Below are 57,671 nucleotides of genomic sequence, written 5' to 3'. Positions count from 1 at the left end.
TTCTGGGGCTCATGCTGTGGCAACTACTGGTGTACCGCCGCAACATGCTGCTGGTGCGCCAGGTAGCCACGCTGTACCCGGGCAAGGGCAGTCTGTCGGTGCAGCGCGTGAGCGCGCCCAACCCCGACCTGGGCGGCGGCGAGTGGGACCAGCCCGGCGCCATGCACGGCCTGCTGGCTACCATCGAGTACGACGCCGTGCGCGCCACCAGCGCCAGCCCCGAGTTCACCCAGATTCTCAACGACACCAACGACTACCTGCAGGCCAACAAGGGCGCAGCAGCTGACTTCGACACCCTGCGCGATATCTCGGAGCGTGAGGCCACGCTGCTGGACGAAGAAATTCAAGCCCAGATTTCGACGCCGCTGTATTTGGGCCTGCTGGGTACTTTCGGCGGGGCCATTCTGGGGCTGCTGGCGCTGGTGAACCCGTTTGGCGCGGCCAGCGGGGCGGCGGCTGACTTCAACAACAGCGACGTCACCGAATTCCTGGGCGGGGTGCTCATTGCCATGATTGGCAGTATCGTGGGGCTGGGCCTCACGCTGCTCGGCAACCAGCAGCTCAAGGCCGCTCGCGCCACCCGCGACCGGCTCAAAAATGCCTACTACAACTTCCTGCAAAAAACCCTGCTGCCCAAGCTCAACTCCGACATGCAGCAGAGCATGAGCAGCCTGAAGGCCGTGCTCGACACCTTCAACCAGGATTTCTTCGCCAAGATTCAGGTTGATTTCTTCGCCAAGATTGCTGAGTTTACGCCGCTTATCGGCGCCATCACGGCCAACATTGAGGTACAGAAAAACTTCCTCGAAAAGCTGCAAACCATCGGCTATACCGAGCTGGCCAACGCCACAATTAAGGTATTCGACCGGGTGGACGAAAGCGCCGCCTCGTTCGAGAAATTCCTCGGCTACCAGCAGGCCCTGAACGTGGCCGTCAGCCAGGGCGCCGACGTGGCCCGCACCATCACCGGTCTGCTCGACCGCCTGGGCGGCCTCGAAAAAGCCCTGAACGAAGTGCCCGGCTACTTAGAGCAGCACGACCAGCGCATACGCGAGCAGGTGCAGTTTTTTGGGCAGCACAGTCAGTTGCTGCGCAACGTGAGCGACCAGATGAGCCAGGCCCTGAGCGAGGACGCCCAGCAGATGCGCCAGGTGCTCGACAGCCGCCGCCACACCCTAGAGGCCGAGGCCCAGGCCGCCCACGCGCAGTGGTCGGCCCACTTCCGCCAGCTCAACGAAAACAATATATACCAGAAAATCACGGAGTACCTCAACCCATTCCAGCAGCTGCCGGCCCAGCAGCTGAACATGAATAAAATTCAGGAGGAGCAGGCCCGGCGCAGCGCCCAGGCCCTCACGGCCCTGCAGGAGCGCATCGAGCGCGACGAGCAGGTGCAGCGCGAGCTGCTAACCCAAGTGGCCCGCACCAACACCGTGCTCGAAAAGATAACCGAGCCCAAGTGGTACCAGCGCATGTTCGGGGCCGGCAAGAAACCCAGCGCCCGATGAAGCAGAGCAAGGACTTCTTCTGGCCCAGCTACGTGGACTTGATGACGGCGCTGTTCCTGACCATGCTGGTGCTGTTCGTGCTGAGCTACAAATTATTTCGCGACAAGCAGGCGGGCCTGGAGCAAGCCAACGCCCGGCTGGAGGTGCAGCTTAAGGAAAAGAAAAAGCTCGACGAAATCAAAGAAGCTCTGCAGAAGCTGGAAGACCCGCGCTACTTCATCTACAACAAGGATTTCAAGCGCTACGAGCTGAGCTTCGACGTGGCCTTCGACTCCAACAGCCCGGTGCTGAAAGAGGAATACAAGGCCCGACTCATCAGCGCCGGCCGCTTTCTGGTGAAGCAGCTCAGCGCCCTCAACAAGGCCGACAGTATTCAGTATCTGGTGGTTATTGAAGGCCGCACCGCCCGCTACAACACCCGCCTGCCCAACGGCACCTACTCCTACAACACTCCGCTCAACTACGACGGCGCGGCCACCCGGCAGCTCAGCTACTTGCGAGCCCTGGCCGTGTACCAGCTCTGGCGCGATGCCGACATCGAGTTTCCGGCGCCGCGCTACGAGGTGGTGCCGGCCGGCAGCGGCTTCGGCGGCGTGAACCGCTACCGCGACGCCCAGGAGGAGCTCAACAAGCGCTTCATCATCCAGATTCAGCCCAAAATCGGCTCGATTAACGGCCAGTCAGTTCGGCGCTGAGCCAGCCGGCCCGCTTTTTTATCAACGCCCACCCCACCGCCCCCGTAAGCCCGGGCATGGCAGCAAGCAATTCCTCTAAAATCGTCGTTTACGGCGCTATCGTCGCTAACCTCGCCATTGCGGTCAGCAAGTTTGTGGCGGCGGGCTTCACCGGCAGCGCGGCCATGATGTCGGAAGGCATTCACTCGCTCGTGGATAGCGGCAACGGCATGCTCATTCTCTTCGGCATGAACCGTAGCGCCCGGCCCGCCGACGAGCGGCACCCCTTCGGCTACAGCAAAGAAATCTACTTCTGGACGGTGATTGTGGCCGTGCTCATCTTTGCGGTGGGCGGCGGCATGTCGCTCTACAAAGGCTACCAGTACCTGCAAAACCCCGCCCCGCTCACCGACCCCACCTGGAACTACTGGGTGCTCAGCCTGGCCATCGTGTTCGAAGGCGTGGCCAGCACGCTGGCCTACCGCGAGTTTCGCAAAACTCAGGGCGAGCAAAGCTTCTGGCAGGCCCTGCGCAGCAGCCGCGACCCGGCCGTGTTTGCCATCCTGCTCGAAGACCTGGCCGCGCTGGTGGGCCTCTTGATTGCGCTGGCCGGCATTTTCTTCGGGCATCTGCTGAATAATCTGTACTTCGACGGCGCCGCCTCGATGGCCATTGGCCTGCTGCTGGTGGGCATGGCCGTGTTCATGCTCAAGGAAGCTAAGGGCCTGCTGGTGGGCGAAGGCGCCAGCCCCGAGGTGCTGCGCCAGCTCGAAACCCTGGCCCGGCAGGACGCCGCCGTGGCCGAGCTGCGCGCCCCGCTCACGATGTACCTGGGCCCCACCGACGGCATTCTGGCCCTCGACGTGGCCTTCCACGACCACCTCACGGCCGTGGAGGTGGAGCACGCCGTCGAGCGCCTGCAAACCGCCATCAAGGCCCGGCACCCCGAGTTCCGGCGCATCTTCATCGAGGCCTCATCGCTGGCTGATTCGACGGGCGCGGCGCGGCACTAACGCCCCACCAAGCCAACGCCCGCGCCGGTTCTGCGTAAGGCGGAACCTATGAGTTCACCCGCTTCCTCTTCCAAGCTCGCCATTTACGGGGCCATTGGGGCCAATATTGCCATCGCCATCAGCAAGTTTGTGGCGGCGTTTTTCACCGGCAGCTCGGCCATGCTCTCGGAGGGCATTCACTCGCTCGTCGATAGCGGCAACGGCATGCTGATTCTCTACGGCGTGAAGCAGTCGGAAAAGCCCGCCGATGCCAAGCACCCCTTCGGGCGCAGCAAGGAGCTGTATTTCTGGGGCCTGATTGTGGCCGTGCTGGTGTTTGCCGTGGGCGGCGGCATGTCGTTCTACGAGGGCGTAACCCACCTGCAGCACCCCTCCCCCATCACCGACCCCACCTGGAACTACTGGGTGCTGGGCCTCTCGCTGGCCTTCGAGGGTGTTTCCTGCTTCCTGGCCTTCAAAGCTTTCAACCAGGACCGCGGTCAGGCGTCCTTCACCGCCGCCCTCTCGCGCAGCAAAGACCCCTCGGTGTTTGCCATCCTCATGGAGGATTTGGCGGCCCTGCTCGGCCTCGTCATCGCCCTGGCCGGCGTGTACTTCGGCCACCTGCTCAACAACCCTTACTTCGACGGCGCCGCCTCCATCGCCATCGGGCTGCTACTCACGAGCGTAGCCGTGTTCCTTATCGTGAAAACCAAAGGCCTGCTGGTGGGCGAAGGCGTGGACGAGGCAACCCTCACTGACCTCGACCGCATTGCCAAGGCCCAGCCCGGTGTGTGCGCCGTGCGCCCGCCCCTCACCATGTACATGGGCCCGCAGGACGTGATTCTGGCCCTCGATGTGGAGTTTGATAATGAGCTCAAATCGGAAGAAGTCGAAAAAGCCATCGACCAGCTGCAGGATGCTATCCGGGCCGAGCACCCCGAGTTCAAGCGCATTTTTGTAGAAGCCAAAGCCCTGTCGCAACGGGCGTAGGGGGTGGTAGTACGAATTCCCCGCAGGGGTTCGTACTACCACTTGGTCGTTTGCGCGGTTATAACAACGTCATAGTGGTAGTACGAACCGCTACGCGGAATTCGTACTACCACCTCCTAAATCCCATGCTCAACCAAACTACCCCCTTCTCCTCCTTCTGGTGGGGCGGCTTCGAATGCACCGACCAACTCAACGCCTTCGGCCACCGCGTCGATTTCCTGCCCCTCACCGGCCATCTGCAGCTGATTGACGAAGACTACGCGGCCCTCGACCAGTTTCAGATTCGCACCGTGCGCGAGGGCATCCGCTGGGCCCACATCGAAAAAACGCCCTACCACTACGACTGGAGCACGGTGAAAACCATGCTGGCCGCCGGCCGCCGCCACGGCATCCAGCAGGTGTGGGACCTGTGCCACTTCGGCTTCCCCGACGACCTCACGCCGCTGCACCCCATGTTTGCCCGGCGCTTTGCCGCGCTGTGCCGGGCCTTTGTGGACTTCTACCGCTCCGAGCGCCCCGACAACGTACTCATCGTCACGCCCATCAACGAGGTGAGCTTCATCAGCTGGCTCGGCGGCGACGCCAATGGCACCGCGCCCTACTGCCACGGCCAGGGCTGGCGCGTGAAGTACGGCCTGATGCGCGCCTACATCGAGGGCGCCCACGCCCTGCGCGAGGCCGACCCCACCATCCGCTTCCTCAGCACCGAGCCGCTGGTGAACATCGTGCCCCCCCTGCGTGCCACCGAGCGCGAGCGCCGCGAAGCCAAAGAAGCCAACCGCAACCAGTTTCAGGCCACCGACATTCTCAGCGGACGCCTCTGCCCCGAGCTCGGCGGCCACGAAAGTTTGCTCGACATTGTAGGCTTCAACTACTACTACGACAACCAGTGGCAAAACCACACCACCAATAAGCTGGGCTGGGCCGATAACATCCCCGACCCGCGCTGGCGCCCCCTGCGCGCCCTGCTGCACGACGCCCACAAGCGCTACCAGCGCCCCTTCGTGCTCACCGAAACCAGCCACCCCGGCGTGGACCGCCCCCTGTGGTGGGACATGATTGGCCAGGAATGTGCCGCTGTGCGCCAGGCGGGCCTGCCGCTGCAGGGCGTCTGCCTCTACCCCATCGTCGACCGCCCCGACTGGGACCACACCCACCAGTGGCACCAGGCCGGCCTCTGGGATGCCGACCTGAGCGTGTCGCCCCCGGCGCGGGTGCTGCACGAGCCCAGCGCCGAGGCCCTGCGCCGGGCGCAGGCGCTGGTGCAGGAGGCCAGCAAGCTGAAGACTAAAAACCCGGCCCGCAGCCGAAGCTTGTCGTTGCTGTAGGTGGTATTTTTACCGTCTATTCTGCTGCCTCATGTCCGCCACTGTTCACCTCGCCACGCCTCTCGGCCCGCTGGCCCTCACCGGCTCCGAGGAGGGCCTGAGCGCCGTGGGCTTTCTGGAAGATGCCGTGCCCGCCACGCCCCTCGCCCAGATTCCCGCCCACTTGCAGGAAGCGCACCGCCAGCTAAGGGCCTACTTTGGCCGCGAATTGCGCGACTTCGAGCTGCAGTACGCCCCCCTCATCGGCACCGAATTTCAGCGGCGGGTGTGGGCGGCGCTGCTGGGCGTGGGCTACGGCCGCACGGCCTCGTACCTCGATATTGCCAAAGCCCTCCATGACCCGAAAGCCGTGCGGGCCGTGGGCGCGGCCAATGGCCAGAATCCCCTGGCCATCGTCTGGCCCTGCCACCGCATCATCGGGGCCAATGGCAGCCTCACCGGCTACGCCGGCGGCCTGCATCGCAAGCAGTGGCTGCTGGCTTTCGAGCAGCCCACCCGTCAGGGCGGCCTGTTCAGCTAAGCCCGCGACCCGCTCAATTCTCCAAGGCACCCGCGAAACGCTCGTGGCAAGGTGCGCAGCTCAAAAGGGAGGTGCGCAGCCCCGCAGGATACCTGCGCAGCCGTCCAAGGTACCTGCGCAGCCCAAAAGGATGGTGCGCAGCCCCCCAAGGTACCCGCGCAGCCCCCAAGGGAGGTGCGCAGCCCCACATGGCACCCGCGAATCACTCCAGGGAGGGTGCGCAGGCTCAAAGGGGGGTGCGCACGGCCCAGGGAGGGTGCGCAGACCAAAAGGGGGGTGCGCACGGCCCAGGGGGGTGCGCAGGGCCGTTTTCATCCCGCCCCCACCAGTTTCAGCAGCTCCTTATAAATAACATTGTGCTGCCAATACAGCTGCAACACCATCGGCACGTGCTTCTTCCCCGGTAGCACCTGGTAGGTGGGCGGCATCCCCAGCGCCCCCAGCCGCTTCCGGAACCTTTCGGAGCTGCTGCTGATGCTCGGATAGGTTTCGCCCCCGATAAATAGCAGAAACGGCGGCTGCCCCGCCCGTAGCCTATAAATCGGCGACCACGCCTTCCACCCCGCCGGGTCGCCCCCAAACGCGTCGTGGTACTGCGTGTCGCCCGTGTCGCGGCTCTTGAGGTAGGTGTACATATCCAGCCCGGCCGGGTCGTCCAGAATAGCCCCCCGCACCGGGTTCGGGGCCAGCCCGTGCCGCGCCAGCAGCCCATCGTCAGTCGTGAGAATCGCCGCCAGGCCGCCCCCCGCCGAGTGCCCCATCACAAACACCCGGCCCGGGTCGCCCCCGTACTCCCCGATGTGCTGCACCGTCCACGCCAGGGCCCGGGCGCAGTCGTCGGCCATGCCGTCAATCTTCACCTTCGGGGCCAGCCGATAATTGATAACCACCGCCACCACGCCCTGCCGGGCCAGCCGCCGCCCCACAAAGGTGTAGATGTTCTTATTGCCGCTGTTCCAGTTGCCGCCGTGCATAAACAGCACCACCGGGCAGCCCTCGCCGGGCGCTTTCCGGCGCGGCGCATACACATCCAGCCGGTGCCGCTCCGTATCAAAGTCGGGCGCCGTCGCGGCCACATAGGCCAGGTTTTTGATTCGCTGGCTGGGCCGCGCCATTCCATATTCCACACTCGATAGCACCACCACGGCAGCCAGCACCAGCCCCAGGGGCAACAACACCAATAATCGACGCATAAGAAAACAGTAAGCCGGCAAAAACCCCGGCCCCCGCACCTACGCCGGGCCGCGCCGCGCAGTTTGCCGGCCCCGCCCGGCCACCCCCGCAATAGCCTTGCCCGCGGGCCGTTTATCTTTGCCATTACGCGTGCGGGCCGCGTTTTTTATCGGCCGCCTTATTTTCCTATTTCCGTGTTGATTTCCACTTCGCTAAAAACCCTCGCCCAACAAGCCCTGCTGCTGGTCCTGCTCAGCACCTCCGTAGCCGTAGCCCAGCGCAAAAAACGCGAGCAAGTAGCCGCCAACCCCGATGGCAGCCTCCCGGCAGCTACTACCGCCGCGGCCCCAGCTCCCGCCCGCCCCGTCCGCCTGCAGCCCCTTTTCGGCGGCCTCACCCCGGCCGCCGCCACCCAGCTATTCGGTGCCAAACAACTCGAAGCCGTGGCCGCCAGCTTCGCCTCACGCGACGAAGCCAGCACCTTCTTCGCCCAGAAAGGCTATGAGTACCTGAGCGAAAACCAGGCCGATACCGCCGCCTACCGCTTCAACCTGGCCTGGCTGCTCAACCCCAACAACCCCGACGTATACCGCGGCCTGGGCATCGTGGCCAGCAACGGACCTACGCCCGACGCCGCCATCGCGCTGCTCAACAAGGGCCTGGCCCTGGCCCCCACCAACGCCTACCTGCTGGCCGACCTCGGCACCAGCCACCTCAACCGCTACGCCCAGACGAAGAAGAAAAAAGACCTCAGCACCGGCGTCGAGCTGCTGCAAAAAGCCGTGGCCCTTGCTCCTCAGCACGGTGTGGCATGGCACCAGCTGGCCCAGGGCTACTACCACCAGGAGAAATACGCTGAGGCCTGGGATGCCCTGCACAAAGGCCGGGCGCTCGACATGAGCAGCATCAATTTCAACCTCATCACGGAATTGATTGCCAAGATGCCCGACCCCCAGGGCATGTTCAAGTAGCGCGGAACTTCATTCCACGGCGGCTGCTGTCAGCACTTTGGACGGCTTACTACTTCCATGGCGGAATGAAAGTCCGCGTCACGATTTCTTACCTATGCGTTTTCTTATTTCCCTCACGCTACTTGGGGCTTTGCTGCTCGGCGGCTCGTCGGCCCAAGCGCAGCACAGCCGCCAGCGCCGCCATTTCAACAGCCAGGGCCGCCCCTACTACCGCGGCCCCCTGCGCCTGACGCTGGCCGGCGGCACGGCCTTCTACAATGGTGACCTCGGCAGCTTCGGCCAGAATTTCCTGGGCCCGGCCGTGAGCGTGGGCGTGCTCTACCGCCTGCGCCCGCACTTGCTCATCGGCAGCGAGTTCTCGTATTTCCAGCTGGGAGCCAAGGACAAGCTGACCGAGCGCGGCCTGGCTTTCCGCAGCACCAATGGCCTGGGCACGGTGCTGCTACGCTTCGATTTGCTGCCCGATGAGTCAGCCTTCTCTTCGGCCGGCACCGACCCGGCCCCGTTCCAGATTTACCTGCAGGCGGGCGCCGGACTGCTGCTCTACAGCCCCGAAGCCTACGAGGGCACCAGCCGCGCCACCGACAATACCCGCTTCCTCCCTTCGGAGCGCGAAGCCTTCCCCACCCAGCCGGGCGCTACCACGGTGTACCCGGCCATGGCGGGCGTGGCACCAGTAGGCGGCGGCTTCACGGTGCGCCTGAATGATGCCCTGCACTTGGGTTTGGAGGGCAATTATTACTTCACCACCACCGACCATATTGATGACGTGAGCCTGCGCGGCAACCCCGACCAGAAGGATGGCTTCGGCACGGTGCTGCTGAAGCTGGATTGGGCACTGCCTTCGGGGAGGTAGGCCAAAGCGGTGTTAGGTGTTAGGTGTTAGGTGTTAGGTGTTAGGTGTTAGGTGTTAGGTGTTAGGTAAAATACGGAGTCCAAAAACCCAACACCTAACCCCCTTTTCAATTTTCCAATGCTTCCCCCATTTCTCACCGTTCCCCCGATTGAGCGCTGGCCCGCCCAATGGGCCCGGCCTGCCTTTCGCTGGCGCCTGGGAATCGTCGTGGGCCTATTGCTGGCCCTGCTCCCCGTCCTGCCGGGTTTCTACCACTGGGTGCAGAGCCGCCCCGGCCGCCTGCTACCCGACTGGCTGCTAAGCCAGCTGCCGGTGCGCGATGTGGCGGTGCCCACCTTCGCGGCCATCTACGGCAGCATCGTGGTGGCGCTGCTGTACCTGCTGCCGCGCCCGCTGCGGCTGCTGCACGCGCTGTGGGCCTACTTTTTCCTGCAGCTGCTGCGCATCATCACCCTCACGCTACTGCCGCTCGACCCGCCCCGCGAGCTCATCGTGCTGCACGACCCCGTGACGGAAGCCCTCTTCCGCGCCTCCACCGAGGCACCCATTGTGCGCGATTTATTCTTCTCCAACCACACCGCCACCATGGTGCTGCTGGTACTGGTGGTGGGCAGCCCCGGGCTCCGGCTGCTGCTGGCCATGGCCACGGCAGCCGTGGCGCTGCTGGTGCTGGTGCAGCGGGCGCACTACAGCTACGATGTGCTGGCGGCGCCGCTGTTTGCCGGGCTGGCGTATTGGGCGGCGGGAAGAATAATGGGCGACGCAAGAGCAAGAGCAAAATAGAACGTCATCCTGAGCGTAGCGAAAAGACCTCGTCCGCGCCGCATACAGCAGTAATTAAAAGTTACTGCCACAACGGCGCGGACGAGGTCCTTTCGCTGCGCTCAGGATGACGTTCTTTTAACTCAGTCCAGGTACTTCTCGTAAATCCCGGCCGCAATCTTTTCCGTCAGGCGCTTAGGCACCAGACTGGTGAGGCCGGCCGACACTTTATTGAGCAGCCCCGGCACAATTTCGGCCTGCCCGGCCAGCATGCCCGCTACGGCGGCGGCGGCCACGGCCTCGGGCGTCATGGCTACTTTTTCGGAGGTCTTTTGCAGCTCGGCGCCCATGCCGGCACGGTCGGCAAAGCTAGTGGTGGTGGCGCCGGGGCTCAGGCAGCTCACCGACACGTTGGTATCCTTGAGCTCGTAGCGCAGGCCGCGGCTGAAGCTGAGCAGAAAGGCCTTGCTGGCGGCGTAGAGCGTGAGCGTGGGCACGGCCTGGTAGGCAGCGGTGCTCGACACGTTCAGGATGTAAGCCTTCGGGGCCTGGTGCAGGCAGGGCAGCAGGGCGTGGGTGAGGGCCACCGGCAGGCTCATGTTCAGCTGCAGCATGTTCTGCTGCTCGGTCAGGCTGAGCTCCTCGAAGCGGCCCCAGAGGCCGTAGCCGGCATTATTGACCAGCACGCCCAGCACGGGGGCGTGCTCCTGCACCCAGGCGGCCACGGTGGCAGCGGCATTGGGCGCGGCCAGGTCGAGGGCCAGCACCTGGGCCTGCTGCTGGTGCTGCGCGCTGATTTCGGCGGCCACCTGCTGCAGGCCCTCGGCCGAGCGGGCTACCAGCAGCAGGTCGTAGCCGCAGCGGGCCAGGGCGTGGGCGAGGGCGCGGCCAATACCGCGCGAGGCGCCGGTGACGAGTGCATACATAGTATTAGAACGATAAGCTCCCCTCCTTGGAACCGAAGGTCGGCGAAGCCAAAGGAGGGGATGTTTTGCCGCAGGCAAAACGGGGGTGGTTGAAGTCGGCAGGGCTTTCGCGCCGATAGAGGTAAATATTTTTACAAACGGCGCTAACGGCGCGAACGGGCGAACCACCCCCGTTTCAGCTGCGCTGAAACATCCCCTCCTTTGGCTTCGCCGACCTTCGGTTCCAAGGAGGGGAGTTTGTCGTTCTACCTCATTTCACCAAATGCAAAAACCGCAGGTAGAACGGCGTGGGGCTGCTTTCGGTTTTGGGCTGGTACTTACCGGCGATGATGGGTACGTACATCACCCGGCGGCGGCTGGCTTCGCCGATGAGCGGCGACTGGGCCACGCGGTGCCACATGCGGCCGTCGTGCACGGTGAGGTCGCCGGGCTCGGTTTCGATGGCGATTTCGTTGGGGTCGTAGTACACGTCTTTGTAATACTTCTTACGAAACAGCATCTTGTGCAGGCTCTGGCGGTGGGTGCCGGGTATCACGCGCAGGCCGCCATTGGTGGCCTTGGTGCCGTCGAGGTGCAGGCCCACGTTGAGCATCGGGCCGATGCGCTTGCCGTAGAACACGTCGCGCAGCGAGTCGGTATGCCAGCCCATCTGGCTGAACTCAGAGCCCGCCACGTTCACGTAGTGGTTCACCACGAGGCCGTCCTTTTCGTTTTCGCCCACCCGGCCGCCTTCGGCTTCAAGCAGCGGAAAGAGGGCCCTAAACCGCTCATCCTGCAGCAGGTCGTGCAGCACGGGGTGGTGCTGCGAGGCAAAGGCGAAGCGCTGCACGATGGGCGAGCCATCGACGTCCTTGCCGTACTTGATGGGTACGCCGTTTACTTTCTCTACTTTATCGGCCAGCCACTTATCCTGCACATCCTGGGTGGCTTTGATGATTTGCCGCACCTGCTCGGGCGTGGCAAAGGGCCGGAAATGCAGGAACCCATATTTAGCAAAAAATGCCCGCTGCTCGGCCGTAAGCGAAGGGCCAAGCGTGAAGCGGGGATAATCGGCGGATAAATTCATAGGGTAAGCGTAGCGCCGGGTTGGTGACCCCGGCGCATAATACAAAAGTAACATCGGCCGGGCCGGGACCGGGCCCCGGCAGGGCTGCCAACGGCTCCACGGCCGTTTATAACCGGCCGCCTCGGCGGGAAGTTTTAAGGTTGTTTTACCTTTTAAAGGTCGGGCGGCCGGTGTGAACTGACGGTGAATCCGGCCCGGCCGTTGCCTGCCGCAGACGGCCAGCCGGCCGAAATACTTTACCCGCCCCCCGGGCCGCCGGCTGGCCGCAGCCGCTCCCCCCACCCGCTGGCCCAAGCCCAAATGACTAAGGCAAGTGCCCAGAGCAGTAAGGTAATCTGGAAAAATACTAAGGCAGGTACGTTGCGTACTACGATAGAGTGTAAATTGAATACGATAAAAACACTGCACCGTAGAGCAGTCCTTTTTTTGACTACGATAAATATCCACGGTATTACAGCAAATTGGAATGCGACTACAGCAAATACGCTTGGCACTGCGATAAGTAGGTGCCCAAGGGGGTAGCCCGGCAGAAATTATTCGTCAGCCGCCTATCTTCGGGCCTCTTTGCCTGGTTTACTTAGCTCCTGCTGGCTATGGCTTTATCATCTGAAGCACGCATTGCCCAATTTGCCGAGCGGCTGGCCCGGCGCGATGCCCCCGTGCCGCCCGACCCCGCCCGCTTCGAGCCGGCGCGGGTGCTCGACCGTTTGCAGCGGGCCCTGCAGCCCCTCACGCAGATGCGACTCTACAAGGGCCGCCTCACGCTGGCGCGCATGTGCTATGCCTTTCTGGATGGCAAGGAACTGAGCAGCGCGGCCCTGCAGCAGGCCGCCGGCATCGGCGACATTGCCGGCTCGCGGGCCCGCACGCGGCTGGAGCGCGCCGGCCTGCTGCGGCACTACTACCCCGGCAGCCAGCGCCGCTACCGCCTCACCCGCTACGGCGAGGATTGGCTGCTGGCCGTGGCCCAGGATACGGAAATCCCGCCGCCGCCCGTTGTAGCGTAAATCAATCCGCCCCGCCATGCTCCTGCTCCCTACTTTCAACGCCCGCCTGCAGCCCTGCCCGGTGAGCGCGGCGGCTTTCACGCCGCACGCGGGAGGCAAATTTTGTAGCCAGTGCCAGCGCGTGGTGCAGGATTTCAGCCAATCCATTAACCCCGTGGCCGACCTGGCGGCCGCCCGCGCCGCCGCGCCCGATGGGCGGGTGTGCGGGAGCTTTGCCGTAGCGCAGGTGCAGCGGCCGAAGCTCACGCGGCGGCTGCGCTGGTTTGTGGTGGCGCTGGTGCTGGTGATTGGGCAGGGGCTGACGGCGCGGGAGGCGCTGGCGCAGGTGCGCAAGCCGGCCAGCCGCTCGCATACAGTGGCGAAGCCTAAGAAACAGACAAAGCAAGCAACAGCACCCCGTAAGGCAGAGCCAGTACCTGAGCCACTGGACGAGCAGGTCACTTACATGGGCATCGCACTCCCAGAACCAACGGAGGAGGTTGTTCTGGCGCAACCCAGCGCACCAAGCATCTACACCTATGTGGAGCAGATGCCAGAGCCTTTGCAAGGCGGCGGCGTGGCTGGTATTGCAGCCCAACTGCAGAAAAATATCCGCGTCACGCCCGCTGACCTGGCGCAGGTCATGGGCAAACTCTTCGTAAAGTTTGTGGTGACCGAAACCGGGGCCGTGACCGATGCTGTCATCCTCAAAGGCTGCGGTTGCGGGGCCGATGCGGCCGTTTTGCAGGCCGCTCGTAGCCTCACCGGCCTGCGCCCGGGCCGCCAAGGTGGGCAGCCGGTGAAGGTAGAAATCGTGCTGCCGGTGCTTCTGGAGGCGCGCTAGGCGCAGCTATTCTCTGGCATTTCCCCAAAATCCCCCATCTTCACGCCGCGCCTGCCCGGGTGCGGCTTTTCTATTCACCTTACTTCCCGTTCCCACCATGGTTTTCACGCCGTCTCCGATGCTTCTTAAGCTGCTCTACACCCGTGGCAGCCTGCACAATCAGCCCCAGGGTGAGGGCGTGGCCTTCAGCCTCAAAAACCGGCTCGACACGGTGAAGGTCACCGGCTTTCGGCAGGTGCAGATTGGCGACGTGGTGATTCCGGCCGAGCAGATTGAGGTGGACATGGGCGGGGGCGAGCGCCGCCCGGCCACGGCCATCGACGCCGCCGGGCAGGCCGTGGAGCTACCCGTGGGCCGCGCCCTCACGGTGCTGCTGGCCATGCCGCCGCTGGCCGAAGGCATTCACCAGGTGCAGTTCTGGTTTACCACCGATGCCTTCGGCGAGCTGCACGTGGAGGTGGAAGATGCCATCGTGGGCGCCGGCAACCAGAAGCCGCGCATTCCGCGCTCCGAAGAGGACGACTACTCCGAAGCCGCCATTGCGGCCCGGCAGCGCTTCGCCGAGCAATTTTCGGAAAAGGAGTTTAAGCACCTCAAACACTATTCCTTCGACGCGCACCAGCTGCAGGGCAACTGCGAGCATTTCATGGGCGTAGCCCAGATTCCGGTGGGGCTGGCGGGGCCGCTCACCGTGCATGGCGAGCACGCGCAGGGCGACTTCCTCATCCCGATGGCCACCACCGAAGGCACGCTGGTGGCGAGCTACAACCGCGGCATGCAGGTGCTCAACCTCTGCGGCGGGGTCAAAACGACCGTCATCGGCGATGCCATGCAGCGGGCGCCGGTGTTCGTGTTCAGCGATGCGCGGGGCGCCCGCGACTTTGGCCGCTGGGTGGAGGCCAACATCGACCGCATCCGGCCGGAGGCCGAAAGCACCTCGCGCATTGCCAAGCTGCAGTACATCGACACCTACCTGAGCAACAAGTTTGCCTTCCTGCGCTTCAACTACAGCACCGGCGACGCGGCGGGCCAGAACATGGTGGGCCGCGCCACCTTCGCCGCCTGCTCCTGGATTCTGGAGAACTACAAGGAGACGAAAATCGAGCATTTCTACCTCGAATCGAACTTCGCCACCGACAAGAAAGCCAGCCAGATTAACGTGATGCGCACCCGGGGCAAGCGCGTGGTGGCCGAGGCCGTGGTGAAGCGCGACGTTCTGATGCAGCGCATGCGCGTGACGCCCGAGCAGCTGGCCTACCACGGGCAGGTGAGCAACGTAGGCGCCTTCCTGAGTGGGGCCAACAACAACGGCGCGCACTCGGCCAACGGCATCACGGCCATGTTCATTGCCACGGGGCAGGACGTGGCCAACGTGAGCGAGTCGAGCGCCGGGGTACTGTATTCGGAGGTGAATAAGGACGGCGACCTCTACATCAGCATCACCATTCCCTCGCTCATCGTGGCCACGCACGGCGGCGGCACCGGCCTGGCCACCCAGAACGAGTGCCTGCAAATGCTGGGCTGCGTGGGCCGCGGCACGGTCAATAAATTCGCCGAGATTGTGGCTGGCGTGGTTTTGGCAGGCGAGCTGAGCCTGGGGGCGGCCATTTCGAGCTCCGACTGGGTGAGCAGCCACGAGCAGTACGGCCGCAACCGGTAGAGAGTGGACCGTTTAGCTTCGCGCTACCTCATTACTCCTGTTTAACTAATCAACTCACCCCTAACCTCTGCTTAGTTTTATGAAGAAAATCTTTTTCCTGCTGTTGCTGGGCTCCGCTGGCTCGGCCCTGGGCCAGGGCCAGACCGGGCGCGGCATTATGGAAATCAGCATGGATATTTACCAGCGGGCCAACTCACCTGACGCTCTTAAGCGTCTCAATCCGCAGCTAGTGAAGGCTCCCGAAGCGCATATCGAGCGCATTCCGGTGCCAGGCACGCTCATCACGGCTGATGGCAAGCGCTACCGCGTGGCTGGCCTAAGCTATAACGTGGCGCTGCAACTACTGGAGGCCACCGATTCGACGGGCTCGCATGTGTGGCCCCCGGGCAGCCTGCAGGGTTTTGAGTTGGGCCGGGGCAATGATGCCCGGCACTTCCAGACCTACAAGATTCGCGACGGGGGCGTTAAGCCTGACTTCGTAGAATTACTGACCCTGACGAAGAGCAGCCCCATAGTGCTGGCCGTGCAGCACCATTACGTGCACGAAGAAGCCGTGCTCGACCCGGTGTTGAAAACCGTGAAAGTGCCTGAGCGTACTGTTATCGGCCAGCGGGTGATGGCCGGCTCTGGCAACCTGCCCAACGAGCCACTACGTGAAGTACAGCTTAAGCAGCGCGACGTATTGAAGCTCTTCGGTGGCTTTGCACCCCAAATGTCTGCCTTCGCCGCCAAAGAAAACCTGAGCTACACCGACCTGACGCAGGTGCTGCGCATGGTGGAGTATTACAACCAGAAGGTGGCGAAGTAAGTGACGGAGTAGTGGAATAGTGAGATGGGGGGGTGGTGGATTATCAGTCTCCCCATCTCACTATTCTACTACCTCATTAATCCATCATATCGGCCGCGCGGGGCGGGTCGGGCACGAAGCCGGGGTTCCAGCTCATGGGGTAGCGGGGGTCGAGGTATTGCAGGGCTACATCGGTCATGTAGAGCGGGCGGAAGGTATCGACCATCACGGCGAGCTCGTGGGTTTCCTTTTTGCCCAGGCTGGCCTCCACGGTGCCGGGGTGCGGGCCGTGGGGCAGGCCGGTGGGGTGCCAGGTGAAGGAGGCCAAATCGACACCCTTGCGCGACATGAAATTGCCGGCCACGTAGTACAGCACCTCGTCGGAATCGACGTTGGAGTGGTTGTAGGGCGCCGGGATGCTGAGGGGGTGGTAGTCGAAGAGGCGCGGGACGAAGGAGCAGATGACGTAGTTGTGGCCTTCGAAGGTCTGGTGCACGGGCGGGGGCTGGTGCAGGCGGCCGGTGATGGGCTCGAAGTCGTGGATGCTGAAGGCGTAGGGGTAGAAGTAGCCGTCCCAGCCCACCACGTCGAACGGCGACCAGGCGTAGGTGAGCTGGTGCAGCATGCCGTCTTTTTTGACCTGCAGCAGGTAGTCACCCTCCTCGGTTTCGGAGTCGATGAGCTCGGTGGGCGGGCGCATGTCGCGCTCGCAGTAGGGCGAGTGCTCGAGCAGCTGGCCGAAGTGGTTGCGGTAGCGCCGCACGGTTTCGACGGGGCTGAACGACTCGATGATGAGCAGGCGCACGGGGCCTTCCTCGAAGTGCAGCTGGTGGATGACGGTGCGCGGGATGACGACGTAGTCGCCGGGCTCGAAGGCTACTTTGCCCATCTGGCTCCAGAGCTCGCCGCGGCCTTCGTGCACGAAAATGACTTCGTCGGCGGTGGCGTTTTTGTAGTAGTAATTCATCCGCTTCTCGGTGGGGTTGCAGATGCTCATGGTCACGTCGGCGTTGCCGAGCATGGTTTGGCGGGCGGCGAGGTAGTCGCCGCCGGTGGTTTTCTGGGCCAGGGTGCGCAGGTGCTCGGGCTGCAGGGGGCGGTCCTTGAGCAGCTTGTAGCCGTAGGGCTTGGGCTCGCCGACGTGCTTAATCTGGGTGGGCGGGTGCTTGTGATAGAGCAGCGACGACACACCGTGGAAGCCCAGCGTGCCCACGAGCTGCTCGGAGTAGAGCGAGCCGTCGGGCTGGCGGAACTGGGTGTGGCGCTTGCGCGGAATCTGGCCGAGGCGGTGGTAAAAAGCCATGAGCAAGGAGGGATTGGGTGGGGGGAATCGGGGTGGTGAAGATACGGCGAATGGCGCGGTGTGGTACTGCCCGGTAGTAAGGCGGTACCGGGCGGCAGTAGCCTGGTACCAGCCGGCAGTAACCCTGTACCGCCCGGCAGTAAGGCGGTACCGGCTGGCAGTAGGCCGGTACTGGCCGGCAGTAACCCTGTACCGACCGGCAGTAACCCTGTACCGGCCGGCAGTAAGGCGGTACCGCTGCCGGGCTAAGGGTTATTTCTTCAACAGCGCCAGCATCACCGTGCTGTCGCTCACGGCGGTGAGGGCGCGCTGGAGCTCGCGGTCGTTTTCGCGGAGCACGGTGTAGTAGGGCACGAGGCCGTAGGCGCTGCGGGCGATGTAGGCCTTGAGGTGGTTGCGGAGCAGGGGGGCGCAGCGCCGGGCGGCGCCGGGCTCGGCCTTCACGCCGTCGCGGGTGGCCTGGGCAGCAAGGGTGGCCAGCTGCTGGTCGTCGATGCGGAAAGTGCTGTTGAACTGCTCGAAGCGCAGGCCTTCGAGCTCGGCCTTGTGCTGCTGGTAGAAGGTGAGGGCGAAGGCGCGGAGCAGGCCTTTGCCCTGCAATTGGGTGAAGTAGCTGGAATGGGCCAGCGAGTCGCGGGGCACGAAGATGTCGGGCATGATGCCGCCGCCGCCGTACACGGGGCGGCCGTGGTCGGTGCGGTAGCGCAGGGCTTTGGCGAAGCGGTTGCTGTCGGCCGAGGCCAGCTCGCCGCGCTTCTCGCGCTCGGCGAGGTCGCGGCTGTATTCGGCGTAGCTGGCGCCGTAGGGCTTCTGGATGGAGCGGCCGCTGGGGGTGTAGTAGCGGGCAATGGTGAGGCGCAGCTCGCCACCGTCGGAGAGCGGAATGGGCTGTTGCACGAGGCCCTTGCCGAAGGTGCGGCGGCCCACGAGCAGGGCGCGGTCGTGGTCCTGCAGGGCGCCGGCCAGCACTTCGGCGGCCGAAGCGCTGCCTTCGTCGACGAGCACGACGAGGGAGCCTTCTTCGAACTCGCCGGTGGTGCGGGCGTAGGTCTGGGTGTCGTACTGGTCGCCCTTGCCCTCGGTGTAGACGATTTTGCGGGAGCCGGCAATAAACTCATCGGCCAGCTTGGTGGCGCGGTCGAGGTAGCCGCCAGGGTTGCCGCGCAGGTCGAGGATGAGGCGCGAAAGGCCGTGCTGGCGCAGCTCCAGCAGGGCCTGGTGAAAGTCGTCGTAGGTGCTGGCGGCAAAGCGGTTGACTTTGATGTAGCCGGTTTCGGGGTCAATCAGATACGCGGCTTCGACCGAGTTGTTGGAAATGCGGCTGCGGGCCAGCGTGAGGCTGATGGGCCGGGCGGCGCCGCGCCGCTTAAGCTCCACGGCCACGGTGCTGCCCTTGGGGCCACGCAGCAGCTGCTGGAGCTGGGCATTGCTGAGCCGGGCACCGGACACGCGCCGGCCGCCGAGGCTCAGAATCTGGTCGCCGGGCTGTACGCCGGCCAGCTCGGCGGGGCCACCGCTGAGGGGCGCCACCACGGTCATAGTATCGCGGGCAAGGTTGAATTCGATGCCCACGCCGTCGTAGTCGCCCTGCAGGAAGGCGTCGGTGTTGGCCCGGTCGCGGGCGGGGATGTAGACCGAGTGCGGGTCGAGCTTTTCGAGCATCTGGGCCACGGCGTAGTCGGCCAGGGCCTCGGTATCGACGGTGTCGGCGTAGTCACGGTCCACGTAGCTCAGGATTTCCTTGAAGCGCAGGTAGCCGCGGGCGGTGCCCTCGGGGTTATCGGATGAGGGTCGAAACAGCTGGTTGTTAAGGAGGGCGCCGCTGGCCATGGCCAGGAATAGTAAGCCCGCCAGGCGTAGCCGGCCAACACGCGCAGGAGCAGGTGATGGAGGGGGCATGGCGATGGGGAAAATACGTAGGGGTGGGGCGGGGTCTTCAAAATTATTGAATTTTTCCCGGATAATTGGACGAAGCTCCCCTCCTTGGAAAGGAGGGGATGTTTTGCCGCCGGCAAAACGGGGGTGGTTGAGCCGGTCGCGCCGTTAGGAGCGGAATTGGGATTTGCCGGGTTTGGCGATGGTGGTTCTGTTATCACCCTAACGGCGCGGACGGGCGAACCACCCCCGTTTTGCCGGCGGCAAAACATCCCCTCCTTTCCAAGGAGGGGAGTTGTCGTTCTACCGTCGCCGTATCTTTGCACCGTACTTACCCCCTCCCCCACCATGCCCCGCATCCTCGCCATCGACTACGGCAACAAGCGCGTGGGCCTCGCCGTCACCGACCCGCTCGGCATCATTGCTACCCCGCTCGATACCATTCACAGCAAGGATTTGCTGGCGTACGTGAAGAAATACCACCTGCAGGACCCGCTGCGGGCCATCGTGGTGGGCATGCCGCGCACGCTGCTGAATGAGCCTACCGATGCTACCAGCGCCGTGGTAGGCCTGCTGCGCACGCTGCGCCGCGAGCTGCCCGAGGTGCCCGTGCACGAGCTGGATGAGCGGTTTACCTCGCGCATGGCGCACGCCGCCATGCTGGCCGGCGGGCTGGGCCAGAAGGCCCGCCGCGACAAGGCCACCGTGGACCGGGTGAGTGCTACCCTAATTTTGCAATCGTTTCTGGATTCGCCGGCGGCTCCCGTTTTTTAATTAAAAATTATGAATTAAAAATTAAAAATTGGGTTGCCTCCGGAGCCTTAGACTACCGATGCTGCTTTTACCAATTTGAATTAATTTTTAATTCATAATTCATAATTTTCAATTCCCTTTCATGATACTTCCCATCGTTGCCATCGGCGACCAGGTGCTGAAAACCAAGGCCAAGCCGCTGGCCGCCGACCTCCCGGCCGAGGAGCTGCAGAAGCTCATCGCCGACATGTACGAAACCATGTACTACGCCAACGGCGTAGGCCTGGCCGCCCCGCAGATTGGCAAGGCCATCCGGCTGTTCGTCATCGACTCGAACCCGATGGTGGAGCTGGACGAGGACGAGAAAAAGAAGCTGGAGGCCAAGGGCGAAACGCCCGAAGTGGGCGTCAAGCGCGTGTTCATCAACCCGCAGATGGTGAGCGAAACCGGCGAGCCCTGGGGCTTCGAGGAAGGCTGCCTGAGCATCCCCGGGGTGCGCGAGCTGGTGCAGCGCTGCCCCGACATCGTGATTCGCTACGAGGACGAAAACCGGCAGCTGCACGAGGAAGGCTTCTCGGGGCTGACGGCCCGCGTCATTCAGCACGAGTATGACCACCTCGAAGGTATCCTCTTCACCGACAAGCTTTCGACCTTCAAAAAGCAACTGCTGAAGGGCAAGCTGGCCCGCATCAGCAAGGGCGACGTGAAGCACGACTACCGGATGAAGTTTCCGGGCCAGACGGGGCGGCGGTAACCGAACAATACTGTAAAAGCGCTTCGCAACTGTCCGGGTTGTGGGGCGCTTTTGCATTGGTACTCATTCTGTGTTGTACCTTTTGCCCATGAAAAAACGGCTACTCCCACTCCTGCTGCTTCTTCCACTGCTGCTGTGGCCGCGCCAGCCGCAGGCCTGGGGCTTTTTCGGGCACCGGCTTCTCAACCGGCTGGCGGTGTACACGCTGCCGCCAGCCATGGTGGGCTTTTTCAAGGCCAACATCGACTACCTGACGGTGAATGCCACCCGGCCCGACTCGCGCCGCAACCTGGTGCCGAACGAGGCCCCGCGCCATTTCCTGGACGTGGACCGCTACGGCGACAGTGCTGAGTATAAGCTGCCCCGCAAGTATGCCGATGCCGTGGCCCGCTACGGCGAAGATTCCTTGCAGCGCCACGGCATCGTGCCCTGGCACGTGGCGACGATGAAAAACCAGCTCACCGCCGCCTTCCGCGACAAGGACACCGACCGCATCCTACGCCTTTCGGCCGACATGGGCCACTACATCGCCGACGCCTGCGTGCCGCTGCACACCACGCGCAACTACAACGGGCAACTGACGGGCCAAAAGGGTATTCACGCGCTGTGGGAGTCGCGTTTGCCGGAGCTCCTGAGTGCCGACTACGACCTCTTTACGGGCCAGGCGGCGTACATTGAAAACCCGACGGTGACCATCTGGAACGCCGTTATCCGCTCGCACGCGGCGGTGGATTCGGTGTTCTTATTCGAGAAGGAAACGACGGCCAAGTTTGCCGAAGATGCCAAGTATGGCTACGAGCAGCGCGGCAACGCCACGGTGCGCGCCTACTCGCGCGAGTTCAGCCGCGAGTATCACCAGCGCCTCAACGGGCAGGTGGAGCGGCAGATGCGCTACGCCGCCCGGCTCATCGGCTCATTCTGGTACACCTGCTGGGTAGATGGCGGCTCGCCCGACCTCAACAAGCTACCCCGCACCACGCCCTCGGAAGCGGAGAAGCTGCGCCTGGAGCGCGAGGCCAAGGAAGCGGCGAATGCGCCCGTAGTGGCCGCGCCGGGACACGATGACTAAGAAATGTCATGCTGAGCAACGCGAAGCATCTTTTCACGTTAGGCCGACGCAGTAACTCAATCGGACAGGCGTGAAAGGATGCTTCGCGCTGCTCAGCATGACACACTTTTTATGAAAGGCCCGCTTACCCTGCTCCTGCTCACCGTCTCCAATCTGTTCATGACGTTTGCTTGGTACGGGCACCTGCAGTTCAAGAAGCTGGCCTGGTTTTCCAAGCTCGGGCTGGTGGGAATTATCCTCGTGAGCTGGGGGTTGGCGTTTTTCGAGTACGTGTTTCAGGTGCCGGCCAACCGCATTGGCTTTGAGGAGAATGGCGGGCCGTTCAGCCTGTTTCAGCTCAAGGTTATTCAGGAGGTTATTACGCTGGTGGTGTTCACGCTCTGCACGGTATTTGTGTTTAAAACCGACCAGCTGAAGTGGAATCACCTGGCAGGGTTTGGGCTGCTGGTGGCGGCGGTATTTGTCATTTTCAAGAAGTGGTAGGCCGGTTGTGAGGGTCAAAAAAGGAACCGGCCCCCGTCTGCAATGCAGACGGGGGCCGGTTTCGGTTTGCTAAAAATATCGGCTACTGCTTCACTACTTTCAGCACTTGCGCGGGGCTGGCGGCGGGTTTAAGAAAGACGGTGTAAACACCTGCTGGCAAAACTGCCGTGTTGAGCTGCAGCGTACCCGTGCCAGCAGCACGGAGAGTGGCGGGCTGCGTGAGTACCACACGGCCTATGGCGTCGTGCAGCTCCAGGGCTACGGCCTGCGGGCGGGTCAGCTCAAATTTGACCGTCAGTTCGTTGCTGAAGGGGTTGGGGAAAGCGGCCGTGGTGGCCGCCGGGCGGGCCGTGGCGGCGGGCAGCAGCTGGCGGAAGCTGCGGAGTTGGCCATAGGTGACACCGTTTTTGCGGTAGCCTTCCAGGTTCATGTAGCTATCATTGAACATGTCGCCGTGGTGGAAGCGCGTAAGTCCCAGGCCCTGCGCGGAGGCGTCGAAGCCCCAGAAATCAATTACGTAGGTGATGGCCAGACTATCGGAACCTGCCCCGCAGCTTGAACCCGAGCGCAGCAGCACTTCCTGCTCCAGGCGGTTGTTGAACTGCGCCGAGCGGCTGGCAGCCCTAGCCAGGCTACCGAACGGTGGGTAGCGCTGGGAGTAGTTATTGGTCAGCATTTTCACATTGGAATCGCTTCCACTGGCAACCACCATAGTACTGACAGCCCCGGGGAAAAACGAGGTGCCACTACTCCCGCAGAACTGCGCAGGAGCCCCCGGCGAGCCGTAGCCAAACGACAACGAACGGCTCCAAATCTGGTAGATGATGGAGTCGCCGCCGGCACTGGTAGTGCGGCTGATGATGCTGTCGCGCGTCCAGCCTTCCGAGCACAGCTGGCTGGTCAGGCTATTGATGGTGGTGTAGTGCCGCTGAAAAACATCGTTGGGCTGAAAATCGAAAACGGCTTTGGTGCCGAGCTGGGCCGTACCCCGGTTGAGCTCGGGCAAGGCCGTGAGCGTGAGAGCCCGGCTGCGATAGCGCCCGTCGAGCAGAGCAATGAGGGCGGGGCCTTCCACCAGGCCAAACTGCTTGCTCAGCTGTAGCGTCTGCCCATTGCTCAAGCCGATGGTAGCCACCGAATCGGCTTGCCCCAGCACCGTGGCCATCGTGCGGGCGCTGACGGTGCCCGTGAGCCCGGGGGCCGCCACCCAGGCTTGGCCTACGGCCGCCCGGGGCCGCAGCGTGAGGGTGCGGCCGTTGCTGGCCGTGAGCACGAAGCTGCCCGCCGCCGGCACCGTCAGCGTGGCTCCGAACAGGTTGTTGGGCCGTTGCATGTGGGTGCCGCCGCAACCAATGCTCGAATTGGCGGGCAGCGGCTGCGCCATGGGGTTAAACCGGAACACAGTGTCGGCTCCGGCCTGACTACGGCCGATAATCCGCAGCGTATGCGTGGTGTCGCCGGGCGTAGTGCTTTCGCTGAACTGGTAGGTGAGGCCCATCCGAAAGGGCCGATAGTCCTGGGCCTGGGCGGGGGCAGCCAGGCCGGCGGCTAGTAAGGGTAAAAGTAGCTTACGCATGCGTGAAAGAGAATGTGGTGAGAAAATACTATCAGTTTTTGAGCACTTTGAGTACCTGAGCTGAACTCCCGGCCGGAACGGGCGGTAATCCGGAGCCTCAACCCAAGTAGCAGGCAGCAGAGCAAGTAGCAGCCGGCGGAGTTGTTTCATGGCTGCCAACTTACTGAAAATATCCGACTTGGTGGCCCAACAACCCGCGCTGCCCCGGCGGCGTAGGAGGCAAACCCGCCGTAGCGGGCATTCTCCTCCCTTTTATGCTTACAACATTACGTGTAGCCTTGCCGGCGCTGCTGCTGGCTAGTCTGTTATCCATCACTGCGCAGGCCCAGAAAGTGGGCCTGGTGCTCAGCGGCGGCGGCGCCAAGGGCCTGGCCCACATCGGCGTGCTGAAACAGCTGGAAAAGAACCACATCCCTATCGACTACATTGTGGGCACCAGCATGGGCGCTGTGGTGGGCGGCATGTACGCCGCCGGCTACTCGCCCGAGGAAATCGAGCAGCTGGTGCTGACGCCGGAGTTTCAGCGCTGGACTTCGGGCAAGCAGCTCGAAAGCAAAACCTTTAACTACCTCACGGCCGAGCCTTCGCCCTCGGCGCTGCGGCTGGGCGTGGCCATCGACTCGACCTTCAAGGCGCGGGTGAGCACCAACCTGGTGAACGACCTCAACCTGAATCTGGCCCTGACGCGCCTGCTGGCTCCGGCGGGCGCCAGCAGCCACTATGATTTTGATAATCTGATGGTTCCGTTCCGCTGCATGTCGTCGGAAGTGTTTACGCGGCACGTGGTGGAGCAGAGCAAGGGCTCGCTATCGGATGCCATCCGCAACTCGATGTCGTTTCCGCTGGCTTTCCGGCCCATCCGCAACATCGACGGCAAGTATTACTACGACGGCGCGGTGTACGATAACTTCCCTACCGCCACCATGAAAAAAACCTTCGCGCCGGACATTATTATCGGCGTGAACGTGGGCGACGTGGCGTTCAAAAAATACCCCAAAAACGACGACGCGCTGCTCGCCAGCACGGTAGCCTTTCTGGGTACCAGCGTGGCTGATACGATGAGCGTAGGGCCAAACGGCATCTACATTCAGCCCAACCTCGGCAACCTGGGCGCCGGCGACTTTGAGCGCGTGAAGGACTTCATTGCCCACGGCGACACGGCCGGGCTGCGGGCCATGGAAAAGATTAAAAGCCGGATTTCGCGCCGCGTCGATTCGCTGACGCTGCTGCACAAGCGGCAGGCTTTCCAGGCTAAAGCGCCCACGCCGAAGTTTATTGAGGTGCGGGTGAACGGCCTGCGCCCCGACCAGAATGAGTACGCCGCCAAGTTTTTCCAGCGCAAGGGCCGCGAGTATTCGCTCGACGACATTGAGGAAGGCTACTACCGCCTGGCGGCCGACGACTACTTCAAGAACATTTACCCGCGCATTCGCTACGACTACGACCGCAAGGGCTACGTGTTCAGCGTCGATGCCCAGCGCAACAACAACGTGAGCGCCGAAATCGGCTTCGTGCTGTCGAACCGGCCCATTGACAACCTGTATTTTGGCATCGAATACCGCTACCTGCGGCGCTGGCTCTACACCGCCTCGGCCGACGTGAGCCTGGGGCGCTTTTACAACGGCGCGCACGGCTCGTTCCGCATCAGCATTCCGGGGCAACTGCCGTTTTTCATCGAGCCCGAAATCACGTATAACCAGTGGGATTACCAGAACACCGGCGGCCTGCTGGGGCGCGACGTGCTGAGCACCCAAGTGCGGCAGCAGGATACCAAGCTGGGCGGCCAAATCGGCATCAGCCCCAACTACCGCGCCCGCCTGCTGCTCGATTTGGGAGCCTTTGTGATTAAAGACGAGTACACCAATTCGAAGGAAATTACCAATGCCGATGTGCTGGACGTGACGCGGTTTCACGGCTTTACGGCCGCATTGCGCTTTGCCCGCAACACCCTCAACCGCAAACAGTACGCTACCTCTGGCCATCGTTACGTATTCACCCTGCGGGGCATAACGGGAGCGGCCGAGTACACGCCGGGCTCTACCGCCCGCATAGACGCCAGCGGCCGGCACCACGAATGGCTTCAGATGCGGGCCACGGCCGAGCGCTACTTTATGCTGAAAGGCGACCGCCGCAGCTGGGGTTATTTTGCCGAGGGCATGGTCAGCGGACAGGGCACATTCACGAATTACCGTTCCAGCATGACCACGGCCCCGGTGTTTGCGCCGCTGCCCGATTCGCGCACCATGTTTCTGGACAGCTACCGCAATGCCAATTTTGTGGCCGCGGGCCTGCGCTACAACCAGCCGCTGTTTGGCAAGCTGGAGTGGCGCTCCGAGGTATATGGCCACCTGCTCATCCGGCCGCTGGAAATGAACGAGGAAACCCAGAAAGCCGTGCGCAAAAACACCGTGGACCGCCCGCGCCTGACGGCCAGCACCGGCCTCGTGCTGCAAACGCCGGTGGGCCCGTTTGCCATTCACGCCCGGTATTACGACGACCCGTCGGAGAAATTCAGCATTTACGGGCATTTGGGCTACCTGCTGTTCCGTGGGCGGGCGCTGGAGTAAGGTCCATGCCCCGCTACCCGCCAACGCCCCTGACAGCTGCTGTCGGGGGCGTTGTTTTATATTATCAATAAACCATCCGCCCTGCCGATGCACCCGGCAGCGCACCGTTGTAGGGTTGAGGCTAAGGCCAGAGTCGGGACAGGCAATTCGGCACCACGGCAGCAGTAAGCAGGCGCCTTTATATCGCCAGCAGGCTCCTAACGCCTAACTTTCAACCTATCCGGGTGGCGCGCCTGGTCGAGGGCGTGGCTGAGCCGCTGGCGTAGCTCTTCGGCGGGGCTGCTTTTGGGGATGAAGGCCAGCGGGTCGGTGGCCCACACCTCGTCGGAAATAGCGGCGCGCTCTTCGCTGGTAAAATAGAGCAGCGGCATAGCCCGGTGCTGCTGCAGCCAACGGCCCAGCTGCAGGCCGTTTTCGGGGCCGTCGAGGCCGATGTCGAGCACGGCCAGTGCGGGCGGCGGGCCCGCAGCACACAGGGCTCGGGCCTGGGCAGCGGTAGCAGCGGGGCCCAGCACGGTGGCGCCAAGCTGCTGCAGCAGCTCGGTGAGCAGGATGCCCCACAGTGGGTCGTTTTCAACCAGCAGCACCACCAGTGGTGTCGGAGTTTTCATAGCGTTTATTCACAGAGAAAAAGGCAGTGCTGCCCCCTTACGCCGGGCAACTAGTGTAGTGGTAGAGCCGTGAAGATAGGAGTTTTTGGCGAATTGCTTGTAGCTTCGGGCCAACAGCCAGCCGACCAGCCGACCAATTACCATGGAATGCAACGACAAACGCCCCGCAACTACGAGGCTCGGCGCTGGCCGGATTACCCGGGCCGCAAAATAAAGAAGCCGACTACTAGTCGGCTTTCAGGCACAGATGAAAATCTGATTATGAACCTGTTTTGCACCAGCCCTTTATAAATTTGCTCATCATAAAATAAAATATCGCGCTGCGGCTCCGGGCCTCTACCCCTGCCGGTGCCGGGCCAGCATCTCGGTTTTAGAATTGACTTCCAGCTTGGTGTAGATGCGGCGAATGTAGGTGCGCACCGTGTTGAGGGTGATGCCCAGGCGCTCGGCTACCAGGCGGTAGCTCAGGCCTTCCTCGATGGCCTGCACCAGCTGCAGCTCGCGGGCACTGAGGGGCTCGGTGATGGGGGCGGCGGGGCGGAAATGCCGCACGACGTGCCGCGCAATGGCCGGCGACATCGGCGAGCCGCCTTCCAGCACATCCAGCAGCCCGGCTTTCACGTCGCGTAGCATCGTGCTTTTCAGCAGGTAGCCCACGGCCCCGGCGCATAGGGCCTGGTAGAGCCGCTCGGCATCGGCATACACGGTGATGAGGACAACTTCAGCCTTCGGTAGCAGCTGCCGGATAAGTGCCACGCCCTCGATGCCGGTGAGGCCGGGCAGGCCGATATCGCTCAGTATCAGCCGGGGCGGGCGGGCGAGAGTGGGCAGCTTTTCAAGGAACTCTTCCACCGAGCTGGCCACCAGCACGCAATCGAACTCGGGCTGCGCGCAGAGGTAGGTAGCGTAGGATTGGCGAATCGAAGGGTCGTCTTCGATGATGGCGAGCGTAGTGCGAGTGGACATAAGACAAAGGTACCGGGCGGAATAAAGCGGCGGTAGCGCATTTTCATGCGACAGGAAAAGGTGACCGTGAAGTACGCTTTAGCTTGCCGTAATTGGTGTTGGGCATTGGGTATTTGGCGTTTGGACAATATTAGCCGAATACCTAATACCCGACACCCAACACCAATTACAGCAAGCTAAGGCTTACCCCACCTTCACCCGTACCCGCACAGCAAAGCCGCCCTCGGCCAGGGCTTCGGCGGTGGCGGTGCCGCCGAGGGTGGCGGCGCGGGCCTGCATGTTGCGCAGGCCGTGGCCCGAGTCGCGGATGGCGGTGGTGATGACCGGGCCGGTGTTCACCACGTCCAGCGTCAGCAGGTCTTTGTGGCGGTGCAGGGTCACGGTCACGGTGGCGTCGAGGGGGGCGTATTTAAGGATGTTGTGCAGGGCCTCTTTATAGATGAGGTAGAGTTGGCGGCGGGCCAGGGGCGAGAGGTCGGCGCTGGCGCCGACGGCTTCGTCGGCCACAAACTGCACGTCGCGGCCGGTAGGCACCAGCAGCTCGTGGGCGTAGTCGCGCAGGCGGCTGAGCAGGTTGGGCACTGAGTCGTTCTGAGCGTCAAGGTTCCACACCACGTCGTTGAGCTGGCGCACGGCCAGGCGGCTGTTGCCGGCCACTTCGGCCAGCTGGGTTTGCTGCTGGCCGGGCTCGCCGAGGCCTTCCTGCAGCAGGTCGGTTTGCAGGGCAATGCGCGAGAGCAGCGAGCCCACGTCGTCGTGCAGGTCGGCGGCCAGCTGGTGGCGCAGGGCGGCCTCGCGGCGGCGCTGCCGGCGGCGGTAGGCGCCCATGAAGGCGCCGCCCAGCAGCAGGCCACCCGCCGCCAGCCCCCCCAGCAGCAGGCGGCTGCGAAAAGTGCGCTGCTCGGTTTCGAGGTTGGCAATGCGGCGCTGCTGCTCCAAGGCCCGGATGCGGGCGCGCTGCTCGGCCTGTTCGAAGCGGGCCTGGGCATTAGCCACGGCTTCGAGGCGCTGCTGGCTGAGCAGGGTATCGCGCAGGTTGGTATAGCGGCGCAGGGTGTCGTAGGCTTCGGGGCGGTGTAGGGCGGCCAGGGCGCTGGCCTTGGTGTCGAGGGCATTGGCCAGTTGCTCGGTGGCGCCCACGCTACGCAGCAGGCTGGTGGCACGCTCGGCGTAGGCAAGGGCGGTGGGGTGGTGCCGCTGCTCCTGAGCCAGTTGGGCCAGGTGGTGCCAGGCTTCGCCTTCGGCGTGCGCATCGTGGTCGGTGCGGGCCAGGCGGGCGGCGCGCTGCCAGGTGGTAGCCGCCGAATCGGGGTGCTGCTGCTGGTGCTGCACTTCGCCCAGCTGCACCAGTAGCTTGGCCAGGCTGCTGCGCCCGGGGTGCTGCTTCAGCAGGACCAGGGCCTGCTGCACCAGGGCGCGGGCTTGGGCAAAATCCTTGCTGTCAAGATATAGATTGGCGCGGTTGTGCAGCACCAGCAGCTCGCCGCCCACAAAGCGCGGCTGGCAGCGGGCGTAGAACTGCTGGGCCTGGGTGAAATACCTCTGCGCCGCCGCCGCGTTGTGCAGCTCCGAGGCCACGTTGCCCAGGCCCAGGTAGGCGTGGCCAATAAAATCGAGCTGGCCAACATGCCGCGTGACGGTTACCGCCATTTCGAACGTGCGCTGCGCCGCCGGGTAGTCGGAGGCGTAATATTCGGCGGCGGCCAGGTTGAGCAGAGCGTAGGCGTGGCCCCAGGCAAACCCGCTCCGCCGGGCCAGGGCCACGGCCTGCTCGCTGTACCAGCGGGCACTGTCGAGGCGGGTGTCCAGGTGCAGAAAGCAGCAGCTGATAAGCAGTTTCACCCGCGTGCTGTCGGGCAGGCGGGGGCGGCGCAGCCAGGCCTGCTGCGAGTCGAGGCGCATGGGCACGTCGGGCATACGGTCGGGCTTGGTGCGCTGGGCCCGCAGGCTCAGCGGCAACAGTAGCAAGCACAATACAATAAGTCTTCGCACCGGAATACTGGCCAGGGATGAACCGGCAAGTTCGACAAAAAAGCCCGCTGACTCCATTTCACGGCAGCCAGAGGCTTCTTTAATTTTGCCTACCCGCCGTTTGACGACGGGCAACAGGCAGCTTTACTCGGGCCGCGGCCGGACCGCCAGCTCGGCCTTCGAGCGGATATTCAGCTTATCGTAGACCCGCCGGATGTGCGTGCGCACTGTGTTGAGCGAAATCCCCAGGCGCTCCGCCACTAAGCGGTAGCTTAGGCCCTCCTCGATAGCCTGCACCAGCTGCAGCTCGCGCGGCGTGAGGACCTCGGCGGGGGCGGGCATGGGCTGGAAGTGCCGCACGACGTGCCGGGCAATGGCGGGCGACATCGGCGAGCCGCCGTCCAGCACCTCCAGCAGCCCGGCTTTTACGTCGCGCAGCATGGTGCTTTTCAATAGATAGCCCACGGCCCCGGCACACAAGGCCTGAAACAGCCGCTCGGCGTCGGAATACACGGTGATGAGGACCACTTCGGCCTTGGGCAGCTGGCGCTTGATGCGGGCCACCCCCTCGATGCCGGTGAGGCCGGGCAGGCCGATGTCGCTCAGCACCAGCCGGGGCGGATGCGGCGCGTGCGGCAGCTCGTCCAGAAACTCCTCGATGGAGCCCGCCACCAGCACCACCTCAAACTCGGGCTGGGCGGCGAGGTAGGTGACGTAGGACTGCCGGATGGTCGGCTGGTCTTCGATGATGGCGAGGGGAATGGCGGTGGGCATACGGACAAAGGTAGAGGCAGAAAAGAAGGGGGAATACCGCATTTTGATGCGACAAGGAATGTAGCGCTACCCTCCCACCGGCACGCTCACCTTCACCCCAAAGCCGCCTTCCGCCCGGGGCCCTACCTCGGCGGTGCCGCCAGCAGCAATGGCGCGCTCGCCGATGTTGCGCAGGCCGTGGCCCGAGCCCCGGACGGCCGCAGTGATGACCGGACCGCTGTTGCTGATTTCCAGAGTCAGCAGGTTCTGGCAGCGGTGCAGGGCCACGGTTACCTCGGCATTGGCGGGGCTGTATTTGAGAATGTTGTGCAGGGCCTCCTTGAAAATAAGGTAGAGGTGGCGGCGCACGGGAGCCGAGAGGTCGGCGCTGGCACCGGTGGCCTCGGGGCCGATGAAGCGCACATCGCGGCCGGTGGGCACCAGCACGTCGTGGGCGTAGTCGCGCAGGCGGTCGAGCAGGTTGGGCACCGAGTCGTTCTGGGCGTCGAGGTTCCACACCACGTCGTTGAGCTGGCGCACGGCCAGGCGACTGTTGCCGGCTACTTCGGCCCACTGGGCCTGCAGCTGGCCGGGCTCACCCAGGCCTTCCTGCAGCAGGTCGGTTTGCAGCGAAATCTGGGAGAGCAGCGAGCCTACGTCGTCGTGCAGGTCGGCGGCCAGCTGGTGGCGCAGAGCGGCCTCGCGGCGGCGCTGCCGGCGGCGGTAGCTGGTGATGAGCACCCCGCCCAGCAGCAGGCTCGCTCCGCCGGCCACTGCCAGGGCGGCCAGCTGGCGGAAGCGGCTTAGCTCGCGGGCCTGCTCCAGCAGGCGCACGCGCTGCTCGGCCTGTTCGGTTTCGTAGCCCACGCGCAGGTCGGCGCTCAGCTGCTCATTTTGCTGGGCCTGCTGGCGCAGCTGCAATTCGTGCTGCTGCGCCAGCAGGCGGTAGGCGGTGGCGAAGTCGCCCTGCTGCCCGGCCACGCGGTGCAGGATTTGCCAGGCGTCGGGGGTGTTTTCGGGGTGCTCGCGGCCGCCGGGCAGGGCCAGGCTGCGGGTGGCCCAGGTGCGGGCCTCGGGGTAGCGGTGCTGGTTGAGGTAGAAGCGGGCCAGGTTGTTGAGCTGGAAGCCCAGGTCGCCGGGCTTGTCGAGCGGCTGCAGCACACTCACGGCCTGCCGGTAATAATATTCCGCCGAGTCGGCATGGTGCAGCCGCTCGTGCGCCACGGCCATGCCGTTGTAGGCCGAGGCCAGGTAGCCATACACTTTGCCCTCGCGCATGATGGCCGCCAGCTGCCGGAAATAGCTCAGGGCCAGCTGCTGGCTGTCGGCAGCCGAGGCCATGGCCCCCAAGGCGCTGAGCGTGGTGCCCAGCTTGCGGGTTTCGTGGGCCTGGCGCAGCAGCCGGTAAGCCCGGCTCACGTAGCGCATGCCTTCCGGAAAGCGCTGCTGCTGATAAAACACGTAGCCGATGTTGGTGAGGGCGTCGGCTTCGCCCACCACATCGTGCAGGCTTTGGTACTGCCGGGCGGCCCGCAAGCCGAAGTACACCGCCGAATCGAAGTGCCCCGGCATCTGGTAGCTACTACTCAGGTTGAGCAATACGCTGGCCTGGCGTAGCGGGCGGCTGGCCTGCCGGGCCAGCGCGTAGGCACGGCGGTAGTAGGCGCGGGCTTCGGCCGGGCGGCCCAGGCTCTGGTGCAGCTCGCCGAGGTGCTCCAGGTTGGCGGCGCGGGCGGCGGCGGGGGCCGCTTCGAGCAGGCGCTCGGCCCGGCGCAGCAGCGGGGCGGCCCGGCGGGCATCGCCGGCGCGCTGAAAGTAGTAGCCGCGCAAGTCCACGGCCTGGCCCACGGCCAGCGAGTCGCCGAGCGGCCGGGCCAGGCGCTCGGCCGCCACGGCGTAGCCCACCAGCCCCGCCGAATCGAGGGGTTCGAGGAAGGTTTCGGCCACTTGCAGCAGAACGGCCACGCGGGCCGGCCCCTGGGCCGTGCGGAGCCGGGCGCGCAGGCCGTCGGGCGCGGGCGGCAGCGTGGCGGGCACGGCGGCGGCAGGCATCGGCCACCACAGTAACCAGGTAAGCGCAAGCGCCAAACACATCCGCATAAGGAGAGCAGGCCCGCCGCTGAATAAAAAAGAGCGGGCGGCCTTTCAGCAAATATAAAGTAATCGGCATTCGCCCGGCTTCGGCGCCACCCTTGCAGCTACTCCCGCTTCTTTTACCTGGCCGCCGCCTGCGAAGCAAGCTCACCCAAATACCAATGCTCCCAACCAGCAGCAGTCGGCCGGCCCGGGCAAAAACAAAAAAAGGCGGGCCAATGGCCCGCCCCTTTCCTGCAGAGTGTATGCAACACTAATTCTTGCCTTAGGGCTGGTAGAACCGCGCTTGCTGCGGGCCGTCGGTGCCCCGCAGGCGCACCCAGTACCAGCCCGCGCTCAGGCCTTTAACTTCCAGTGCTCCGGTGGCACTACCTGCTGCCTGCCGGTGCAGGCAGCGGCCGGTGGCGTCGTACACTTCCAGCGTGGCACCGGCGGGCAGGGCCGGGCCGGAGTAGGCGTAGCGCAAGGGCTGGCCGGGTACCGCTTCGGTGGGATAGATGGTCAGGGCAGCGGCCAGCGCGCCTGTCGTAACCGTTACGGTGCGCACGGGCGAGTAGCTGGCGGTGCCGTCCAAGTCTACCTGCCGCAGGCGGTAGTAGACGGTGCCAGCGGGCAGCTGCTTATCCAAGAAGGTGTAGCTGGTGGGGCTGGCTTTGCTACCCTGGCCCCGCTCCTGCCCAATTTTGCTGAACTCGCGGCCGTCCAAGCTGCGCTCTACGTCAAAGTAGGCGTTGTTTTTCTCGCTGGCCGTAGTCCACTGGAGGCGGGCGACGCGGCCTTCGGCGGTGGCGGTGAAGGTGGTGAGCTCCACAGGCAGCGGGGCGTCGGCGCTGCCCAGCGTCCAGATGCTGAAGTCGCGCACGCCGGACAGCGTGGCCGTGTTGGCCGTAGCGTCGAAGCTCACATTGCGCTGGCGGCCCCAGGTGTCAGCGGCGCCGGTCTCGCTTTTGAACAGGGCCAGCTTGCTTTCTTCGATGCCGTTGAGCTCGGCTTCGCGGTAGCTGAAGGCCAGCGTCACGTTCAGACCGGTGTTCACGGCGGGCTGGATGTCGAACGAGCGCAGGATGCCCTGGCGGCCGCTCACGCCGGTGCGGGCCGTGCCGGTGGTGCGCTGCACCAGCGTGCTGCCGGGCAGGGCGGTGCTGCCGGTGGCGGGCGTCAGCGTCAGGCCCAGGCCGCCGAAGGTGTTGGCGGTGCCGGCCGTGTTCAGGTCGCGGGTGGTTTGCACGCGGCCGTTCACGTAGCTGGTCGCGCTTTCGGTAAGCATGGCCGTGGAGCTCAGCGTGAGGATGTAGCTGCCGGTTTTCAGGGTGCCGCTGGTCATGGTCAGGGCGGTGCTCACGCTGGCGGCGGCCGTGAGGGTGGCCGTGCCGCTGGCTTTGTTCACCACCAGCGTGCTGAAGTTGCTGGTCACTGTTTGCGGGCCGGTGCCCGTCAGGCTCACTACCCCGGTAAAGGGGGCCGGGTTCAGGTTGCTCAGGTTGCCGGTTACGAGCAGGGTGGTGCTGCCCTGGCTCAGGCTGGCGCCGGCGGCAATGCTCAGGTTGCCCACGGTCAGGCTGGCCCCGCTGAGCACCGGGTAGTTGGAGCGCCCGGCCGGGATGCTGATGCTGGCACTGGCGGCGGTGGGCACCAGGCCGTAGCTCCAGTTGCAGGCGTCGGTCCAGCTGGTGCCGGCGTTGCCGGTCCAGGTAACGACGGGGATGCTGGCAGCCGGCGGCGCCACTACCGTCACCACGGCCGTCTGCGGGGCGCTGGTGTTGCCATTGCCGTCGCTTAGCATCACGCTCACCGTCTGAGTGCCCAGGTCGGCGCAGCCGAAGCTGGTCTTGCTGACGGTGGGAGTCACGGTGCCACAGTTGTCGGTGGCATTGCCCGCGTACACCTGGGTGGCGGCGAGCGTCGCGGTGCCGTTTTCGTCCAGCGTTACCGTGGCGGGCTTGGTGAAGCCGGGCGCAGCCAGGATGTAAAGCGTTTTCACCGTGTAGGTGCTGGCGTTGAAGGAGAAGGTCCAGTCCGGATGGCCGCTCGGCTGGTTGCCGATGCCCACGTCGCCCTGCTGGCTGGCGCTGGCGGAGCTACGCCCCCAGTTGTTGTAGGCAAACACCGTCTGGGCATTCGTCACGTTGTGCACCTGGAACGAGCCATAGTTGGGAGTATTGAAGTCCACCGCGTCGCCAAAGTCAAAGGTTGAGTTGCTGGCGCCCGGCACGTTGCTGCTGTTGGCAACGGCATAGTCGAAGCGGTGCATTTCCAGGCGACCAGTGCCCAGGTTGGTGCCAGTGGTCACGGCGGCATTACTGCTGGCAAACACGTTCAGGTTGCTCACGTTCCGCACGTGGGTCACGGGGTTGGTGGTGGGGTGAGGCAGCCCGAGCTCGGTCAGGTTGTTGGCGAAGTTGTCCATCGACGCCCACACCCACTTGCTGGTGCTGCCGTTCGTCAGCTCCATGTAGTAGGCCACGCGGGCCGGGTTCGCGGCCAGGGCCGTCGCCGAGTTGTTTACGGCGTAGGGCACGGCGGCCAGGGCGTTGAAGCTGGCCGTGTTAGGAATGTTGAGCTGGTACACCAGACCGTAGCCGGCAGCTTCGGGCACGTTGGCCCGAATCGCCGCTGGGGCGGCCGGCAGCTGCAGCGGGGCACTGGGGGCCGTGTTGTCGGTCACGGTCACGGTGAAGCTCACCGTGCTTTGGTTGCCCGACGCATCGGTGGCCGTGGCCGTCACGGGGGTGCTGCCTACGGCGAAGAAGCTGCCCGAAGCCGGGCTGAAGCTCACCGTGGGAGCGCTGCAGTTGTCGCTCACGGGCTGGGTGCCGGTCAGCGTCACGTTTGCTCCGCACTGGCCCGTAGCGGCAGTAGCGGCCACGTCGAGGCCCGTCGTCGGGAGTACGCTGCCCCGCACGAAGATGCGGTGCAGGGTATTGTTGGCGGGGTTATTAGCGTAGTCGTCCGCTTCCCAGCGGTTGCCAAATCCCTTGATGCCCCAGTGGTAGGCTCCCGAAGTGAAGAACGGAAATTCCGTGGCGGCCTGGTTGTTATTGTTGCCGTAATAGAAGTTAGCCGAGGCGGGCAGGTTGGCCGAGTGGCCGGGCAGGGCCGTGAAGCTCGCATTCAGGCCGCTCATGTCGCCGGTACCGGTTTTGAGATAGTTCAGCACGCTGGGCAGCGAAGTCTTGAAGTGAATGACGCGGACGTGGGCCGAGCTCTGGCCGTAGAAGCGCACTTCCTGCGGATTCAGGCTGGCCACCAGGGCCGGGGCGGCGTGGCCCCAGGCCGTCGCCGAGGCGCTTTCGTCCGCCCCAAGCGCGGCGCTGGTCTGCACCGGCAGGCTGCTGGTGCGCGGGTTCAGAGCGGGGTTGGTGCCGCCCTGATGCAGGTAGTTCAGGATTTCCACCCAGCCCCCGCCGTCGGTCGTGCCGTCCACGTAGCCCTGGAACGTCTGGCCCCCGATGCGGAACCAGTACGTGCCCGTGGCCTGGCCCTGGGCGCAGCTCAATCCCCGGAAGGGGTTGGCGGCCGTGCCCGCGCCGCAGGTGGCAAAGGCCGGAGCCTGGGTATCAGTTACCGTTACCGTAAAGGTGCGGGTGGCTTGCAGACCGCCGGCATCGGTGGCGGTGGCGGTGACGGAGGTGGTGCCCACCGCGAAGAAACTGCCCGAAGCCGGGCTGAAGGTCACGGTCGGCGTGCCGCAGTTGTCGGTCACGGTCTGGGTACCGGTCAGCGTTACGGCTGCGCCGCACTGCCCGGTGGCGGCGCTCACCGTGATGTTGCCGCCGGGGGCAGCCGTGGCGCTACCCCGCACGAAGATGCGGTGCAGGGTATTGCTGCCGGGGTTGTTGACGTAGTCGTCCGCTTCCCAGCGGCTGCCAAATCCCTTGATGCCCCAGTGGTAGGCACTAAAGGTATAGAACGGGAACTCCGTGGCCGCGCTGGCACCCTGATTGCTGTAATAGGTGTTGGCCGCCGCAGGTAGGTTGGCCGAGTGGCCGGGCAGGGCCGTAAAGCTGGCGCCGATGCCGCTCATGTCGCCGGAGCCGGTCTTGAGGTAGTTCAGCGTGCCGGCGTGGCTGGTCTTGAAATGAATGACGCGGCTGTGGGCCGAGCTCTGGCCGTAGAAGCGCACTTCCTGCGGATTCAGGCTGGCCACCAGGGCCGGGGCAGCGTGGCCCCAGGCCGTCGCCGAGGCGCTTTCGTCTGCCCCGAGCGCAGCGCTGGTCTGCACCGGCAGGCTGCTGGTGCGGGCGTTCAGGGCCGGGTTGGTGCCGCCCTGGTGCAGGTAGTTCAGGATTTCCACCCAGCCCCCGCCGTCGGTCGTGCCGTCCACGTAGCCCTGGAACGTCTGGCCCCCGATGCGGAACCAATACGTGCCCGTGGCCACGCCGCTCACGCAGTTCAGGTTAACGAAGGGGTCAGCGCTGGTGCCCGTGCCGCAGGTTATGAATGTCGGCGCGGTGTTATCAACCACCTTCACGTAGGTAGTGGCGGTTCCGGAATTACCAGTGGCGTCGGCCACGGTCAGGGTTACGGGCTGGCCCGGGGGCACGAGCAGGGCCCCGCCAGCCGTCGTGAAGGTGGGCAGCGAGGTGCCGTTAAGCGTAGCTGTATTATTGTTGCCCGACCCGTCGCGCACGGTGGTGCTGCCCGTGCTTTCGTTGAAGGCGTAGGCCAGCTGCAGGCCCACCGTATTGGTGGGCACTTCGTTATCCTTGCCGTCCAGAATCTGGGCCGCCGTGCGGGCCACGCTCCACACCCGGCTGTTGTCGAGCTCCATGGTAGGATTGGCGTAGTTGGCCAAGCGCGAGCGCTCAGACCCAAGCATGATGCGGCGGGTCAGCGACTGGCCGGCATTGACTGTACCCGTGGCATTGAGCACGCCGTCGATGTAAAGCTTGCAGGTGCTGCCGTCGGCCACGGCCGCCACGTGGTGCCACTGCCCGTCGGTCACCAGGGCCCCGGTCTGCACCACGTTCCACATGCCCTCAACGGCCACCCGGCCCCCGGTTTCCCAGTACAAGGCCAGGTAGTTGCCGCTGCCGCCGTCGGCGGCATTGGTGCTGCTGTTCATGAGGCCGCCAAAGCGGGCGTTCGTCGTCGTGGTCTTCACCCACGTTTCGAGTGTGCCCGTGGTGTTGGCGTTAATGGTCGCGTTACTCAGTACGTATTGCTTGTTGGCGCTGACGAACTGAATATTGCCCCGGCGCAAGGCCGGCTGCGTTGCCGGGTTCACGTCGGCACAGCTAAAGCTCGTGCGCGAGATGCTGCGCGTGGTAATGCCGCAGTTATCGCGGCTGCCGTTGTCCACAGCACTGACGGCCAGCGTGGCTGTGCCGGTGGCGTCCAGCGTCAGGGTTACGTCTTGGGCCAGGGTGGTGGGGGCCATGTTGTCGGCCACGGTCACGGTGGCCGTGGCCGTGTTGCTGCCGCCCTGCCCGTCGGTCACGGTCAGGGTCACGGTGTTGGCACCCACGTTGGCGCAGGTGAAGCTGGTTTTATCCAGGCTCAGGCTCACCGGGCCGCAGGTGCTGCTACTGCCGTTGTTCACGGCACTGGCCGCCACGGTGGCGGTGCCACTGGCATCCAGGGTCACGTTTACGTTGCGGGCCAGGGCCGTCACGGCGCAGGGCGTGCGCGTTACGGTCACGGTGTAGGTCAGGGCCGGTGCCCCGCCTGCGTCCGGATTCACTATTACGGTAATCGTGTTGCTGCCGGGGTTGAGGGCGATGGCGCCCGAGGCGCTGCCGCTGGCTACAGTGATGCCATTGACGGTGATGGCGCCGCCGCTGGTCTGGGCGTTGGTGGGCGTTACGGTGGTGCTGGTCACGGTGCCGGGCACGGTGAGCGAGTAGCTGGTGGTGCCGGGGGCAAAGGCCGGGCTCAGGGCGCCGGCGCTCAGGCTCAGGCTGCTCAGCTGCGGCGTCACGACAAAGGCCGTGCTGCTGCTGACCGTGCCGGCGGCGGTAGTCACCGTTACCGGGCCCGAGGTGGCCCCCGGGGGTACAGTAGCCGTAATCTGGGTGTCCGAGTTCACGGTGTAGGTGGTAGCGGCGCCGGCGTTGAAGCTCACCCCCGTTACGTTCGTGAAGTTTGTGCCGGTGATGGTAACCGGGGTGCCCATCGGCCCACTCGTGGGCGCAATGCCGGTGATGGTAAAGGCTGTTACCGTAAAAGTCACTCCATTGCTGGGGCCGCTGGACGTGGTCACGACGAGGGGGCCGCTGGTGGCACCCGCCGGCACGGTGAAGGTGAGGCTGGTGCCGGTGTTGGCCGTGATGCTGGCCAGCGGCACGGCCACGCCGTTCAGGGTAAGGCCGGTCGGGTTGGCCAGGTCGGTACCGGTGATAGTGACACTGGTGCCCACCGGCCCGCTGGTGGGGCTGAGGGCGGTGAGCGTCGGCACTTCGGCCACGTTCGTCACGGCCACGGTGAAGGTCTGCACGAGGCTCGCCCCCCCGTCGTCGGTGGTGCGCACCCGGATGGCGTAGCTGCTCTTGGTTTCGTAGTCGGCCGGGGCCGTCAGGCGCAGGGTGTTGCCGGAGATGGTGAAGCTGGCGTTATCGGTGCTGCCGGGGCCGCTTTCCAGCCAGTAGGTATAGGGGGCACTGTTATTGGGGTCGGTGGTGGTGAAGGTACCCACCGTGGCGTTGGCCGCCCCGTTTTCGGCCACGCTGCTGTTGCTCAGGGTCAGGGCGGTGGGGGCCGCGTTGGGCGCGCCCAGGCGGATGCCCACATTGCTGCCGTCGTAGTTGGCGGTCAGCAGGTCCGGCAGGCCGTCGGCATTCACGTCGGCCACCAGCAGCTGCTGGGCGTTGTGGCCCGTGAAGTAGTCTTTGCGGACGGTGGAGAAGCTCCCCGGCGCGTAGGCGGCCAGGCGCACGCCCACCTGGCTGGTGTTGCTGTAGGAAGTCAGCAGGTCGGGGCGGCCGTCGCCGTTCACGTCCGTCACGGCCAGGCCCACCGGGCTGCCGCCGGTGCCATACAGGGCAAACGGCAGGTAAGAGCCTGCCGCATCGGCCAGCACCACGCTCAGGCCGCTGTTCTGGCCGGCCGTCACAAAGTCGAGGCGGCCGTCGCCGTTCACGTCCACCACCGCCAGGCGGCGGGGCAGGGTGCTGGTGGCGTAGCTGGCCACGGTGCCGGCAAAGCTGCCGGCCGCGCCGCTGGCCAGGCGCACCCGCACGACGGCGTTCGCAGCGTCGGCCGTCACCAGGTCGAGGCGACCATCGCCGTTCAGGTCTACCACTTCCAGGCTCGTGGCAGTGCCGGCGTAGTCGGTGAAGGTGGCGAGAAAGGTGCCGGGCGCGCCGTTCACGTCGCCCAGGCGCACCCGCACGCCGGCATCGTTGCCGGCCAGCAGGTCCAGCCGACCGTCGGCATTCACATCTACCAGCTCCACGTCCTGGTTACTACTACCAGTGGCGTACGTGGTGCGGGCCAGGAAGCTGCCGGGGGTGGCGGGGTCGGCCAGTAGCACGCTCACCGAGGCCCCGGGGCCCTGGCCCGTAATCAGGTCGGGCCGGCCGTCGGCGTTGATGTCTTGCACCACCAGCGTGGTGGGGCCGTTGTCGGTGGGAATGGTGCTGTAGGTGGTGGCAAAAGTGCCCACGCCGGTGCCCAGGCGCAGGGTCACGTAGTTTTGGCCGCCGCCGTTGCTGGTCAGCAGGTCCGGCCAGCCGTCGGCGTTCACGTCGACCAGCGCGACAGTCAGCGGGTTGGGGCCGGCCGCGTAACTGGTGAGGGCGGTGCTGAAGCTTTGGCCGGCGGCCGGCGCCAGCGCAGCCAGCCACAGCAGGGGCAGCAGCCCGCCCAGCACCGCTAGCTTCCGGCGTAATAAAGGGTAATTTGTTGACATACTTTTAAAAAGAGAAAGGGTATTAAATGAGCTGATTTCAGACAATGCCAGTTGCCGGGGCAGTAGCCGCCCACCCGGCCCGGTGGCAGGCGGGGAGTAGGGGGCGGCGCGAACTCCGGCAGAGCCCGCGCCGCCGGCCCGAAAGCCAGGCACTACAACCAGAGGACCTTAGGGCTGGTAGAAGCGCACGGGGCGCACGCTGGCCGCATCGCGCAGGCGCAACCAGTACCAGCCGGGGACCAGTCCGGCCGGGGCCAGCAGGCCCCTGTTCGCCGGGCCCACCGCCTGCCGCCCCCGGCAGCGGCCGGTGGCGTCGAGTATTTCCAGCGTCGCATCGGCGGGCAGGGCCGGGCCGGTGTAGGCGTAGTGCTGGGGCTGGCCGGGGGCGGCCACGGTGGGCAGCACCAGCAGGGTGCCCGTGGGGGCGGCGGGCGGCGTCGTAGCCGTCAGGGTGCGCACGGGCGAGTAGCTGGCGCTGCCGTCGCGGTCCACCTGCCGCAGGCGGTAATAGATAGTACCAGCGGGCAATTGCTTATCCAGCAAGCTGTAGATGGTGAGGTGGGCACTATTGCCCCGGGCCTGCTCCTCCCCTATTTTCTCGAAGTGCTGCCCATCGCGGCTGCGCTCGATGTCGAAGCGGGCGCTGTTCTGCTCGCTGGCGGTGTGCCAGGTCAGCTCGGCGCCAGCCTTCACGGCCCGGGCGGTGAAAGCCGTCAGCACCACGGGCAGCGGCGTCTCGCTGGTGTGGGCAAAAAAGCCCGAGAAGCCCGTGACCGGGAAGCGCGCCTCCCAGCGGGCGGCAGTGGCGTTGTAGCTTACGGCCGTGGGGGTGATGAGCACGATAGCCGGGCCGGTGCCGGCCCAGCCGGAGTAGCTGCCGGGCGCGCCACTGGCGCTGGCGCCGTGGTGCTGGCTGATGCGCAGGTTGGCGGCATAGCCTTCGGGGTCGGCGGCCGAGAGCGGCAGGGCGGGGCGGCTGCCCCGCACGGCGTTGTAGTCGGCAAAGTCGGCCTGGCTGAAGTACAGCGTCACCTCGGCGGTGGCGGTGCTGGGGTTGGTGAGCGGGCTGATGTCGTAGTAGCGGCGCACGTAGGGCCGGCCGTAGAAGGTGGCGGCGGTGGCCAGCACCCGCACCGCGACGGTGGTGCTGCCCAGCAGGGTGTAAGGGCTGGCGGCGTTGAGCTGCAGCAGCTCGTTCTGGCAGTCGGTGTAGCGCAGCGCGGCAGCGGTCTGGGCAATGTTTACCGAGGTATAGTCGGTGGGCAGGCTGGTGGAGGCGCTGGTGCCGCCGGTGGCCTCGTAGGCGCCCAGGTCCATGGGGCCCTTGCGGGGGTTGCCCAGAATGTCGGTGGCCGGGGTGCTGCCGGTGCCTTTGTCATTCACGAAGCTGGTGCAGGTGGGGCGCAGGCCGTCGTCGGCGGTGCGCCACTGGTTGTCGGGGCCGTCGGGGTCGGTAGGGTCGGCCAGGGCTGGGATAGTACGAAAGCAGTTGCTGAGCGAGGCATTGGTCACGCCGAGGTTGGGCGCCACGCCCGCCGCGTCGCGCACGAGGCAGTAGCTCACGCTGAGCCCGGCGCCGGTGCCGGCCTTGTAGATTTCCTCGCGGTTGGCGTCGCCGCCATTGCTGGGGGTGGTGTTCAGGTGCAGAATGCAGTTGGTGAGAGAGCCGCCTGCATTGCCCACGTAATACAAGCCACCGCCGATGCTGCTGCCCCCGGTGGCCGTGTTGCCATAGAAGGTGCAGCTGCTCACCACGGGGCTGCCGGTGGCGTTGTTGTGCAGGGCGCCGCCGTTGGCGCCGGCGCTGTTGCCATGAAACACGCAGTTGCTCAGCTCCGGGCTGCCGGTGGTGTTGTACAGGCCCCCGCCGTGGATGGCCGCGCTGTTGCTGCTGAACGCACTGCTGCTCACCACGGGGCTGCTGTTTAAATTGTACATGGCGCCGCCGCTGCTGGCGCTGTTGCCGCCGAAGGTGCAGCCACTCACCGTGGGGCTGCTGCCGTTGTTGAGCATGCCGCCGCCGCTGGTGGCGCTGTTGGCGCTGAAGGTGCAGCCGCTCACCACCGGGCTGCTGGTGTTGTAGTTACTGATGCCGCCGCCATTGGTGGCGCTGTTGGCGCTGAAGGTGCAATTGCTTATCGTGGGGTTGCTGTTGTCATCATTGATACCGCCGCCGTTGGTGGCGCTGTTATCGCTGAAGGTGCAGCCGCTGATGGTGGGGCTGTTGAGGTAGTTATTGATGCCGCCGCCGTTGGTGGCTCTGTTGGCGCTGAAGGTGCAGTTGCTCACCGTGAGGTTGCTGTTGTTGTTGAGCAGGCCGCCGCCATTGATGCGGTTAATCCCTACTGCCGCTCCGGCGTTGGTTTGCACCATGATGCTGCCGGTGCCGGTGGCCCGCCCGCCCCGCACCACGAAGCCGTCGAGTACGCAGGCGCTGGTGCGGTTGATGGTTACCAGCACGTGGTAGGCGTCGGCCGTGCCGGCGCTGCCGTCCAGGTCGCCGCTCAGGGTGGTGGGGTTGGCCACCGGGTTGCGCTGGCTGGCCGCCGTTTCGGTGCCCGCAAAGCCGCCGTAGAGCTTGATGTTGGCCCCCAGCAGGTAGAACGTGCGGTCCTGCACGGTGGTGGCCGTGGTGTTGGTGGCGGCCAGGGGCGGCACGGCCGTGGGCAGGTAGGTGCCGGCCTTCACCCACACCTCGTCGCCGACGGTGGTGGCCAGGTTAAGGGCTTCCTGCAGGTCTTTTTTGGCGGTGCTCCAGCTGCGGCCATCGCCCTCGTTGCCGGGCTGGGCGGCATCCACGTAAAATACCTTGGCCTGGGCGGCGGGCAGCGTGGCCCCTAGTAGGGCCAGCAGCAGCACAAAACGAGCCAGCGCCCGGCAACGGCTGACGGGCAATTTTCCCCGCGAGGACCGGGGCAGCCGGGAGGAATAGTAGGGTTGTAGCATACAACAGGGATAGGAGGAAGGGTATTCTTGCCTGCCCCGGACCATCCGGGGCAGGCGCATCAACGCCCCGGACCAATGCTGAGCGGCCGGGGCGCTTTTTCGACGCTACAAAGTTCCGGCACCTCCAAACGGGCGGCTGTTCTCTGCCTGCCAATCTTCGTTGTTTCTCCGCCAGGGCGAAAAAAAAGCCCGCCTTTTCTGGCACTTTCGGCCGATTCCTATAACTTTTCGGGGTCGGCGCCGTAGGGCGGTGCCCACCGGCGGGCGCCAGGAGCAGCCGCCCGCCCTGCCCCCACCGGGGCACAAAAAAGCCGCCGACCCCCAGAGGGGCCGACGGCCTGGCACCCGGCAGCAGCCGGGCTACTGCACGAAACGCGGCGTGGCCTCGGCAAAGGCCAGGTTGTCGAGCTCCGAGGCGCTGTTGATGGCGGCTACTTTGGCGTAGAGCCTGGTGCCGGGCACCAGCCCCGTGATGGTGAGCTCGTCGGTGAGCTTGAGCACGTAGGTCCACTGCTCCAGGGGCAGGGTGGGGTCGGTGGTGTAGTACCACTTCACGTTGTCGGTATCCAGGGGGCGCTTAATCTGGATGCACACGGTGCCACTGCTGGGGCCGTCCACAATCTCGCACCTGGTGGGGGCCAGGGGCGGCTGCCGCTTTTTGGGCTCTGTAGCCAGCACGAAGCCCGTGCTGCGCAGGGCGGCCTCGTTGCCGGCCTGCAGGCGGTTTACCTCGCCGGCGGCATCGCTCAGGGCCTTGAGCAAGGTGGCGCGCAATACCTGCAGCTCGGCCGTGAGCTGGGTATTCGACAAAGGGTTGGCCTCGGTGAAGGCATCGAGGGCCTGTACGGCTTCGAGCACGGGCTGGGCCAGCGCTTTGCCGGTGGGAAAGTAGGCGCTGGCGCCCAGCGCACTGGTCACGCCGTGGGCAAAGCCGCTGTACTGGGCCACCCGCAGGTAGCTGTAATCGGTCAGAACTTTAAGAACTCGTTTCATGGGCATAACTGTCAGAAAAAGGGAGTAAGAAAGGCCGGATGCAGGGCCCGCCTTCGGCGGTAGCGGTAGGCCGCTACCCGAGGCCGCAGTGGCGCCGCTGGCTCGGCAGATGTCGGCAGCCGTGCGGGTGAGGCTGTTACCCGTTCGGCGGACGGCGCTACCCGTACGGCGGACGGCGCTACCCGTTCGGGTGACAGCGCTATCCGTGCGGGTGACAGCGCCACCCGTGCGGCGGAGGCTCCTCCCCTATCGGCTGCCAGCGTTACCCGTACGGCTGCCGGCGTTACCCGAACGGCTGCCGGCGCCACCCGTACGGCGGACGGTGTTACCCGCACGGTGGACGGTGCCACCCGTACGGCTGCCGGCGTTAGCCATTCGGCGAACCTCGTCAGCCGTTCTCCTTTTGCGCACACCACCTGGGGCAACGCCCAATCGCCAACGGAAGACAAACAAACCGGATACATAAGCCAGAGCCGGCGCCAGGGTAGCGCCTTGGTGCCCCAAGAAGCAAGCCGCCAGCGCCCTTGTCAAGCCCAATGGCGTAAACGACCGTACCATGTGCGTAGGCGACCGCCACCGGGGTGCCAGCTACCGGCGGGCCGGCGGCCGGGGGCGGGGCTAGCGCTTGTGGAACTGGCGGCGCAGGGCCTCGCGGTAGTGGCGGCCCACGGGCAGTGTGTGCGTCAGCAGCTGCACGTTCAGGGCATCGGTAGGTAGCGCGCGCAGGTACTTCAGGTTGATGGCGTAGCTGTGGTGAATGCGCACGAAGCGGTCGGGGCGCAGCCGGAGCAGCAGCATCTTGAGGGAGCGGCGCAGCACGTAGCGGCCGGTAGCGGTCACGGCCGTCACGTACTTATCGTCGGTTTCGAGGTAGAGCACCCGGCTCAGGTGCAGGCGCTGCTGGCTGGGGCCGATGGTCACGGTCAGGTATTTCAGCCAGCGGCGCCGTTGACTGGCCTGCTGGCGCAGGTCCAGGGCCAGCTGCGCCGCGGCTAAGGCATTGGCCAGCGCCAGGCCCTGCACCGGCTTGGCCAGCCACTGCAGCCGCGCCACCGGCAGCGCCAGTCCCAGCAGCGGGGGGCTGGGCGTGCTGGTAAGCAGCAGGGCCTGCACCAGGTCGGGCCCCGCCAGCAGGGCAGCCAGGGCCGGGGGCTCGGTCGGGGGCAGGCCGTCGAGGTCGAGCAGAAGCAGCAGCGGGGCCGGCGCCGGCCACGCCAGCCCGGCCAGCATGGCGGCGGGTGGCGGCAGGGCGTAGCCCAGGGCACACAGCGTGGGGGTCAGGAGGTCGGCTAGGGCAGGGTCGGTGGTAACAAGTCGTACGGCTACTTTATTTTCTTCATCCATTCTACTACGCCCCGTGGCCTGGGCATGACCCAGCCAGCCCGGGCCACTGGCCAGCGGAGCGCGGCCAAATATAGGCGGATTTTAGGTGGCTTGCAACCAGGGCCCCGGCCACTTATGGGGCGGGGCCGCGCCGCCACGGCGGGGCCACCGCGTGCCCTTAGTGCCTGCCACCCAGCCCGGCAATCAGCCCCACCACGAAGCCGCCGATGGTGGCCAGGCCCGATACCAGGAACAGCAGGGTCAGGGGCAGGGATTTGCCAGCCGTGGAGGGTTGGATGCGCAGCAGGTCGCCGCGGTGAAACTGGGTGGGCGTCAGGTTGCGCAGCTCGTAGTCGCCGGGCTGGTCGGCCCCGAAGTCGGCAATGCGCTGGGAGGTGTCGCCGTCCATGTTGGCGCGCCGGCCCCAGTTCCAGAAGCTGGGCTCCAGCCGCTGCACGGGTCCGTCGGGCAGGCGGCGCACCTCCAGCACCGCCGGGGGCATCGTGAACGGCCGCCCCCACTGCCCGGGCCGGGTGAGGGCCACCTCGTAGGCCCCGGCCGCTGTGAGCGTGAACGGAAACACCTCCTGAGCCGCCGGCAGCTTGAAGGCATTGGCCGGGGGGTCGTAGAGCCGCTGGGCCCAGCCAATGGCGCGCCCCAGCCCATAGATACCCAGGATAAACGCCACCCCGCAGGGCCAGGCCACCCACGCAGGCAGCACAACATACGTAGCAAACATAGCCGGGAGGCCGGAATGATGACCCCGCCCTGCTACGTGCCCCCAGCCCAAAGGTGACAGGCCGAACCGGGATGGGCACAAAAAAGAGACTGGCCGGGGCCAGTCTCTTTGGTAGGTAAGCGCCAGCAAGCATGGCAGCAGGCGCTTGCCGGCCCGCCCTAGTTCACCCGAATCCAGCGCAGCACGAAGGTGGCGTCGCTACCGCCGCGGTTGGTGAAGTAGAAGGTGGTGGTGGTGCTGTTGCTGGTGTAGGCCCAGCTCACGTAATCGGCAAAGGTGCCGCTGCTCTGGTCGAGCGAGCCGATGATGAAGGGGCGGTAGCCCAGGCTGTGAGTCCAGACGTAGCTGCTGCCGCCGTTGGCTGCCACGGTGATGGAGCCGCTGTCGAAGCTCTGCTGCATCACCGTGCCGCTGGCCCGCACGGTGCCTACCACGTCGAGCTTCTGGGCGGGGGTGGTGGTGCCGATGCCCACGTTGGCTCCGCTGCCGAGGATGACGGTGTTGCTCTGGGTGGTCCTCACGTTGTGGCCCAGGGCCACAGTGTTAGTCAGCCCGTCCACCTGGGGGCCAGCTTTGTAGCCCAGCGCCACGTTGTTGCTGCCCGTGCCGTTATCGTAACCGCTCTGGTAGCCGCTAAATACATTGTTGTTACCTGAGTAGTTGTAATAGCCGCTCTCGTGGCCGTTAAATATGTTGTTGTTCCCCGTGGTGTTACCATAGCCGCTTTGAGCACCGCTGAATATGTTTCGAGCACCCGTGGTGTTGTTATAGCCGCTCTGGTTGCCGCTGAATACGTTGTCGCTGCCCGTCGTGTTGCTGCGCCCGCTATTGTTGCCCACGAAGGCATTACGAGCGCCGGTCGTGTTGTTCAGACCGCTGTTCTCCCCCAGAAAGGTGTTAATCTCTCCACTGGTGTTCGCCTGCCCGGCTCTATAGCCCAGAAAGGTGTTGTAAGCGCCCGTCGTGGTGGTTTGCCCGGCTTGGTAGCCGCCGAAGGTATTGCTGGTGCCCGTGGTGGCCTGCCCCGCCTGGTAGCCCAGATACACGTTGTTGCCGGTGGTGTTCTGGCCCAGGTTGAGGCCGCCGTCGGTCCGCACGCCCAGGCCCACGGTGCTGCCCAGGTCGGCGCCGGTGCCAGTCAGCGCGTTTCCTTGCAGGTTCACGGTCGTCGTGGCCACGCCGTTGCCCAGGTTGTCGCCGGGCACGGTGGCGGTGCTGCTCAGGTTGCCCTGGGCGTCGGTCGTCACCACGCCCGCCGTGCTCAGGCCGCGCAGGCGGGCGCTGCCGGCCACGTCGAGCAGGGCCGTGGGGGCAGTGGTGCCGATGCCCACGCTGGCCCCGTTGCCCAGGATGATGGTGTTGCTCTGGGTGGGCTTCACGTTGTAGCCCAGGGCCACGGTGTTGGTGAGGCCGTCCACGGCGGGGCCGGCGCTGGTGCCCAGGGCCAGGTTGTTGCTGCCCGTGGCGTTGGCCTGGCCGGCGTTGGTGCCCAGGGCCACGTTGCCCGTGCCCGTCGTGTTTTGGGTGCCCGCGCTGGTGCCCACGAACGTGTTATAGTTACCCGTCGTGTTGTTTATGCCGCTGTTGGTGCCGCTGGACACGTTGCCGCTACCCGTCGTGTTGGTATAGCCGCTATTGGGCCCGCTGAACACGTTATCGTTGCCCGTCGTGTTGCTGTGGCCGCTTTGATAGCCGCTGAATACGTTACTGTTGCCCGTCGTGTTGGCTTGGCCGCTTCGGGAACCGCTGAACACGTTATTGCTGCCCGTCGTGGTGGCCCGGCCGCTGTTGTAGCCGCTGAACACGTTTTCGCCGCCTGTCGTGTTGGCCTGGCCACTTTGGTAGCCACTAAACGCGTTGCCGCTACCCGTCGTGTTGGCTTGGCCGCTTTGGTAGCCGCTGAACACGTTTAAGCTGCCCGTCGTATTGCTGGAGCCGCTTTGGTAGCCGCTGAACACGTTACCGTTGCCCGTCGTGTTGGCCAAGCCGCTTCGGGAACCGCTGAACACGTTGCCGCCACCCGTCGTGTTGGCTTGGCCGCTTTGGTAGCCGCTGAACACGTTTTCGCCGCCCCCCGTGTTGCTCAGCCCACTTAGCGCCCCGGCAAACGTGTTGTAGCTGCCGGTGGTATTGTTATAGCCGCTGCTGTCGCCGGCAAACGTGTTGTAGGTGCCCACCGTGTTGGCCCGCCCGCTGCTGGTGCCCGTGAACGTGTTGCTGCGACCCGTCGTGTTCTGGTTGCCGCTATCGAAGCCGCTGAATACGTTGTTGCTGCCCTTCGAGTTGAAGTAGCCGCTGTTGGTGCCGCTAAAGGTATTGTTGCCGCCCGCCGTGTTATTGAAGCCGCTCTGGTAGCCGCTGAACACGTTGTTGCCGCCCGTCGTGTTGAACTGGCCGCTGCTGGTGCCCGTAAACGTGTTCAGGCTGCCCGTCGTGTTGCTGGAGCCGCTCAGGTTGCCGCTAAACACGTTGAAGCTGCCCGTGGTGTTGCCAAGGCCGCTGTTGGTGCCCGTGAAGGTGTTGTTGTCGCCCGTCGTATTGCTGGAGCCGCTGCTATCACCCGTGAACACGTTGCCGTCGCCGGTGGTGTTCTTAAGGCCACTGTTGGTGCCCGTAAATACGTTGGAGCGGCCCGTGGTATTGTTGCGGCCGCTGCGCAGCCCCAGAAAAACGTTGCCGCCGCCGGTGGTGTTGGCAGCCCCGGCCTCGTAGCCCAGGTAGATGCTTTGGCCCGTCGTGTTCTGCCCGATGTTGAGGCCGCCGTCGGCCCGCACGCCCAGGCCCACCACGCCGTTGGGCAGGATGGTGCTGGTGCCCACCAGGGCGTTGTTCTGCATATTCAGGTTCTGGGTGGCGGTGTGGTTGCCCAGGTTGTCGCCGCTGCGCAGCTTGTCGGGGATGAAGGCCCAGGCCGCGCCGGTGTAGTACCAAAAGCCGGTGCGCCCGGTGGTCTGGTACACCAGCAGGCCCGCCGGGGGGCTGGGAATCTGGGCGCGGGTGGCCGAGTCGAGGCGCGGAATGAGCAGGCCCTTGCCGGCGGCCGTGATGTCGAGGGCGGCGGCGGGGTCGGGCGTGGTGGTGCCAATGCCCACGCCGGGCGTGGTTTGGGCCCAGGCGGCCGGGGCGGCCAGCAGCAGGGCAGCCAGCAGCGGCCAGCGCCGCCGCAGAAAACGAGTAACAGTCAGCATACAGCAGGGAAGAGCAAGCCGCCCGGCCCAGCGCCGAACGACCCCACAAAGAGACAACCGCCCGCCCCGCCCCACAACCCGCCGGCCTCCCCTAAACAGGGGAGATGGCCCCTCCCCTGTTTAGGGGAGGCCGGCCCCTGGCCCGGCCCGCCGCCCGCGCCCGACCTTTGCCCCGTGAATCCCCCCTACCGCCTCGCCCTCGTCGAAGACGACCCCACCGTGCGCGAGCTGCTGCACGGCTACCTCTGCCGCCAGCCCGAGTTCGACTGCGTGTGCGTGGCCGACTCGGCCGAGGCCCTGCTGGCCTGGCTGCCCGACGCCGTGCTCCCGCCCCAGCTCATCCTGCTCGACATTCACCTACCCGGCCTCAGCGGCATCGAGGCCCTGCCCCGCCTGCGCCAGCTCGCCCCCGAGGCCGAGGTGGTGATGCAAACCGTGTTCGAGGACACCGACAATATCTTCGAGGCCCTGCGCCGGGGGGCCAGCGGCTACCTGCTCAAGAGCACGCCCCTGCCCCAGCTCAAGGCCGGCCTGCTCGACGTGGCCCAGGGCGGCGCCCCCATGAGCCGCACCGTGGCCCGCAAGGTGCTCGGCCACTTCAAGCCCAGCCCCGTCACGCAGCCCGCCCTGCTCACCGAGCGCGAGCGCGACGTGGTGCAGGGCCTCGTGGAGGGCCTCAGCGAGAAGCTCGTAGCCGCCCGGCTGGGCGTGGGCCTGTCCACCATCCACAGCCACGTCAAGAGCGTCTACCGCAAGCTGCAGGTAAACAGCCGCAGCGAGCTGCTGAGCCGGGTGCGGTAAAGGCAGGTCCTGCCCCCAGCCGCCGCTGGCGCGCGTCTCCGACGCGCTGCCGACTGGGTTCGCGTCTCCAGACGCGCCGCCAGAACGACCGGCCCGGGCGGCGCGAACGGGGCGTCTGGAGACGCCAGTCCAGTCGGCACGCGTCGGAGACGCGCGCCAGCAGCGACGTGCGCATGCAACTCTACCCCACCACCAACCGCACCTCCCACCCGTGGCCGGTGGGCCCCGCCGTGAGCACGCCGCCCACGGCAGCGGCGCGCTGCTGCATGCTGCGCAGGCCCAGGCCGCCGGTGCCCACGCGGCCGGGCTGGCCGTCGTCGGTAACGGTGAGGGTGAGGCGGCGACCCTCGCGGCGCAGAGCCACGCGCAGCTCGGTGGCCTCGTGGGCGTGGCGCACGGCGTTGGTGATGGCTTCCTTGGCCAGCAGGTAGAGGTGCTGGCGCAGCTGCGGCGGCAGGGGCAGGGCATCGGGCAGGCCGGCCACAGCCAGGGTGGTGCGCAGGCCGGCGGGCTCGGCGGCGTGTTCCAGGTGGTCGCGTAGGCGGTCAAGCAGGGCGCCCACGGTGTCGGCCCCGGCGTCGATGCTCCACACCACGTCGCGCATGGTGGCCAGGGCCGTGCGGCTGTCGGCCAGCAGGGCATCCACGCCGGGGGTGGCGGCGGGGGCGGCCTCGTGCAGTAGCTCGGCCCGCATACTTACCCGCGTTAGCAGGGCGCCCACCTCGTCGTGCAGGTCGGCCGCGATGCGGGTGCGCAGGCGGGCCTCGCGCAGGGCGCGGCGGGTGCGCAGCTGCTGCACCAGCGCCCCCGCCCCCAGCAGCAGCAGCGCCGCCCCGAGGAGTGCCGCCGGGTGCTGCCACCAGGGCCGGGCCACCACCACGGCCAGGCGGCGGGCGGGGCTGCGACGGCCGTCGGCCGTCTGGCCCCACACCTCCAGGGTGTAGGTGCCGGCCGGCAGGGCCCGCAGGCGCAGGCGGTGGCCGGTGGGCTGGGTGGCGGGCGAGTGGGCCGCAGCGGCCCCGGTCGGCCACAGGCGGTAGTAGAAGCGGGCCTGCCCGGGGCTGCGCCGGTCGGTCAGGGCCAGGTCGAGGCCGGCCTCGGCCCCGGCGTGGGGTAGGCGCAGCCCCCCGGCGGGCGCGGCCCCGGCGGGCAGCCAGCGGGCCAGGGTATCGCCCTGGGTGAGGGCCGTAAACAGCAGCCGGGGCGCCGGCCCCGGCGCGGCCGGGGCCGGCGTGAGCACCCGGTACAGCCCCCCCACGCCGCCGAAGAGCAGGCTGCCATCACGGTCGCGCAGGGCCGCCTGCTGGTTGAGCTCGGGCTCGGCCAGGCCTTCGCCCCGGCCAACTACGCTGAGCTGGTTGGTGGCGGGCACGTAGCGCACCAGTCCTTTATAAGTGCCCGCCCAGATGGCCCCGCCAGGGCCGGGCAGTAGGGTGGCAATGGGCGCATCGGGCAGGCCTTGCGTGGTAGTGAGGCGGCGCGCCACGCCCCGGTGGGCATCCACGGCCAGCAGGCCGGCGTCGCGGGTGCCGGCCCACACGCGGCCGGCGGGCTCGGAGGCCAATACGCAGGTAATGTTGGCCGTGGGCAGGCGGCGGGCGGGCGCAGCCTCGTCGGGGCCGTAATGGCGCAGAAGGCCTGGAACGGGGTCGAAGGCGTAGAGGCCGTGGTCGGTGGCCAGCCACAGGGTGCCGGCCGCGTCCTGGGCCAGGTGGCGCACATCGCACTGGTTCAGGGGCCAGGCGGGGTCGGCGCTGCGGTAGCGGCGTAGGGTGCCGGCCACCTCATCAAGCTGATATAGGCCGTTCTGGGCACCGGCCCACAGTTGCCCGGTGCGGTCCTGCAGCAGGCAGCGCCCGCGCACCTGCGAGCCGCCGGGGCTGCCCGCCGCGGGGGCAAAGGCCCGGTAGGTATTCCGGCGCGGGTCTATCTCCCCAAAGCTGCCGCCCTCAGTGGCGTAGAGCACCCGGCCCGCCCGGCTTACCAGCAGCTGGTAGCAGATAAGGCTGAGGCTCTTTTCGGCCCCTGGGCCCACGGCGCGCAGGGCCAGGGGGCGCAGGGGGGCCAGGGGGCTGTCGGCGGCCTGGGTCAGGGTGCCGCCGTAGGTACTCACCAGCAGGCGGCCATCGGGCAGGCGTACCAGGCTGCGCACGCTGGGATTGGCTAGGGCGGGCACCACGGCCACGGCCTGCACCACGGGCCGCGCCCCCTCGCGGTAGCAGCTCCGGAAGGCCGGGCTGAGGGCCCAGCGCAGCCCCGTCCGGTCGCGCAATAAGTGGTAGTCGCGGTCGGGGCGCGGCGGGGCCGGCTCGCCGGGGGCACCCACTACCGCCCGGAGCGTTACCTGGGGCCGCGCCGCGCCCGGCCGCCAGTGCAGCGCCACCTCCTGCCCCTGGCTAAGCCAGGCGCTGGGCCGGCCCGCCGCGTCGGGGCTGGGCGCAAACCGGGCATTGTAGCCGGCGGGGCGGGGCAGCCAGCGCAGCAGCTCGCGCAGGCGGCCGGTGGCCGGGTCCAGCCCAAACAGGGCCTCGGGGCTCACCAACTGCAAGGGGCGCGTGCCGGGCACGGGCACCACGTACTCGTCGGGCAAGGGGTAATGCCGGCGGGGCTGGCCCTGGCCGCTCAGCACCAGCACCTCGGTGGTGGCGGTCAGCCACACGTCGCCGCCGGAGGTGGGCGCGAAATTCTGCACCTTGGCCCCCCCCGTAGGCGAGGGCGGCGGTGCGGGGGACAACCGGGGCCGGGCGGGGTCGAGTACCAGCACCCGGCCGTGGCCGTAGCCCACCCAGAGGTGGCCGGTGCGGGCATCCAGCCAGAGGGTGCTTACCAGCGGGCGCTCGGCCGGGGCCACCGGCAGCGCCAGGTGCGTGAGCCGGCCAGTGGCGGGCACAAAGCGGTAAAGACCGGTTTCGTGGCTTATCCATAGCTGCCCCGCCCGGTCGAAGGCCAGCTGCACGTAGCCCGGCGGGGCAGGGGCGCTGCCCGGGGCCAGCAGCTGAGCCAGAGGCACGGCGGCGTAGCCATCGTAGCGGCGCACGCCGTCGTCGGTGGCGGCCCACAGGTAGCCCTCGGGGCCGGCCACCAGCTGTTGCACGGCGTAGGCGCTGAGCACGGGGTCGGCCTGCCAGGGGGCGGGCGGGGTGGCCCCCACCGCCGCCGCCGCCAGCCTTAAAGCCAGCAGCCACTGCGCAAGAAAGACAACAAGAAAACGCATGGACAGCATACGCGGCGGAGCCGCCCCGGCCAGATTTCACCAGCGGGCGGCCAAAGGTACACCCGCAGCCACCCAACAAACAGGTCCGGCGACGCGGCCAGCGGCCTGACGCTGCAGCGCGGGGCAGACACCAAAAAAGAGACTGGCCAGGGCCAGTCTCTTTTGCAGGTAAGCTACGGGAAACATCGGGGCTGGCCGAAGAACGACGGGTGCTTGCCCACCCCTGCGGTAGGGCGGCGCTGCAAAGCTTCTGCAGCGGGAGGCTGTTGTCTCGCTGCCAACCTTCGTTCTGTGCCTGCTAATGGGGCATGCAGCCCTTTTTGGCCTGCTGCATCTTAGCCTGGCCCGTCGGCGTCCCGTTCCCGCCCCGGCGGGTAGCCGAAGCGCCGGGTGTAGGCCCGCCCGAAGTGGGCCGCGTTTACGAAGCCCACGGCGTAGGCCACCGCCGCCACGGTATCGGGCGCGCCGGCTTGCAGCAGCTGGCGCGCCCGCAGCAGACGCAGCTCGCGCACAAAGCCGGCGGGGGTGTGGCCGGTGAGCTCGCGCAAGTAGCGGTAGAAACTGCGCTCGCTGAGGTGCACTGCCGCAGCCAGGTCGGCCGGCGTCAGGGCAGAGTTGGGCAGCAGCAGTTCGGCCAAGGCCCGCAGGCGGGCCAGCCGCACCACTTTCGGGCGCGGCCAGCCGGCGGGCGGGGGCTGGTCGAGCGGCAGGGGCCGGCCCGTGGTGGTAGCAGATGAAGATGAGAGAAGCATGGGCAGCACCCGTTCGTCACTGCTCCCACTCAGGGCCGGCAGCAGCGCAACGGTCCGGCAAAGCTGGGTTCGGCTAATTCGCCCGGCTGTTCAATCCCTGCCAATTGCTATTCTATCCCTGCCACGGCGAAAACCCCAACGCTAAGCCACTTATAGTCCGTGTCTTTATTTTTGCGGCGCGCCGGCCTATGCCACTCCGGCCGGGGCTGTTTTGCCACTACCGTAGTGCCTCAAGGCCCACTGCCTGCGTGTGGTTTGCGGTTTTCGGTGGAACTTTGTAGCTGGCCCCGGGGCCTTTTGCATATGGTTTCAGGTGAACGGACTTCTTTGCGGGGGGAGTGCATCGTGCGCTGGGCCGGGCAGTGGCTGTTGTTGCTGGTGCTGGCCGTAGGGGGCCGGTCCGGGCAGGCGCAGGCCATCCGACCGGAGCACCGCGCCAGTTGGGCCCGCGTGCAGGCCCTGCTGGGTCCCCCGCCAGCCGTCGATGAGTCCGTCAGCTGGATTGCGGCGCTTAGCAGCAAAGCCTTCGTGCCCGAGGCCCAAGCTACCCCCCGCCCGGCCCTGGTGCGGGAACAGCAGCGCCTGTGGTCCGTCCGCCAGCAGTGGACCAGCGAGCCGCTGGCCTTCGTGGTTTGGACCCGGCTGGCGTTGAATAGCGCCGCTCAGCGCCGGCCCGACAGCGCCGTAGCCTACCTGCGACGAGCTATTGCGGCAGTCAGCCACACGAGCGGCTACCCTTTGGAAGCCGCCGAGCTGCACTGGCGGCTCAGTAATTACTATTGGGAGCGCCAGCAAGCCGACAGTGCGCTGCAGCACCACCAGCACGAAATACGCTTGCTCGAACACTCGGGGCACCGGGCCGGCGCGCGCCGCAGCCAGCCGCTGGCGTTTGGCGACAGCCTGGAGGTGGGAGTGGCGCTGGGCGGCGCCTACGCCAATACCGGCCTGGCGCGGCGCCGACGCGGCGACTACCCCGGCGCGGTGCGGGCCTACGTGCGCGGCCTGCGCGCATACCAGCTGGCCCACCACTCCGCCGGCGAGCTCTGGGTGCAAAACCTGCTGGGCGAAGCCTACGAGGAGCAGGCCAACGACACGCAGGCGGCGGCCTACTACGCGGCCGCCCGGCGCACGGCCCGCGCAATGCGGGCCACCGACCGCCCCGCCGCCGTGCTGAACTTCGCCGAAACGCTGGGCTACGCCTACCAGCTGCTGCTGCGGCAAGGACGCACGGCCGAGCTGTTGTCGCTACTTAACGAAGGCATCGCCGAGGCCCGCCAGGCCCAGCGCGATACCGCTGCCTGGCGGCTGGCGGGCGCGGTAGCAATGCTGGAGCTGCGCCGGGCCGAGATGTATCTGCGCATCCGGCAGCCCGCCCCCGCCGCGGCGGCCCTGCAACGCGCCGCTGCCGACCTGACCAGCCTGGAGCAGCAGTTGCCAACGCCCACTCTTCGCCGGTACTTCAACTTCAGCTACTACGGCTGGCGCGCCCACGAGCAGGCCCTGCGCGGCTGGCAGGCCCACGCCGCCGGCCAGCCCCTCGACCCGGCCTGGACGCGCCGGGCCCTGGCGTATGCCGATTCGCTGGAAGCGCCGGCCGCACGGGCCAGTTTGCACCTGGAGCTGGCTGACTACCTGTTGCGGACCGACGACCCCACGGCGGCGGCGGCCCTGCTACGTCAGGCTCAGCAGCACTTCCGCGCCGCCCGCAACCGACTCAAGCTGCGCGAGGTGTATCAACTCCAAGCCCAGGCCTATGCCGCCCTGGGCCGCTGGCAGCCCGCCTACCAGGCCCGCGAGCAACTCAGCCAGCTCACCGACTCACTCCGCGCCGCCCAGCAGTACGCCGCCCTGGCCGACGTAGAAACGCGCTACCGCACCCAGGCCAAGGAAGCCCAGATTATCCAGCTGCAGGAGCGCAACGGGCAGCAGCGACAGCAGAAGTGGCTGGCCGCCACGGGTGCCGGGCTGCTGGCGCTGCTGCTGGGCGGCGCGGCCTGGGTGTTGCGCCGCACCCGCCAGCTCAACCGCAGCCTGGAGGAGCAGCGGGCCCTGCTGGCTACCCAGGCCGAGCAGCTTACGGAGCTCGACCGCGCCAAGAGTGCCTTTTTTGCCAACGTGAGCCACGAGCTGCGCACCCCGCTCACGCTCATCGTGGGGCCGCTGGAGCACCTGCTGCGGCCCGAAGCCCCGGTCTGGCAGCCCGCCGAGCTGCGCGAACGGCTGGCCCTGCCCCTGCGCAACGGCCGCCGGCTGCAGGGCCTTGTCAACGGCTTGCTCGACTTCTCGAAGCTCGACGCCGGCAAGCTCGTGGTGCACCCCATGACCGTGCAGGCGGCCGAGTTCTTCCGCCACCTGCTGAGCTTGTTCGAGAGCCTGGCCCAGGAACGCGGCGTGGCCCTGCGCGGCACCGTGGCCCTGCCCGACGACCTGATGCTGCTCTTCGACGCCGACAAGGTGGAGCAGGTGGTGACTAACCTGCTGAGCAACGCGCTCAAGTTTACGCCCCGCGGCGGGCAGGTAACGCTGGCCGTAGCGCCGGCCGGCCCCAACGCGTATCAGCTGACGGTAACCGACACTGGCCCCGGCATTGCCCTCGCTGAGCAGGCGCGGGTATTCGAGCGCTTTTACCAAAGCCCCGCCCAGCAGGGCCAGGGCGGCACGGGCATCGGGCTGGCCCTGAGCCGTGAGCTGGCCGAGCTGCTGGGCGGGCAGCTCACGCTGCAAAGCCGGCCGGGCACGGGCAGCACGTTCAGCTTCACCTTCCAGGTCCTGCCCGCCCCCCCCCCACCCCCCACCGCGCCCGCCATCGAGGCCGAAATCATCGACGCGCCTGTCCCGGCCGGGCCGCGCCCGCGCGTGCTGGTGGTGGAAGACCACGCCGACCTGCGCGCTTACCTGCGCCAGATTCTGCAGCCGCACTACGAGGTGCTGGAGGCCGAGAACGGCCGCGTGGCCCTGCAGGTGCTGGCCCGCGAGCCGGTCGATTTGATTTCCTCCGACGCCATGATGCCCGAGCTCGGCGGCCTCGAGCTGCTGGCCCGCGTG

Annotated in this window: 39 protein-coding genes (1 of these 39 running past the window's edge); 20 read left to right on the top strand and 19 right to left on the bottom strand. The window is 65.9% G+C overall.

Annotated elements, in window-relative coordinates:
- From Q5H93_RS22855 to Q5H93_RS22830, 6 genes are all read left to right on the top strand, one after another.
- A protein-coding gene (locus Q5H93_RS22855) for a hypothetical protein (protein ID WP_305009042.1) crosses the window boundary here: on the top strand, positions 1-1,508 show its 3' portion. It extends 28 nt beyond the left edge of the window; the window shows 1,508 of its 1,536 coding nt (coding positions 29-1,536); the start codon falls outside the window, past its left edge; it ends in the stop codon at positions 1,506-1,508.
- Positions 1,505-2,203: a hypothetical protein gene (locus Q5H93_RS22850; RefSeq protein WP_305009041.1), complete on the top strand. Its 699-nt coding sequence runs from the start codon at positions 1,505-1,507 to the stop codon at positions 2,201-2,203. Before Q5H93_RS22855 ends, Q5H93_RS22850 begins: the two co-directional genes overlap by 4 nt.
- A 56-nt stretch (positions 2,204-2,259) precedes the next feature.
- Positions 2,260-3,195, top strand: coding sequence for a cation diffusion facilitator family transporter (locus Q5H93_RS22845; RefSeq protein WP_305009040.1), 936 nt, complete (start codon positions 2,260-2,262; stop codon positions 3,193-3,195).
- A 48-nt stretch (positions 3,196-3,243) separates the two neighbouring features.
- Positions 3,244-4,167: a cation diffusion facilitator family transporter gene (locus Q5H93_RS22840; protein ID WP_305009038.1), complete on the top strand. Its 924-nt coding sequence runs from the start codon at positions 3,244-3,246 to the stop codon at positions 4,165-4,167.
- A gap of 125 nt (positions 4,168-4,292) precedes the next feature.
- Entirely contained in the window at positions 4,293-5,495 is a 1,203-nt protein-coding gene (locus tag Q5H93_RS22835; RefSeq protein ID WP_305009037.1) for a glycoside hydrolase family 113 protein, read from the top strand.
- Positions 5,496-5,526: 31 nt separating this feature from the next.
- Entirely contained in the window at positions 5,527-6,015 is a 489-nt protein-coding gene (locus Q5H93_RS22830; protein WP_305009036.1) for a methylated-DNA--[protein]-cysteine S-methyltransferase, read from the top strand.
- A 311-nt stretch (positions 6,016-6,326) separates the two neighbouring features.
- On the opposite strand, the gene Q5H93_RS22825 is transcribed toward Q5H93_RS22830, so the two are convergent.
- Positions 6,327-7,208, bottom strand: a complete 882-nt coding sequence (locus Q5H93_RS22825) for an alpha/beta hydrolase (protein WP_305009035.1) — start codon at positions 7,206-7,208, stop codon at positions 6,327-6,329.
- A gap of 174 nt (positions 7,209-7,382) precedes the next feature.
- Here Q5H93_RS22825 and Q5H93_RS22820 point away from each other — a divergent pair, with 174 nt between their 5' ends.
- The 3 genes from Q5H93_RS22820 (at position 7,383) to Q5H93_RS22810 (ending at position 9,798) form a co-directional block, all read left to right on the top strand.
- Complete coding sequence (locus Q5H93_RS22820; protein ID WP_305009034.1) at positions 7,383-8,159, top strand: tetratricopeptide repeat protein; 777 nt, start codon at positions 7,383-7,385, stop codon at positions 8,157-8,159.
- Between the two features lie 94 nt (positions 8,160-8,253).
- A complete protein-coding gene (locus Q5H93_RS22815; RefSeq protein WP_305009033.1) occupies positions 8,254-9,015 on the top strand; it encodes a hypothetical protein in 762 nt (253 codons plus the stop codon).
- Positions 9,016-9,132: 117 nt separating this feature from the next.
- Positions 9,133-9,798 carry a phosphatase PAP2-related protein gene (locus tag Q5H93_RS22810; protein ID WP_305009032.1) on the top strand — a complete coding sequence of 222 codons (666 nt, stop codon included), beginning with the start codon at positions 9,133-9,135 and terminating at the stop codon, positions 9,796-9,798.
- Positions 9,799-9,920: 122 nt separating this feature from the next.
- Here Q5H93_RS22810 and Q5H93_RS22805 read toward each other — a convergent pair whose 3' ends face one another.
- Together Q5H93_RS22805 and Q5H93_RS22800 are read right to left on the bottom strand one after the other, a co-directional pair.
- Positions 9,921-10,703 (bottom strand): SDR family NAD(P)-dependent oxidoreductase, encoded by a 783-nt coding sequence (locus tag Q5H93_RS22805; RefSeq protein WP_305009031.1) that lies wholly within the window; start codon positions 10,701-10,703, stop codon positions 9,921-9,923.
- Positions 10,704-10,953: 250 nt separating this feature from the next.
- The gene (locus Q5H93_RS22800; RefSeq protein ID WP_305009030.1) at positions 10,954-11,769 is read right to left on the bottom strand and encodes a phytanoyl-CoA dioxygenase family protein; all 816 of its coding nucleotides are present in this window, start codon (positions 11,767-11,769) and stop codon (positions 10,954-10,956) included.
- 593 nt (positions 11,770-12,362) lie between these two features.
- Here Q5H93_RS22800 and Q5H93_RS22795 point away from each other — a divergent pair.
- The 4 genes from Q5H93_RS22795 to Q5H93_RS22780 all read left to right on the top strand — a co-directional run bounded on the left by Q5H93_RS22795 (position 12,363) and on the right by Q5H93_RS22780 (position 16,067).
- Complete coding sequence (locus Q5H93_RS22795) at positions 12,363-12,776, top strand: hypothetical protein (RefSeq protein WP_305009028.1); 414 nt, start codon at positions 12,363-12,365, stop codon at positions 12,774-12,776.
- 16 nt (positions 12,777-12,792) lie between these two features.
- Positions 12,793-13,599, top strand: a complete 807-nt coding sequence (locus tag Q5H93_RS22790) for an energy transducer TonB (protein ID WP_305009027.1) — start codon at positions 12,793-12,795, stop codon at positions 13,597-13,599.
- 118 nt (positions 13,600-13,717) lie between these two features.
- A complete protein-coding gene (locus Q5H93_RS22785; protein WP_305009026.1) occupies positions 13,718-15,259 on the top strand; it encodes a hydroxymethylglutaryl-CoA reductase in 1,542 nt (513 codons plus the stop codon).
- Between the two features lie 79 nt (positions 15,260-15,338).
- Positions 15,339-16,067, top strand: coding sequence for a hypothetical protein (locus Q5H93_RS22780; RefSeq protein WP_305009025.1), 729 nt, complete (start codon positions 15,339-15,341; stop codon positions 16,065-16,067).
- Between the two features lie 76 nt (positions 16,068-16,143).
- Here Q5H93_RS22780 and Q5H93_RS22775 read toward each other — a convergent pair whose 3' ends face one another.
- Together Q5H93_RS22775 and Q5H93_RS22770 are read right to left on the bottom strand one after the other, a co-directional pair.
- On the bottom strand, positions 16,144-17,349 hold the full coding sequence (locus Q5H93_RS22775; protein ID WP_305009024.1) for a homogentisate 1,2-dioxygenase: 1,206 nt from the start codon (positions 17,347-17,349) through the stop codon (positions 16,144-16,146).
- A gap of 252 nt (positions 17,350-17,601) precedes the next feature.
- Positions 17,602-19,248: a S41 family peptidase gene (locus Q5H93_RS22770; RefSeq protein WP_305009023.1), complete on the bottom strand. Its 1,647-nt coding sequence runs from the start codon at positions 19,246-19,248 to the stop codon at positions 17,602-17,604.
- A 324-nt stretch (positions 19,249-19,572) separates the two neighbouring features.
- Between Q5H93_RS22770 and ruvX the strand changes: the two genes are divergently transcribed.
- From ruvX to Q5H93_RS22750, 4 genes are all read left to right on the top strand, one after another.
- Entirely contained in the window at positions 19,573-19,998 is a 426-nt protein-coding gene (gene ruvX, locus Q5H93_RS22765; protein ID WP_305009022.1) for a Holliday junction resolvase RuvX, read from the top strand.
- Positions 19,999-20,119: 121 nt separating this feature from the next.
- On the top strand, positions 20,120-20,731 hold the full coding sequence (def, locus tag Q5H93_RS22760; protein ID WP_305009021.1) for a peptide deformylase: 612 nt from the start codon (positions 20,120-20,122) through the stop codon (positions 20,729-20,731).
- An 88-nt stretch (positions 20,732-20,819) separates the two neighbouring features.
- A complete protein-coding gene (locus tag Q5H93_RS22755; protein ID WP_305009020.1) occupies positions 20,820-21,800 on the top strand; it encodes a zinc dependent phospholipase C family protein in 981 nt (326 codons plus the stop codon).
- A gap of 111 nt (positions 21,801-21,911) precedes the next feature.
- Positions 21,912-22,283 (top strand): DMT family protein, encoded by a 372-nt coding sequence (locus Q5H93_RS22750; RefSeq protein ID WP_305009019.1) that lies wholly within the window; start codon positions 21,912-21,914, stop codon positions 22,281-22,283.
- 82 nt (positions 22,284-22,365) lie between these two features.
- On the opposite strand, the gene Q5H93_RS22745 is transcribed toward Q5H93_RS22750, so the two are convergent.
- Entirely contained in the window at positions 22,366-23,859 is a 1,494-nt protein-coding gene (locus Q5H93_RS22745; RefSeq protein ID WP_305009018.1) for a T9SS type A sorting domain-containing protein, read from the bottom strand.
- A gap of 254 nt (positions 23,860-24,113) precedes the next feature.
- Between Q5H93_RS22745 and Q5H93_RS22740 the strand changes: the two genes are divergently transcribed.
- Positions 24,114-26,426 (top strand): patatin-like phospholipase family protein, encoded by a 2,313-nt coding sequence (locus Q5H93_RS22740; protein ID WP_305009017.1) that lies wholly within the window; start codon positions 24,114-24,116, stop codon positions 26,424-26,426.
- 197 nt (positions 26,427-26,623) lie between these two features.
- On the opposite strand, the gene Q5H93_RS22735 is transcribed toward Q5H93_RS22740, so the two are convergent.
- The 11 genes from Q5H93_RS22735 to Q5H93_RS22685 form a co-directional block, all read right to left on the bottom strand.
- Entirely contained in the window at positions 26,624-27,037 is a 414-nt protein-coding gene (locus tag Q5H93_RS22735) for a response regulator (protein WP_305009016.1), read from the bottom strand.
- A 336-nt stretch (positions 27,038-27,373) separates the two neighbouring features.
- On the bottom strand, positions 27,374-28,003 hold the full coding sequence (locus Q5H93_RS22730) for a response regulator transcription factor (protein ID WP_305009015.1): 630 nt from the start codon (positions 28,001-28,003) through the stop codon (positions 27,374-27,376).
- A gap of 183 nt (positions 28,004-28,186) precedes the next feature.
- A complete protein-coding gene (locus tag Q5H93_RS22725) occupies positions 28,187-29,971 on the bottom strand; it encodes a tetratricopeptide repeat-containing sensor histidine kinase (protein ID WP_305009014.1) in 1,785 nt (594 codons plus the stop codon).
- Positions 29,972-30,118: 147 nt separating this feature from the next.
- Positions 30,119-30,748, bottom strand: a complete 630-nt coding sequence (locus Q5H93_RS22720; protein WP_305009013.1) for a response regulator — start codon at positions 30,746-30,748, stop codon at positions 30,119-30,121.
- Between the two features lie 66 nt (positions 30,749-30,814).
- Positions 30,815-32,779, bottom strand: a complete 1,965-nt coding sequence (locus Q5H93_RS22715; RefSeq protein ID WP_305009012.1) for a tetratricopeptide repeat-containing sensor histidine kinase — start codon at positions 32,777-32,779, stop codon at positions 30,815-30,817.
- A 307-nt stretch (positions 32,780-33,086) separates the two neighbouring features.
- A complete protein-coding gene (locus Q5H93_RS22710) occupies positions 33,087-40,670 on the bottom strand; it encodes an FG-GAP-like repeat-containing protein (protein WP_305009011.1) in 7,584 nt (2,527 codons plus the stop codon).
- Between the two features lie 168 nt (positions 40,671-40,838).
- A complete protein-coding gene (locus Q5H93_RS22705) occupies positions 40,839-43,616 on the bottom strand; it encodes a right-handed parallel beta-helix repeat-containing protein (protein WP_305009010.1) in 2,778 nt (925 codons plus the stop codon).
- Positions 43,617-43,976: 360 nt separating this feature from the next.
- Positions 43,977-44,609 (bottom strand): fibronectin type III domain-containing protein, encoded by a 633-nt coding sequence (locus Q5H93_RS22700; RefSeq protein WP_305009009.1) that lies wholly within the window; start codon positions 44,607-44,609, stop codon positions 43,977-43,979.
- A 618-nt stretch (positions 44,610-45,227) separates the two neighbouring features.
- Positions 45,228-45,953 (bottom strand): LytR/AlgR family response regulator transcription factor, encoded by a 726-nt coding sequence (locus tag Q5H93_RS22695; RefSeq protein WP_305009008.1) that lies wholly within the window; start codon positions 45,951-45,953, stop codon positions 45,228-45,230.
- Positions 45,954-46,110: 157 nt separating this feature from the next.
- Positions 46,111-46,671, bottom strand: coding sequence for a hypothetical protein (locus Q5H93_RS22690; protein WP_305009007.1), 561 nt, complete (start codon positions 46,669-46,671; stop codon positions 46,111-46,113).
- A 158-nt stretch (positions 46,672-46,829) separates the two neighbouring features.
- On the bottom strand, positions 46,830-49,859 hold the full coding sequence (locus tag Q5H93_RS22685) for a beta strand repeat-containing protein (RefSeq protein WP_305009006.1): 3,030 nt from the start codon (positions 49,857-49,859) through the stop codon (positions 46,830-46,832).
- Between the two features lie 174 nt (positions 49,860-50,033).
- Here Q5H93_RS22685 and Q5H93_RS22680 point away from each other — a divergent pair, with 174 nt between their 5' ends.
- Positions 50,034-50,660 carry a response regulator gene (locus Q5H93_RS22680; protein WP_305009005.1) on the top strand — a complete coding sequence of 209 codons (627 nt, stop codon included), beginning with the start codon at positions 50,034-50,036 and terminating at the stop codon, positions 50,658-50,660.
- Positions 50,661-50,841: 181 nt separating this feature from the next.
- Here the strand turns inward: Q5H93_RS22680 and Q5H93_RS22675 are convergent, their stop codons facing one another.
- Together Q5H93_RS22675 and Q5H93_RS22670 are read right to left on the bottom strand one after the other, a co-directional pair.
- Positions 50,842-53,874, bottom strand: a complete 3,033-nt coding sequence (locus tag Q5H93_RS22675) for a sensor histidine kinase (protein ID WP_305009004.1) — start codon at positions 53,872-53,874, stop codon at positions 50,842-50,844.
- A gap of 335 nt (positions 53,875-54,209) precedes the next feature.
- Positions 54,210-54,626, bottom strand: a complete 417-nt coding sequence (locus tag Q5H93_RS22670) for a helix-turn-helix domain-containing protein (protein ID WP_305009003.1) — start codon at positions 54,624-54,626, stop codon at positions 54,210-54,212.
- Positions 54,627-54,929: 303 nt separating this feature from the next.
- On the opposite strand from Q5H93_RS22670, the gene Q5H93_RS22665 reads away from it, so the two are divergent.
- The coding region (locus Q5H93_RS22665; RefSeq protein ID WP_305009002.1) for a hybrid sensor histidine kinase/response regulator at positions 54,930-57,671 on the top strand (2,742 nt) is incomplete at its 3' end.

The organism is Hymenobacter aranciens (assembly GCF_030580865.1).
Classification (GTDB): Bacteria; Bacteroidota; Bacteroidia; order Cytophagales; family Hymenobacteraceae; genus Hymenobacter; species Hymenobacter aranciens.
Note: the sequence above shows the minus strand (reverse complement) of the source record. Positions and strands in the feature narration are given on the sequence as shown.

Bases quoted from the DNA above. Each gene is read 5' to 3' on its own strand.
- Q5H93_RS22755 (WP_305009020.1), top strand. From the start codon at position 20,820: ATGAAAAAACGGCTACTCCCACTCCTGCTGCTTCTTCCACTGCTGCTG.
- Q5H93_RS22790 (WP_305009027.1), top strand. From the start codon at position 12,793: ATGCTCCTGCTCCCTACTTTCAACGCCCGCCTGCAGCCCTGCCCGGTG.
- Q5H93_RS22835 (WP_305009037.1), top strand. From the start codon at position 4,293: ATGCTCAACCAAACTACCCCCTTCTCCTCCTTCTGGTGGGGCGGCTTC.
- Q5H93_RS22810 (WP_305009032.1), top strand. From the start codon at position 9,133: ATGCTTCCCCCATTTCTCACCGTTCCCCCGATTGAGCGCTGGCCCGCC.
- Q5H93_RS22830 (WP_305009036.1), top strand. From the start codon at position 5,527: ATGTCCGCCACTGTTCACCTCGCCACGCCTCTCGGCCCGCTGGCCCTC.
- Q5H93_RS22750 (WP_305009019.1), top strand. From the start codon at position 21,912: ATGAAAGGCCCGCTTACCCTGCTCCTGCTCACCGTCTCCAATCTGTTC.
- Q5H93_RS22840 (WP_305009038.1), top strand. From the start codon at position 3,244: ATGAGTTCACCCGCTTCCTCTTCCAAGCTCGCCATTTACGGGGCCATT.
- Q5H93_RS22675 (WP_305009004.1), bottom strand. From the start codon at position 53,874: ATGCGTTTTCTTGTTGTCTTTCTTGCGCAGTGGCTGCTGGCTTTAAGG.
- Q5H93_RS22715 (WP_305009012.1), bottom strand. From the start codon at position 32,779: ATGCCTGCCGCCGCCGTGCCCGCCACGCTGCCGCCCGCGCCCGACGGC.
- Q5H93_RS22845 (WP_305009040.1), top strand. From the start codon at position 2,260: ATGGCAGCAAGCAATTCCTCTAAAATCGTCGTTTACGGCGCTATCGTC.
- Q5H93_RS22695 (WP_305009008.1), bottom strand. From the start codon at position 45,953: ATGGATGAAGAAAATAAAGTAGCCGTACGACTTGTTACCACCGACCCT.
- Q5H93_RS22780 (WP_305009025.1), top strand. From the start codon at position 15,339: ATGAAGAAAATCTTTTTCCTGCTGTTGCTGGGCTCCGCTGGCTCGGCC.
- Q5H93_RS22705 (WP_305009010.1), bottom strand. From the start codon at position 43,616: ATGCTACAACCCTACTATTCCTCCCGGCTGCCCCGGTCCTCGCGGGGA.
- Q5H93_RS22730 (WP_305009015.1), bottom strand. From the start codon at position 28,003: ATGTCCACTCGCACTACGCTCGCCATCATCGAAGACGACCCTTCGATT.
- Q5H93_RS22735 (WP_305009016.1), bottom strand. From the start codon at position 27,037: ATGAAAACTCCGACACCACTGGTGGTGCTGCTGGTTGAAAACGACCCA.
- Q5H93_RS22740 (WP_305009017.1), top strand. From the start codon at position 24,114: ATGCTTACAACATTACGTGTAGCCTTGCCGGCGCTGCTGCTGGCTAGT.
- Q5H93_RS22795 (WP_305009028.1), top strand. From the start codon at position 12,363: ATGGCTTTATCATCTGAAGCACGCATTGCCCAATTTGCCGAGCGGCTG.
- Q5H93_RS22785 (WP_305009026.1), top strand. From the start codon at position 13,718: ATGCTTCTTAAGCTGCTCTACACCCGTGGCAGCCTGCACAATCAGCCC.
- Q5H93_RS22700 (WP_305009009.1), bottom strand. From the start codon at position 44,609: ATGAAACGAGTTCTTAAAGTTCTGACCGATTACAGCTACCTGCGGGTG.
- Q5H93_RS22710 (WP_305009011.1), bottom strand. From the start codon at position 40,670: ATGTCAACAAATTACCCTTTATTACGCCGGAAGCTAGCGGTGCTGGGC.
- Q5H93_RS22775 (WP_305009024.1), bottom strand. From the start codon at position 17,349: ATGGCTTTTTACCACCGCCTCGGCCAGATTCCGCGCAAGCGCCACACC.
- ruvX (WP_305009022.1), top strand. From the start codon at position 19,573: ATGCCCCGCATCCTCGCCATCGACTACGGCAACAAGCGCGTGGGCCTC.
- Q5H93_RS22850 (WP_305009041.1), top strand. From the start codon at position 1,505: ATGAAGCAGAGCAAGGACTTCTTCTGGCCCAGCTACGTGGACTTGATG.
- Q5H93_RS22745 (WP_305009018.1), bottom strand. From the start codon at position 23,859: ATGCGTAAGCTACTTTTACCCTTACTAGCCGCCGGCCTGGCTGCCCCC.
- Q5H93_RS22770 (WP_305009023.1), bottom strand. From the start codon at position 19,248: ATGCCCCCTCCATCACCTGCTCCTGCGCGTGTTGGCCGGCTACGCCTG.
- def (WP_305009021.1), top strand. From the start codon at position 20,120: ATGATACTTCCCATCGTTGCCATCGGCGACCAGGTGCTGAAAACCAAG.
- Q5H93_RS22685 (WP_305009006.1), bottom strand. From the start codon at position 49,859: ATGCTGACTGTTACTCGTTTTCTGCGGCGGCGCTGGCCGCTGCTGGCT.
- Q5H93_RS22720 (WP_305009013.1), bottom strand. From the start codon at position 30,748: ATGCCCACCGCCATTCCCCTCGCCATCATCGAAGACCAGCCGACCATC.
- Q5H93_RS22800 (WP_305009030.1), bottom strand. From the start codon at position 11,769: ATGAATTTATCCGCCGATTATCCCCGCTTCACGCTTGGCCCTTCGCTT.
- Q5H93_RS22690 (WP_305009007.1), bottom strand. From the start codon at position 46,671: ATGTTTGCTACGTATGTTGTGCTGCCTGCGTGGGTGGCCTGGCCCTGC.
- Q5H93_RS22670 (WP_305009003.1), bottom strand. From the start codon at position 54,626: ATGCTTCTCTCATCTTCATCTGCTACCACCACGGGCCGGCCCCTGCCG.
- Q5H93_RS22815 (WP_305009033.1), top strand. From the start codon at position 8,254: ATGCGTTTTCTTATTTCCCTCACGCTACTTGGGGCTTTGCTGCTCGGC.
- Q5H93_RS22805 (WP_305009031.1), bottom strand. From the start codon at position 10,703: ATGTATGCACTCGTCACCGGCGCCTCGCGCGGTATTGGCCGCGCCCTC.
- Q5H93_RS22825 (WP_305009035.1), bottom strand. From the start codon at position 7,208: ATGCGTCGATTATTGGTGTTGTTGCCCCTGGGGCTGGTGCTGGCTGCC.